Annotated in this window: 51 protein-coding genes; 32 read left to right on the top strand and 19 right to left on the bottom strand. The window is 67.3% G+C overall.

The genetic code is table 11. From position 1 onward, the window contains the following. Positions 1-252 precede the first annotated feature (252 nt). Positions 253-2964, bottom strand: coding sequence for a glycosyltransferase (locus AC1Q7F_RS04950; RefSeq protein ID WP_492504410.1), 2712 nt, complete (start codon positions 2962-2964; stop codon positions 253-255). An 89-nt stretch (positions 2965-3053) separates the two neighbouring features. Between AC1Q7F_RS04950 and AC1Q7F_RS04945 the strand changes: the two genes are divergently transcribed. After that, entirely contained in the window at positions 3054-6143 is a 3090-nt protein-coding gene (locus tag AC1Q7F_RS04945) for a glycosyltransferase (protein ID WP_492504408.1), read from the top strand. Continuing rightward, positions 6140-7903 (top strand): tetratricopeptide repeat protein, encoded by a 1764-nt coding sequence (locus tag AC1Q7F_RS04940; RefSeq protein WP_492504406.1) that lies wholly within the window; start codon positions 6140-6142, stop codon positions 7901-7903. The genes AC1Q7F_RS04945 and AC1Q7F_RS04940 overlap by 4 nt, the downstream gene beginning before the upstream one ends. On the opposite strand, the gene AC1Q7F_RS04935 is transcribed toward AC1Q7F_RS04940, so the two are convergent. After that, positions 7881-9761 (bottom strand): O-linked N-acetylglucosamine transferase, SPINDLY family protein, encoded by a 1881-nt coding sequence (locus AC1Q7F_RS04935; protein ID WP_492504404.1) that lies wholly within the window; start codon positions 9759-9761, stop codon positions 7881-7883. The genes AC1Q7F_RS04940 and AC1Q7F_RS04935 overlap by 23 nt on opposite strands. 111 nt (positions 9762-9872) lie before the next feature. Between AC1Q7F_RS04935 and AC1Q7F_RS04930 the strand changes: the two genes are divergently transcribed. The 5 genes from AC1Q7F_RS04930 to AC1Q7F_RS04910 all read left to right on the top strand — a co-directional run bounded on the left by AC1Q7F_RS04930 (position 9873) and on the right by AC1Q7F_RS04910 (position 17825). Next, positions 9873-11348, top strand: a complete 1476-nt coding sequence (locus AC1Q7F_RS04930; RefSeq protein WP_492504402.1) for a tetratricopeptide repeat protein — start codon at positions 9873-9875, stop codon at positions 11346-11348. A 151-nt stretch (positions 11349-11499) separates the two neighbouring features. Next, positions 11500-14124, top strand: coding sequence for an autotransporter outer membrane beta-barrel domain-containing protein (locus tag AC1Q7F_RS04925; RefSeq protein ID WP_492504400.1), 2625 nt, complete (start codon positions 11500-11502; stop codon positions 14122-14124). A gap of 35 nt (positions 14125-14159) precedes the next feature. Continuing rightward, the gene (locus AC1Q7F_RS04920; RefSeq protein ID WP_492504398.1) at positions 14160-15608 is read left to right on the top strand and encodes a tetratricopeptide repeat protein; all 1449 of its coding nucleotides are present in this window, start codon (positions 14160-14162) and stop codon (positions 15606-15608) included. A gap of 53 nt (positions 15609-15661) precedes the next feature. Continuing rightward, positions 15662-15940, top strand: a complete 279-nt coding sequence (locus AC1Q7F_RS04915; protein WP_492504396.1) for a hypothetical protein — start codon at positions 15662-15664, stop codon at positions 15938-15940. Further along, positions 15924-17825, top strand: a complete 1902-nt coding sequence (locus tag AC1Q7F_RS04910; protein ID WP_492504394.1) for a tetratricopeptide repeat protein — start codon at positions 15924-15926, stop codon at positions 17823-17825. The genes AC1Q7F_RS04915 and AC1Q7F_RS04910 overlap by 17 nt, the downstream gene beginning before the upstream one ends. Here AC1Q7F_RS04910 and AC1Q7F_RS04905 read toward each other — a convergent pair. Beyond that, a complete protein-coding gene (locus tag AC1Q7F_RS04905; protein ID WP_492504392.1) occupies positions 17800-19602 on the bottom strand; it encodes a tetratricopeptide repeat protein in 1803 nt (600 codons plus the stop codon). The genes AC1Q7F_RS04910 and AC1Q7F_RS04905 overlap by 26 nt on opposite strands. Before the next feature lie 221 nt (positions 19603-19823). Here AC1Q7F_RS04905 and AC1Q7F_RS04900 point away from each other — a divergent pair, with 221 nt between their 5' ends. Together AC1Q7F_RS04900 and AC1Q7F_RS04895 are read left to right on the top strand one after the other, a co-directional pair. Then, positions 19824-21182, top strand: coding sequence for a flagellar hook-length control protein FliK (locus AC1Q7F_RS04900; protein WP_492504390.1), 1359 nt, complete (start codon positions 19824-19826; stop codon positions 21180-21182). A gap of 13 nt (positions 21183-21195) precedes the next feature. Next, positions 21196-21849: a flagellar hook assembly protein FlgD gene (locus tag AC1Q7F_RS04895; protein ID WP_492504388.1), complete on the top strand. Its 654-nt coding sequence runs from the start codon at positions 21196-21198 to the stop codon at positions 21847-21849. A gap of 63 nt (positions 21850-21912) precedes the next feature. Here AC1Q7F_RS04895 and AC1Q7F_RS04890 read toward each other — a convergent pair whose 3' ends face one another. The 4 genes from AC1Q7F_RS04890 to AC1Q7F_RS04875 form a co-directional block, all read right to left on the bottom strand. Next, entirely contained in the window at positions 21913-22341 is a 429-nt protein-coding gene (locus AC1Q7F_RS04890; RefSeq protein ID WP_492504386.1) for a hypothetical protein, read from the bottom strand. A gap of 2 nt (positions 22342-22343) precedes the next feature. Then, complete coding sequence (locus AC1Q7F_RS04885; RefSeq protein WP_492504384.1) at positions 22344-23357, bottom strand: flagellar motor protein MotB; 1014 nt, start codon at positions 23355-23357, stop codon at positions 22344-22346. Between the two features lie 3 nt (positions 23358-23360). Further along, positions 23361-24245: a flagellar motor stator protein MotA gene (motA, locus tag AC1Q7F_RS04880; RefSeq protein WP_492504382.1), complete on the bottom strand. Its 885-nt coding sequence runs from the start codon at positions 24243-24245 to the stop codon at positions 23361-23363. Positions 24246-24314: 69 nt separating this feature from the next. After that, positions 24315-26432, bottom strand: a complete 2118-nt coding sequence (locus tag AC1Q7F_RS04875) for a hypothetical protein (protein ID WP_492504380.1) — start codon at positions 26430-26432, stop codon at positions 24315-24317. 112 nt (positions 26433-26544) lie between these two features. Here AC1Q7F_RS04875 and flgF point away from each other — a divergent pair, with 112 nt between their 5' ends. From flgF to AC1Q7F_RS04840, 7 genes are all read left to right on the top strand, one after another. After that, a complete protein-coding gene (gene flgF / locus AC1Q7F_RS04870) occupies positions 26545-27297 on the top strand; it encodes a flagellar basal-body rod protein FlgF (protein ID WP_492504378.1) in 753 nt (250 codons plus the stop codon). Between the two features lie 119 nt (positions 27298-27416). Then, positions 27417-28202, top strand: a complete 786-nt coding sequence (flgG, locus tag AC1Q7F_RS04865) for a flagellar basal-body rod protein FlgG (RefSeq protein ID WP_492504376.1) — start codon at positions 27417-27419, stop codon at positions 28200-28202. Between the two features lie 5 nt (positions 28203-28207). Beyond that, positions 28208-28879, top strand: coding sequence for a flagellar basal body P-ring formation chaperone FlgA (flgA, locus tag AC1Q7F_RS04860; protein WP_492504374.1), 672 nt, complete (start codon positions 28208-28210; stop codon positions 28877-28879). A 10-nt stretch (positions 28880-28889) separates the two neighbouring features. Further along, positions 28890-29615 (top strand): flagellar basal body L-ring protein FlgH, encoded by a 726-nt coding sequence (flgH, locus tag AC1Q7F_RS04855; protein ID WP_492504372.1) that lies wholly within the window; start codon positions 28890-28892, stop codon positions 29613-29615. 194 nt (positions 29616-29809) lie between these two features. Beyond that, on the top strand, positions 29810-31102 hold the full coding sequence (locus tag AC1Q7F_RS04850; protein ID WP_492504370.1) for a flagellar hook protein FlgE: 1293 nt from the start codon (positions 29810-29812) through the stop codon (positions 31100-31102). A gap of 24 nt (positions 31103-31126) precedes the next feature. After that, positions 31127-32587, top strand: coding sequence for a flagellar hook-associated protein FlgK (flgK, locus tag AC1Q7F_RS04845; protein WP_492504368.1), 1461 nt, complete (start codon positions 31127-31129; stop codon positions 32585-32587). A gap of 3 nt (positions 32588-32590) precedes the next feature. Further along, complete coding sequence (locus tag AC1Q7F_RS04840; RefSeq protein WP_492504366.1) at positions 32591-33649, top strand: flagellin N-terminal helical domain-containing protein; 1059 nt, start codon at positions 32591-32593, stop codon at positions 33647-33649. A gap of 164 nt (positions 33650-33813) precedes the next feature. Here AC1Q7F_RS04840 and map read toward each other — a convergent pair whose 3' ends face one another. The 3 genes from map to AC1Q7F_RS04825 all read right to left on the bottom strand — a co-directional run bounded on the left by map (position 33814) and on the right by AC1Q7F_RS04825 (position 35839). Next, complete coding sequence (gene map, locus AC1Q7F_RS04835) at positions 33814-34599, bottom strand: type I methionyl aminopeptidase (protein ID WP_492504364.1); 786 nt, start codon at positions 34597-34599, stop codon at positions 33814-33816. Then, positions 34596-34808, bottom strand: a complete 213-nt coding sequence (locus AC1Q7F_RS04830; protein WP_492504362.1) for a ParD-like family protein — start codon at positions 34806-34808, stop codon at positions 34596-34598. The genes map and AC1Q7F_RS04830 overlap by 4 nt, the downstream gene beginning before the upstream one ends. Before the next feature lie 242 nt (positions 34809-35050). Beyond that, complete coding sequence (locus AC1Q7F_RS04825) at positions 35051-35839, bottom strand: response regulator transcription factor (protein WP_492504360.1); 789 nt, start codon at positions 35837-35839, stop codon at positions 35051-35053. 273 nt (positions 35840-36112) lie between these two features. Here AC1Q7F_RS04825 and AC1Q7F_RS04820 point away from each other — a divergent pair, with 273 nt between their 5' ends. The 8 genes from AC1Q7F_RS04820 to AC1Q7F_RS04785 all read left to right on the top strand — a co-directional run bounded on the left by AC1Q7F_RS04820 (position 36113) and on the right by AC1Q7F_RS04785 (position 41887). After that, positions 36113-37237: a flagellar basal body P-ring protein FlgI gene (locus AC1Q7F_RS04820; protein ID WP_492504358.1), complete on the top strand. Its 1125-nt coding sequence runs from the start codon at positions 36113-36115 to the stop codon at positions 37235-37237. Then, complete coding sequence (locus AC1Q7F_RS04815; protein ID WP_492504356.1) at positions 37237-37539, top strand: rod-binding protein; 303 nt, start codon at positions 37237-37239, stop codon at positions 37537-37539. Before AC1Q7F_RS04820 ends, AC1Q7F_RS04815 begins: the two co-directional genes overlap by 1 nt. A 3-nt stretch (positions 37540-37542) precedes the next feature. After that, on the top strand, positions 37543-38016 hold the full coding sequence (locus AC1Q7F_RS04810; RefSeq protein ID WP_492504354.1) for a hypothetical protein: 474 nt from the start codon (positions 37543-37545) through the stop codon (positions 38014-38016). Positions 38017-38176: 160 nt separating this feature from the next. Further along, positions 38177-39028 (top strand): flagellin N-terminal helical domain-containing protein, encoded by an 852-nt coding sequence (locus AC1Q7F_RS04805; RefSeq protein ID WP_492504352.1) that lies wholly within the window; start codon positions 38177-38179, stop codon positions 39026-39028. 144 nt (positions 39029-39172) lie between these two features. Beyond that, positions 39173-39526, top strand: coding sequence for a flagellar biosynthesis regulator FlaF (gene flaF, locus AC1Q7F_RS04800; protein WP_492504350.1), 354 nt, complete (start codon positions 39173-39175; stop codon positions 39524-39526). Positions 39527-39541: 15 nt separating this feature from the next. Further along, positions 39542-39982, top strand: coding sequence for a flagellar biosynthesis repressor FlbT (locus AC1Q7F_RS04795; RefSeq protein WP_492504348.1), 441 nt, complete (start codon positions 39542-39544; stop codon positions 39980-39982). A 70-nt stretch (positions 39983-40052) separates the two neighbouring features. Continuing rightward, on the top strand, positions 40053-40385 hold the full coding sequence (locus AC1Q7F_RS04790; protein WP_492504346.1) for a hypothetical protein: 333 nt from the start codon (positions 40053-40055) through the stop codon (positions 40383-40385). Continuing rightward, positions 40382-41887: a DUF1217 domain-containing protein gene (locus AC1Q7F_RS04785; protein WP_492504344.1), complete on the top strand. Its 1506-nt coding sequence runs from the start codon at positions 40382-40384 to the stop codon at positions 41885-41887. The genes AC1Q7F_RS04790 and AC1Q7F_RS04785 overlap by 4 nt, the downstream gene beginning before the upstream one ends. Before the next feature lie 183 nt (positions 41888-42070). Here AC1Q7F_RS04785 and fliI read toward each other — a convergent pair whose 3' ends face one another. Then, positions 42071-43462 (bottom strand): flagellar protein export ATPase FliI, encoded by a 1392-nt coding sequence (gene fliI, locus AC1Q7F_RS04780; protein ID WP_492504342.1) that lies wholly within the window; start codon positions 43460-43462, stop codon positions 42071-42073. A gap of 159 nt (positions 43463-43621) precedes the next feature. On the opposite strand from fliI, the gene AC1Q7F_RS04775 reads away from it, so the two are divergent. The 8 genes from AC1Q7F_RS04775 to AC1Q7F_RS04740 all read left to right on the top strand — a co-directional run bounded on the left by AC1Q7F_RS04775 (position 43622) and on the right by AC1Q7F_RS04740 (position 49733). After that, on the top strand, positions 43622-44017 hold the full coding sequence (locus AC1Q7F_RS04775) for a flagellar basal body protein (RefSeq protein ID WP_492504340.1): 396 nt from the start codon (positions 43622-43624) through the stop codon (positions 44015-44017). A gap of 14 nt (positions 44018-44031) precedes the next feature. Continuing rightward, on the top strand, positions 44032-44451 hold the full coding sequence (gene flgC / locus AC1Q7F_RS04770; RefSeq protein ID WP_492504338.1) for a flagellar basal body rod protein FlgC: 420 nt from the start codon (positions 44032-44034) through the stop codon (positions 44449-44451). A gap of 13 nt (positions 44452-44464) precedes the next feature. Next, a complete protein-coding gene (gene fliE / locus AC1Q7F_RS04765) occupies positions 44465-44785 on the top strand; it encodes a flagellar hook-basal body complex protein FliE (protein WP_492504336.1) in 321 nt (106 codons plus the stop codon). A 57-nt stretch (positions 44786-44842) separates the two neighbouring features. Further along, positions 44843-45112, top strand: coding sequence for a flagellar biosynthesis protein FliQ (gene fliQ / locus AC1Q7F_RS04760; RefSeq protein ID WP_492504334.1), 270 nt, complete (start codon positions 44843-44845; stop codon positions 45110-45112). After that, a complete protein-coding gene (locus AC1Q7F_RS04755) occupies positions 45109-45717 on the top strand; it encodes a lysozyme family protein (RefSeq protein ID WP_492504332.1) in 609 nt (202 codons plus the stop codon). Before fliQ ends, AC1Q7F_RS04755 begins: the two co-directional genes overlap by 4 nt. Before the next feature lie 104 nt (positions 45718-45821). Next, the gene (gene flhA, locus AC1Q7F_RS04750) at positions 45822-47888 is read left to right on the top strand and encodes a flagellar biosynthesis protein FlhA (protein WP_492504330.1); all 2067 of its coding nucleotides are present in this window, start codon (positions 45822-45824) and stop codon (positions 47886-47888) included. Then, complete coding sequence (locus AC1Q7F_RS04745; protein WP_492504328.1) at positions 47885-48652, top strand: flagellar biosynthetic protein FliR; 768 nt, start codon at positions 47885-47887, stop codon at positions 48650-48652. Before flhA ends, AC1Q7F_RS04745 begins: the two co-directional genes overlap by 4 nt. A 1-nt stretch (position 48653) precedes the next feature. Beyond that, positions 48654-49733, top strand: a complete 1080-nt coding sequence (locus AC1Q7F_RS04740) for an EscU/YscU/HrcU family type III secretion system export apparatus switch protein (protein ID WP_492504326.1) — start codon at positions 48654-48656, stop codon at positions 49731-49733. 7 nt (positions 49734-49740) lie between these two features. Here AC1Q7F_RS04740 and AC1Q7F_RS04735 read toward each other — a convergent pair whose 3' ends face one another. The 8 genes from AC1Q7F_RS04735 to fliF all read right to left on the bottom strand — a co-directional run bounded on the left by AC1Q7F_RS04735 (position 49741) and on the right by fliF (position 56640). Beyond that, a complete protein-coding gene (locus AC1Q7F_RS04735) occupies positions 49741-49977 on the bottom strand; it encodes a hypothetical protein (protein WP_492504324.1) in 237 nt (78 codons plus the stop codon). A gap of 125 nt (positions 49978-50102) precedes the next feature. Beyond that, positions 50103-51599 (bottom strand): hypothetical protein, encoded by a 1497-nt coding sequence (locus tag AC1Q7F_RS04730; protein ID WP_492504322.1) that lies wholly within the window; start codon positions 51597-51599, stop codon positions 50103-50105. Between the two features lie 209 nt (positions 51600-51808). Continuing rightward, the gene (locus tag AC1Q7F_RS04725; RefSeq protein WP_492504320.1) at positions 51809-52831 is read right to left on the bottom strand and encodes a flagellar motor switch protein FliG; all 1023 of its coding nucleotides are present in this window, start codon (positions 52829-52831) and stop codon (positions 51809-51811) included. Between the two features lie 28 nt (positions 52832-52859). After that, a complete protein-coding gene (locus AC1Q7F_RS04720) occupies positions 52860-53171 on the bottom strand; it encodes an EscU/YscU/HrcU family type III secretion system export apparatus switch protein (RefSeq protein ID WP_492504318.1) in 312 nt (103 codons plus the stop codon). Continuing rightward, positions 53168-53938 carry a flagellar type III secretion system pore protein FliP gene (fliP, locus tag AC1Q7F_RS04715; protein ID WP_492504316.1) on the bottom strand — a complete coding sequence of 257 codons (771 nt, stop codon included), beginning with the start codon at positions 53936-53938 and terminating at the stop codon, positions 53168-53170. The genes AC1Q7F_RS04720 and fliP overlap by 4 nt, the downstream gene beginning before the upstream one ends. A gap of 33 nt (positions 53939-53971) precedes the next feature. Continuing rightward, positions 53972-54301 (bottom strand): flagellar motor switch protein FliN, encoded by a 330-nt coding sequence (gene fliN / locus AC1Q7F_RS04710; RefSeq protein ID WP_492504314.1) that lies wholly within the window; start codon positions 54299-54301, stop codon positions 53972-53974. Between the two features lie 30 nt (positions 54302-54331). Next, entirely contained in the window at positions 54332-55009 is a 678-nt protein-coding gene (locus tag AC1Q7F_RS04705; protein WP_492504313.1) for a FliH/SctL family protein, read from the bottom strand. Further along, complete coding sequence (fliF, locus tag AC1Q7F_RS04700) at positions 55006-56640, bottom strand: flagellar basal-body MS-ring/collar protein FliF (protein ID WP_492504311.1); 1635 nt, start codon at positions 56638-56640, stop codon at positions 55006-55008. Before fliF ends, AC1Q7F_RS04705 begins: the two co-directional genes overlap by 4 nt. Between the last annotated feature and the right edge of the window lie 187 nt (positions 56641-56827).

The following is a 56827-nucleotide window of genomic DNA, read 5'->3' as shown; positions in this document are numbered from 1 at the left end:
AAGCGGTGCCAGGGGGTGGTCATTTGTGTGTCATTCGGATACATGTCACAGGCCCTTTGTGAAAAGGGGCAGGGAAATCCGGGTTGTTCGATGTTTCCCTTGAGGGGCTGGGCGAAGGCCGGAACTTATTCTTGAGTATAAAGGGGATGGTGTTGGTTAATGAATGTTAACGGCTAATAATATTTATTCATTAACATCAATGCGCTTGAAATGCCATGCAAACCCGCAAGCCTTGCCCCGCTGAGGGACCTATCACAAAAGTACAGGTGACGACCATGGATGATAGGTAATCAGATCATTGGCAACCTTGGAGGGTCGGTAGAACGACGAAGCCCGGCGGTTCAGCAGGCTGGCGGTGAAAGAGAAGGTGCTGTTGGAGATGGCCAGGATATCGGCCTCACACAGCGCCTGGAAATCATCCAGGAAATCCGCGCCGGCCAGGGGCGGGATGCCAAGGTCGGCAGCCGTCAGGGGGCTGTACTGCGGAAAGGCCCCGACGCAGGCCGGATCGTCGGTGGCCATATAGAGCAGCGGCCTGGACAGTGTCGGCCACAGTCCGTCCAGCCAGTTCAGGTACCAGGACTCTGGCGCCGTCCAGAAGGGACCCCAGCCGAAATCCCCGCGCCGCAGATGCAGTACCACCAGCGTGTTTGCATCCGCACGCAGGCGACCGCGCACTTGGGCCATCCGGTCGTCCCACAGGCGTCCCCGCGTGAAGAAACCGCGGAAACCTTCCGCGAACGGTGCCAGTGCTGCCATGTCGCCGCAGAAATAGCCGTCAATATCATGGCCCGCAGCCCGTGGCGGCGCATCCGGTGCCATGCAAGTCGCCAGCGCCGCCTGTTCCTCCGACAGCCGGGGCAGCGCGGGGCCGGGCAGGGGATCGTCCAGGTCGAACAGATGCCGGCCCAACCAGGGCGGGGTTTCAAGGGTGAGCCTGTGGCGGTCGGCATAGAGCCGGGCCACGCCATATTGCAGCAATTGGTTGCCGAAGCGGCCATTGCTGCCCAGCCGGGTCACGGCCAGCCGTTTTGCGTCGGCATCGGCGCGCGGGCGGGGTGCTGGCGGCGGCCCGTATCGGGCATCCAGCAGCAGCAGGGCGCGGCGGGTGAACGCCTCCCCATAGCCCTGATTGCAGGCGATGGCGCGGTTCCAGGCGGCCAGCGCCTTCTGCCTCATGTCCAGCGCTTCCAGCGCGGCGGCCATGGCGGCGTGCGTGTCGTAGAGATGGGGTGACAGCGATACCGCCGTCTGGGCGGCCGCCAGGGACGCGGTGGCATTGCCCCCGTCCAGCAGCAGGCCCGACCGTTCGGCATGATATTCCGCCTTGCCTGGTGACAGAGCCAGGGCGCGATCCAGATGGTCCGCCGCCTCGGCCCGCAGGCCCAGCCGCCGTTCGGTGCGGGCCAGCAGGAACAGGGCGTTGGCGGTGGGGTTCAGCCCGGCCGCGTGGTGCAGATGCGGCAGAGCGTCGGCGGCGGCCCCTTCTGCCAGCAGCAGCCCCCCCAGATTGACGCGGGCCGCGTAAAGGTCGGGCTGCAGGGCGACGGCGCGGGCGAAGGCGTCCCGCGCCGTATTCTGTTTGGCCAGACGATATGCCGCCATTCCCAGCTCGAACCAGATGGCGGGCAGGGTCGGTGCCGCGGCCGCCGCGCGCTGGAGCTTGTCCAGCGCCGCCGCATGCTCCCCCCGGCCGGTATCCGCCTGGGCCTGGGCCAGCAGGGCCCGGGCAACCTCCGCCTGGGTCGCCGCGATCTCCGCCTGTTCGGCCTTCAGGGCATAGAGGCGGCGACGGGTCAGGATTTCGATGGCCATGAAGCGAGCATCGACATGCGCCCCTTCGCCCGGCGCACGGCCGCTGGTCATCTCCTGTTTCAGGCGGTCCAGAACATTGCCGGGCCGCATGCGATAGAAGACCGTCTTGTCCCGGATCCCCACGCCCTTGAACTGCTGCATCAGGGCGCGGGAATAGGCGACGTCGTCCGCCGTGGCCGGCCAGAACGGTGTTTCTTCCGGAAAGCCGCCCGTCCGGTCATGTGCCGTCCGCCGGATGCACAGGTTGCAGGGATATGTCGTCTGTGACGCGTCGCGCCAGACGGCGCTGACCTGATCGTCGATCTCGTCGAACACCATGTCGGTGCGCACGTAATCTATGTCAGCCGACGTGTCCAGCACCCCGGCCGTCACCTGGAAATGCGATTCCAGGTAGTAATCGTCGGCATCCAGAAACCAGAGATAGGGGCCCATCGCCGCCGCCGCCCCGACATTGCGCGCCCGCCCGGCCCCCCGGTTGTGGTTCTGGGCGATCAGGGACAGGCTCTGATCCGGATGCGCCCGGCCCCAGCGCCGGACAACCTCCACCGTATCGTCGGGCGAACAATCATCGACGACGACGATATGCACCTGGGCATAGGGGCGGTCGCGTTCCCGCCGGTAATGGGCCAGGGCCGACAGGATGCTGTCCAGACTTTCGATGATGGTGTCCGCCGCCCTGTAGGCGGGAATGACCACGGTGCCGATGAAGCCATAGTGCCGCCGATGGGTTTCCAACGCGGCCAGCGCCACCGACAGGCCGCTGTCACCCGGTGGAATGTCCGGCGCCATGCGGGGCAGCATGGCCGCTGCTTCCGCCTCGCGCCCCTGGATCAGCCGGACGGTGCCAAGCAGGCGGGCCAGATGGCCCTGCACCGGGGCGAACCCGGACAGCCATTCCAGCTGTTCCCCCGCCTCGTCGAAGCGGCCGGGGTCCAGCAGGGTGGAGATCTGGTTCAGGGCCACATGCAGGGTGGCGGCCATCTGCTGGTCGAAGATGGGTGTATTGGCGTGCAAAAGGAGGGCGCGGCGGAACAGCCGCAGGGCCTGCATACCATCCCCCCCATCGCGCAGATGGGCGCCCAGGTGCTGCAGGGCCGCCGCGTTCGCCGGATTGTCCGCCAACAGGCGACGGCATTCAGCCCGGTCCATCCGCATAGAGTTCCCCGTTCAACAATCCATCGTGTATAAATCATGATAACAGAAACGCAAATGCCGCAGGCGTTCGGATTCAAAGGCTTATGAAGCTCGCCTTCCTCGACACGACGTTCGGCGACTATACGCCGCGCACGCCGCTGGCGGCACCGTTGGGCGGCATGCAGTCCGCTGCCTGTCATCTGGCCACGGCCCTAGCGCGGGCCGGGACGGACGTGACCCTGATCAATGGCACCGGCATGCCGGGCGCGGTGGATGGCGTGATGTGCCGCCACCATGCGACCATGCCCGTGGCCTTGCTTGCCCGGCATGACGTGCTGGTGGTCATGGGCGGTTGCGATGGCGACAGCGTGCGCAATCTGCGCGCCGCGATGACAAGCCGCCAGAAGCTGGTCCTGTGGACCCAGCATGCGGGTGACCAGCCCAGCGTCGCCAGCCTGTCCGCGCCCGAGATTGCCGGCCTGTGGGACGCGTTCATCTTCGTCAGCCGCTGGCAGCGCGATGATTTCATCGGCCGGTTCAGGCTGGCACCCGCCCGCTGCCACATCCTGCGCAACGCGCCGGCCCCGTGTTTCGCCGGCTTGTTTGCCGACGATGCCGATATCGCCGCCGCCAAACCCTGGCCGCCCGTCCTGGCCTATACCAGCACGCCATTCCGGGGGCTGGACGTGCTGCTGGCGGCGATGCCGCGCATCCGCGATGCCATTCCCGGCACGATGCTGCGGGTCTATTCCTCCCTGGAACCCTATCAGGTGCCGCTGGCCAGCGATCCCTATGCCGGGCTTTACGAGCGATGCCGGCAGACAGAGGGCGTGGAGTATGTGGGCAGCGTCGCGCAGCCGGCGCTGGCCAAGGCCCTGCGCGGGGTGATGGCGCTGGCCTATCCCAACCGCTATGCCGAGACCTCCTGCATCAGCATGATGGAGGCGATGGCGGCCGGGTGCCTGGTCGTATCCTCGCGGCTGGGCGCCCTGCCGGAAACCGCCGCCGGGTTCGCCCGGCTGCTGCCCGTGCCGCCGGACCCGGCCGACCATGCCGCCCGCTTCGCCGACGCGATGGTGGCGGAGTTGCGCCGCCGCCGGGATGATCCGGCCGGTACGGGCCGCCACCTGCGCGCCCAGCTGGATCAGGCCGGTGCCGCCGGCGGCTGGGACCGGCGGGCGGCGCAATGGCTGTCCTGGCTGGCGGGGGAAGAGGATGAGGGCAAGGCCGACATCCATGGCCTGATGGCCCGCCTGCGCCGGCCATCGTCGGTGGGCGACCATGACGCCATGGCGGACCTGTGCGAGCGGGTGCTGGAACTGGACCCGGCCCATGCCGGCGCCTGGCGCATCCTGATGCAGGTGCAGGCGGCCCAGGCAAGGCCCACCGACGCGCTGCTGTCGCTGGGCCGGGCCATCCAGTTGCAAGATGGGCCGCAGCCGGTGGAATGGACGGGCTGGATGGCGTCGCTGCTGTCCGGTGTGGCGGCCGGGGAGGATGGACGCCCGCTGGAACGGCGCTTGGCGGCGGTTCAAAGTGTGTGGCCGCTGCTGTCAGTGGCGGAATGGGCCGGACCGCTGGTGGCCGCCACCCGCCATATCGCCGGCCAGGCGCAGGCGGCGGGGGAGATGTCCACGATGCTCGCGGCCTGCCTGCTGGTGGCGGGGGCGGCACCGCAGGATGCGGGCATCCGGCTGGCCGCGGCGATGGCAGCGCAGGGGCTGGGCGACAGCGTCCAGGCGCTGGAACTGGCGGGCGATGCCCTGCGCATCGACAGTGCCGCCGTGCTGGGGGCGCGACACACGCGGGCCATGCTGGCCGGATGGCTGGCGGCGGCGGAAGAGAAAACCCTCGAACAGGCGGCGACGCTGGATGCCGGTCGCCTGTTCCCCGCCATGGTTCTGGTCGCCGGCGCCCTGGGGGAGGATGCCAGTCTGGCCCGGCAGGCGGCGGCCGCCACGGACGGACGCCTGCGCCGTTGCCTGCTGCTGCGCATGATCGCCGCGCGCCATCGGCTGGCGGGGCGGCGGGAGCAGCAGGTGGAATTGCTGCGTCAGGCGGCGACGATGGGTGTGGAGGAAGGGGCCAACCGGCGCCTCAACCAGGCGCGGCTGGCCTTGTCGCAGCGGCTGCTGCTGGAAAATCTGGGCACGGTGCTGAATGATGGGGCCAATGGCCGCATGGCGCCCGACTGGCGGGCAGAGGCCAGGGGGCTGATCGGGCAGATCGAACAATCACTGTATCTGGCCGGCAATGACGAGGGCGAGCGTTCCGCCATGTGGGGCACGTTGCGCGGCTATGACGCGTTTCTGGCCTGGTTCGACGCCACCGGCGCGCAGGCACCGCCCTTGCCGCCGCCGCCGGTGCAGGGGCGCAAGGTCTATGATTGCTTCCAGTTCTACAACGAACTGGACCTGCTGGAATTGCGGCTGGCCGAATTGTCGCCGGTCGTCGATCATTTCGTGCTGGTGGAGGCCGCCTATACCCATGCCGGCGCGCCCAAGCCGCTGTTTTTCGCGCAGAATCGCGCGCGCTTCGCGGCCCATGCCGACAAGATCATCCATGTCGTGGTCGATGACGATCCCGGCGGCTTCGCCTGGGTGCGGGAAGCGCACCAGCGTCAGGCCATCCTGCGCGGGCTGGCGGGTGCGGATCCCGCCGACATGGTGATCATCAGCGATGCCGACGAGATTCTGCGGCCCGAAATGGTGGGCCGCCTGCGCGATGCCGGGCCGGACGGGCCCAGCCTGTTCACGCCGCACCTGGACATCCATCTCTATTTCCTGAACCTGCGCGCACCGGAACCCTGGGTCTCGGTGGCGGCGGCACCGTATGAGCTGGTGCGGCGGGTGGGGGCGAACAATATGCGCTATCTGGCCAAGCAGAATATCGGGCAGCCCATCCCGGCTGCCGGCTGGCATTTCACCTGGATGGGCGGGATCGAGCGGTTCCTGGCCAAGCTGGACGCGTTTGCGCACCGGGAGATGATCGGCAGCTTCGGCCAGGACGACGCCGTCAACCGGGCGCGGCTGGAGACATTCTTCGCCACCGGCCGGTTCGAGGAAGGGGCCATCCCCGGCATGTGGACGGCCCTGACCCGCGTGCCCATCGATGACAGTTTCCCCGCCAGCCTGCGCGCCCTGCTGCCGGATTTCATCGCCAAGGGCTGGGTGGCGCCCGGGACGGACGCATGAGCGGCGACGATCTGCTGGCCCGGGGCATCGCACTGCAGAATGCGGGCCGGGCGGAGGAGGCGGAGGCCGTTTTCCGCGCCCTTCTGGAGGTCAGGCCGGAGGACCCGTCCGCCCTGCATGCGCTGGGCGTGCTGGTGCTGATGCGGGGCGATGCCCAAGCGGCGGTGACGTTGTTGGCCCGGTCGCTGCGCCAGCGGCATGGCGATGCGGTGGCGTTTTCCAACCTGTGTGCGGCGCTGCGGCAGTTGGGGCGGCTGGACCAGGCGGTGATCGCGGGGCGGGAGGCGGTGCTGATCGATCCCGACCTGGACATGGCGCATCACAATCTGGCCAGCGTGCTGCTGGACCTGAAGGACCATGAGGGCGCGCTGGAACCGCTACGGCGCCATATCGACCTGGCGCCCGACAGCCGGTTTCAGCGGTTCCTGCTGGGCACGTCGCTGATGGTGCTGAACCGGGAGGCGGAGGCGGAAACGGTCTGGCGCGACCTGCTGCGCCTGACGCCCGAGGATGGCCGCGTCCATGCCAATCTGGGCGTGGTGCTGAAGAATCTGCGCCGGTTCGAGGAGGCCATCGCCAGCTATCATCGCGCCCTGGTGCTGATGCCCGCCGAGGCGGCGGTGCTGAACAATCTGGGCCTGTCCCTGTCACAGACGGGGGAGCGCGATGACGAGGCCATGATGTGGCTCCGCCGGGCCGTCCGGCTGAAGCCCGATTTCGCCGATGCCTGGCTGAACATCGCCCTGGTGCTGCGCAACCAGAACCGCATCGACGCGGCCATGGGCTATTGCCATAAGGCGCTGGCCGCCGATCCCGACCATGCGGAGGCCAATACGCTGCTGGGCAATTGCCTGCTGCTGAAGGGGCAGATGCGGGCCGGCTTCGCCGCCTATGAATGGCGCACGAAGCTGCGGGAATTCAAGGCACCCAGGCATGCGTATCCGTCGCCCGCCTGGCCAGGCGGTGATCCGGCGGGGCTGACCCTGCTGCTGCATGATGAGCAGGGGCTGGGCGACGGCATCCAGTTCGCGCGCTACGCGCCGCTGCTGGCGGCGCGCGGCGCCAGGATCATTGTGGCATGCGCCAGGCCCCTGGTTCGCCTGTTCGCCAGCCTGTCCGGCGTGGCCGCTGTCGTGGCCACGGGTCAGCCTCTGCCGCCGCACGATGTCCATGCCCCGTTGCTGAGCCTGCCGCATCGGCTGGGGGAGGAGATTGAACGGCAAGGACCCTACCTGTCGGCCGAACCGGCGCTGTCGGCCCGCTGGGCGGCGCGGCTGGACGGTGTGCGGGAACTGAAGGTCGGGCTGGTCTGGGCCGGCAATCCGCAATTCCGCGACGACCGGCGGCGGTCGCCGGGGCTGGCATCCATGCTGGGGCTGCTGGACGTGCCGGGCGTGCGGTTCTTCGCCCTGCAGAAGGGCGGGGGGCGGGGGGACCTGGAACGGCTGGCGGGGCGGCTGGGGGACAAGTTCACCGACCTGGGGCCGGAGATCGACGATTTCGCCGATACGGCTGCCATCATGGAAAATCTGGATCTGGTCATCAGTTCCTGCACGGCACCGGCACATCTGGCCGGGGCGCTGGGTCGGCCCGTCTGGACCATCCTGCCGTTGAATGCCGATTGGCGCTGGCGGGAAAGCGGGACGGAGACGGTCTGGTATCCGTCCATGACATTGTTCCGGCAGGAGAATGTGGGCGACTGGGCGCCGGTGATGGGCCGGGTGCGGGACGCCCTGGTCAGGCTTGCGGCGGAACGCTGAAACCCTGCGGGGGCAGACCGGCGGTGTGGCGGTCCCACATCATGCGGTAGGCGGTTTCCAGATGCCGGGTGATGCGCGGCGTATCGAACAGCAGGGCGGTGGCGCGCACGGCTTCCAGATGTGCCTTCAGCCGGGCCAGCCGCTCCGCATCGCGGGCCAGCGACAGGGCCAAGGCCTCGTACCCCGCCAGATCATCCGTGACCAGTTCCGGCAGGCCCACGGCGCGCAGCAGGCTGGCCGACACGCGTGCCGCGAAGCCGTCGCCTCTGCGCGTGACCACGGGCACCCCCATCCATAGCGCATCCGACGTCGTGGTGTGGCCCGTGTAGGGGAAACTGTCCAGGCAGAGGTCAATGGCGCGGTACCGGGCCAGGTGGTCCGCCAGCGAGGTGGAGCCCGCGAAGACCAGCCGGGCCGGGTCCACCCCGGCCATCCCTGCCGCCCGGCGCAGGTTGGGCGCGGCGGCCGCCTGCGGATCGTGCAGATAGAGGCAGGCGTCGGGCACGGCGCGCAACAGCCGCATCCAGCAGGCGAACATGTGCGGATTGAGCTTCCGGGGCGGATGCAGCGCCCCCAGGACGATGCCCGACGCCGGCAGGCCCAGGGCGGTGCGGCCGATGCCGGCGGGCAGGGGCCGGTGCCGGTCATTAACCTGATAGCTGTCGGGCAGGATGACGATCTTCTCATGAAAGAAGGGCTGATCGCCGGCCGGAGTCACCACCGGGTCGCCGATCACGTAATCCAGCGGTCCGCCGCCCATCGTGCCGGGATAGCCCAGATAGGCCACCTGCACCGGCGCCATCCGCCGCGACAGCAGGTCCAGCCGGGCGCCTGCCGTGAAACCCTTCAGATCGATCAGGATATCGATGCCCTGTGCCGCCGCCCAGCCCGCCACCTGGGCCGTGTCGAGGCCATGCAGGGACTGGAAGCCATCCACCGCCCCGCGAATGCGCCGGCGGATGGGGCTGTCATCCTCCCGGCTGTAGCAGCCGGCCAGGACGCGGAAACGCCCCCGGTCATGCCGTTCGAACAGTTCGGCGATCAGGTAGGCGGTGGCGTGTTCGTGGAAATCGGCGGAGAGATAGGCTACGGTCAGCCGTCCATCGCCCTTGCCGGTGGCCGATAATACGGGGGGCGGTGCTGGGGTGACCTGCTGGCGAAAGATGATTTCCGCCGCCCGCCGCTGCCGCGCCGGGTCGATGCCGATCCATTGGGTCAGCAGCGGCAGCACGGCCCCGCCCTGGTCGATGCGCCGTTCCAGCCGCTGGCAGCAGGCGTCATAATCGCGCCAGTCGGCGGCGTCCAGGCGGCTGGCGAACGCCTCCCCATCGGCAAGGTCGAGTGTGGGATCGATGCGGAAGGCCCGGTCGAAGGCGGCGGCGGCACCCACCGGATCGCCACCCCGGCGGCGGGCCAGCCCCAGCCCGCGCCATGCTGTGGCCGATGCCGGCTCCACCACCAGGGCACATTGGAAATCGCGGGCCGCCTGCGCCGGCTTGTCCAGTCGCAGCATGGACCGGCCCACCCGCCAGCCGGCATTGTCCGGTGCCAGGGCCGCGGCGTGGTCGAACAGGGATTCGGCCTCTGCCAGATGGCCTTGCTGCTTCCGGATCATCGCCAGGTTGCCATGGGCATCGGCGATGGCCGGGTCCAGGACCAGCACGGACTGGAACAGCCGGGCGGCCCCGTCCGCGTCGCCGGCCGCCATGCGTAGCACGGCCAGCAGGAACAACCCGCCGATATCGGCGGGCGCCGCGCGCAGGATGGCACGGCACAAATCTTCCGCTTCCGCCATGCGGCCCTGGTGATAGGCGCCCATCGCGGCCCGCAGCAGGTCGGTGGGAGAGGGCGGGGTCAAGACAACGCTTTCCTGTTGCTGTGTTGCGTGAACATGGCGGGCGGGACCGGCATTGCCAAGCTGCTTGTCAGCCCATATGCATGAAGGGGGATCGCGGGCAAGGGGCTGGCCATGGTCGATGATGGCGTGCGTCAGCAGGTGGCGGCAGGGGCGGAGGCCCATGCTGCCGGACGGCTGGACGCGGCCATCGCCCATTTCGCCCAGGCCGCGCGCCTGTGCCCTGGCCATCCTTCCATCCTGTTCAACCTGGGCATCGCGCTGGAGGATGCGGGGCGCGGCGGCGAGGCGCTGTCCATCCTGGTGCAAGTGGATCAACTGCGCCCCGGCCATCCGAATACGCTGTTCCGGCTGGGCAGCCTGCTGGCGGGACACGGAGACCATGAGGCGGCGGCGGAGATGCTGTCGCGGCTGCTGGTCTTGCAGCCGGATTATCCCGACGCGGCCTTCCGGTTGGGCAATGCCCTTATGGCGCTGGAACGATATGCGGCGGCGGAACGGGCCTATCGTATGGCCCTGGTGCTGGACCCCGGTACCGGGGCGGTGGCCAACAATCTGGCCGGGGCCCTGCGTTGGCAGGCAAGGGCGCTGGAGGCCGGGCACTGGTACCGGCGGGCCGTGCGGCTGGAGCCCGATACCGCCGAATATCACAAGAATCTGGGGGCCTGCCTGATCGCCCAGGGCAACTGGCGCGAAGGCTGGCCGCATTACGATTGGCGTGACCGGCAGGCGGCCTGGGGCTGGCGGCGCGGCGTTCCCGGCATTCCCCGTTGGGACGGATCGTCGCTGGCGGGCAAGACCATCCTGGTGCATTTCGAGCAGGGCCTGGGCGATACGCTGCAATTCATCCGCTATATGGGCGTCCTGAAGCGGCAGGGCGCGCGGACCCTGTTCGAATGCCAGCCCACGATGCGCGACATCCTGGGCTGCGTGCCGGATATCGACCAGCTGATCGGCCATGGGGAGCCGCTGCCGCCGGCCGACTGCCACGCGCCCCTGATGAGTCTGCCGGGCCTGTGCGCCAGCACGCCGGACACGGTGCCAGGGGCGCATGCAGCCTATCTGTACCCCCCCGCCGACCGGGTGGCCGCCTGGGGGCAGCGGATCGGGGCGCATGGCTTCAAGGTCGGCATCAACTGGCAGGCAGCCGGGGCCGACCGTTCCATCCCGCTTGCGGCCTTCGCCCGGCTGGCGGCCGTGCCGGGGATCCGGCTGTTCAACCTTCAGCAGGATGTGGGCCTGGATCAGCTGGCTGCCCTGGCCGGGCCGCTCAATATCACCCGCTTTCCCGATGCCGAGCGCGAACGGACCCATGGCAGCTTCATCGACAGTGCCGCCATCATTGCCAATCTGGACCTGGTGGTCAGCTGCGACAGCGCCATGATCCATGTCGCCGGCGCCATGGGAAAAACCGCCTTCCTGGCGCTGCCCTGGCTGGCCGACTGGCGCTGGCTGGCGCATCCGGAGCGGACATGCTGGTATGACTGCGTGCGTATGTTCCGTTCGCAGGCCAACGGGGACTGGGAAGGCGTGATGGCACGGATTACGCAATCCGCCTTAGCCTTGGCTAGCCTTAAGTTTATGGGCTAGCCACAATAGATTTCATGAAATGATAAGCATTTCCGTGGATTGTGCGGTATAGGTGCCTTTTGCCGGCTACTGGCCGATTGGTGTTTGGATACTCATTCACCTTTGTTGTTGCGCTGTTTAAATACGGTTAATCTTTGGGAGAGGCAGGAACATGAGTGGTTTCGCAAATCGGCCAGCGGCCATGGTCAGCATCAAGGCTGCCCTGCTGATGTCCGTGGTGATCCCCGTCGCCACCCTGAAGGCCGATGCGGCCAGTTGCAACGGCACCGCCCTGGTGTGCAATGGCGACTTTGAAAGCCTGTCGATGGAGACGGGAACGGATGTCGCCGCCTTCGCCTATTGGACCAGCAGCGATCCGGCCGGCCTGCGTGCGGGCACAGGCTCCAACGGTGGCGGCTACAGCGCGGAATTCCTGTTCTCCACCAATACGCTCAGCCAGGCGGTGACCACAGGCGTGGGTGCCCGCTATAACGTCACCTTCCAGTATAAGAGCGACGGCGGCCAGGGCCTGACGGCCTATTTCGGCGACGCCAAGATCTTCGACTATGTCGGCGACAGCGCCCCGCCCACGGGCTGGGTCACCTACAGCTTCAACGTCCAGGCCTTCAGTGGCGAGGCGATCCTGCGCTTTGTGGCCGACAGCCTGGGTGCCGCCCAGAATATCGACAATGTCGTCGTGACGCTCTGCCCGACCTGCACGCCCAACGTGTCCGGCAACCTGGGTGCCGTCATCGACAAGAACCAGACCTTCTATACCACCGACGACGCGGCCGGCCTGGGTACCAACCTGTCGGGCACGCGTACGCTGACCTTCGATGGCGGCACGTTGCGCCCCGGTTCGCCCGGTGCGCTCGGCACCCAACCGAACCAGCCCGTTTCCCTGGCGCTGAACGTCGGCACCAATGGCGGCACGCTGGACAATGGCGGCCAGAACATCGCGCTGTCGGGCAGCATCATCAATACCGCTGCCGCTGCCACGCCCTTCACCCTGACCGGTTCCGGCCGGGGGACGATGTCCAGCAGCATCACCAACCTGGGCACGCTGGTCGTCGCCACCAGCGGCCGTACCCTGTTCTCCGGCGCCATCGCCAATGCCGGCGGCACTTTCGCGGTGCGCAGCGGCGGGCAGGCCAACATCACCGGCGGCCTGACGGGCGGCACGGTGCTGGTGGAGAATGGCGGCCTTTACGTCAACAGCGTGGTGACCGCCCCGGTGACGGTGGGCGCGCAGGGCACGTTGCGCGGCAATGGCCGCATTGTCGGCGCCACCACCATCGCCGGCACGTTGCGCCCCGGCAATTCGCCGGGCACGCTGACCTTTGCCGGCCCCGTCACCCAGCAGGCCAATAGCGGCCTGGTGATCGAGATTGACGGGGCGGGTACGGCCAATGGTGCCGGCAATTATTCCCGCGTCATCGTCACCGGCGCCGGCAATGCTTATACGATCGGCACGGGCGTGACGCTGACCCCGGTGCTGCGCGGCCTGACCTATTCGTCCGAAGAAGTGCAGGGCACCAACAGCTATACCCTGACCCTGGGCCAGCGCCTGGCGGGTGTGGTGCAGGCCGAGGGCGGGGTCAACGGCACCTTCGCCAGCATCACCCAGCCCACGGCCGGTCTGCCCACGGGCAGCCGTATCATGGCGCTCTACAGCGCCAACAGTGTCGATCTCTATGTCGGCCCCGCCTCCTATCGCGGGCTGGCGGGCCTGACCGTCAATCAGGCGGCGGCCGGTGCCGCCGTGGACGCGCTGGAAGCGGCCGGCAACCCGGCGGTGCAGCCGGTGCTGAACGCCTTGCTGCCCCTGGGCATCAGCGCTCTGCCGGGCGCATTGGGTGCGATGTCGGGTGAGTTCAATGCCAACCTGCCGCTGGCGGCGGTGGATGTCAGCCGCGGCTTCGGCAATATGGTGACCACGCGTCAGGGCGGCCTGCATGGCGGCGGCCAGGGCTGGAACGTCTGGGGCCGTGCCTTCGGCAACAGGGCGCGCACCAGCAGCGACGGCAACAATCCCGGCTTCCGCCACCGGGTGGCCGGCGGTCTGGCCGGCATTGATTATGGCCTGAGCACCGATGAATTGCGCGTCGGTGTCGCCGCCGGTTACGCCGACAGCCGGTTGACCGGCCGGAATGACAGCGGCCGGGCCATGATCGACAGCTATTATGTCGGCAATTACCTGGGCTGGACCCAGGATGCGCTGTTCGTGGATGCGCAGGTCAGCCTGACCTTCAGCGATTACCAGACCAGCCGCGCCTTCACCATCGGTACCCAGACCCGCACCGCGACGGCCAAGACCGATGGCAAGACCATCGGCGCCGGGGTCGAGGCCGGGTACCGCCTGGACCTGGGCGGCGCCCTTCTGACCCCCAGCGCCTTCCTGCGCTATGATGGCAGTGACGCCGACGGCTTCACGGAAGCCGGTGCCGACATTTTCAACCTGTCGGTGGCCGATGACAAGCATGGCGACCTGCGCGGCGGGTTCGGCGTGCGCTTCACCCATCCGGTGGCGCTGGATGGCGGCGGCACCCTGGTGCCGGAACTGTCGGCCCGCTGGGAGCATGATCTGTCCAAGCCGGGCTATAGCACAAGCCAGACGCTGCTGGGCCAGTCCTTCACCATCATCGCGGCGAATCCTGGCCGTGACACGGCCGTGCTGGGTGGCGGATTGACAATGGAAATTGCCGACAACATGCGCGTGTCGGCACGCTATGATGCGGAGCTGAGCGACCACCGCACCCAGCACGCCCTGACCGCCCAGGTCCGTTTCGCCTGGTAGGTCAGGGGCCGTTCCCCCGCGAGAGCCCAAGCACCGTGACGACAGCCAAGAAGCGCAAAGCCGCCGCCCCATCGCCCCAGCCGGCAGCACCGCCGGCCGCGGCGCCCAAACCGGCACCCGCACCCCCCCTGCCCGTCGCCGCGGCGCCATCGGCCGGCGGTGACGAGCAGGCGTTGCGCGCGACGGAGGACCTTCTGCGCGCCAACCCGCGCGATGGCGGGGCGTGGAGTACGCTGGGCATCCTGCTGCGGCGGATGGGCCGCACGGATGAGGCGGTGATCTGCCATTACCGGGGGCTGGAGTTCGATCCCGGCAATGCCGGCATCTGGTCCAACCTGGGCAATCTGCTGACCGATACCGGCCGGCATGAGGAGGCGGGCCAGGCCCATGCCCAGGCCATGCGCCTGCTGCCTGACAATCCACAGCTGCTGTTCAACGCCCTGATCGGCAAGCGCAAGGCGGCATCCTATCGCGAAGCGCTGCTGATGCTGGACAAGGCGCTGGCGGCGGACCCGACCTCCCACGCCCTGCGCTGGGAACGGGCGCTGACGCTGTTGCAGGTCGGCGATTATGAGCAGGGGTTCAAGGATTATGAATCCCGCCGCCACATCGCCAGCTACCGCACGCGACCGACGCCGGGCAAGGCCTGGGACGGTGGCCCGCTGGACGGGCGGCGCATCTTCCTGTCCACCGAACAGGGGTTCGGCGACACGCTGATGGCGGCCCGCTATGTGGAGATGGTCAAGGCGCGCGGTGGACGCATCCTGTTCGAATGCCATCCGGAACTGCGCCGCGTGCTGGGTGGGCTGCCGGTGGATGAATTCGTGCCGGCCGGATCGGATTTTCCCGATTTCGATGTCCAGGCGTCGCAGATGAGCCTGCCTTTCCTGTGCGGCACCCGTTTCGGCACGGTGCCGCCGCCGGTGAAGCTGCATATCCCGCCCGATGCGCGGACCAAGGCGGCGCGCCTGCTGGGGCCGGGGGAGCCGGGGACCCTGCGCGTGGGCATCATCTGGTCGGGTCGTGTCACCTTCGCCGACAATGCGCGGCGCGCCACCGGCCTGTCACGCTTCCTGCGCTTCGGCACGGTGCCCGGCGTGCGGCTGTACAGCCTGCAGAAGGGCCCGCCGGAGGAGCAGCTGGAGCAGCTGTCCTCGCGCCTGCTGGTCACGCCGCTCGGGCCCCATATCCAGGATTTTGCCGATACCGCCGCCATGCTGGAGAAGCTGGATCTGGTCATCATGACCGACAGTTCCACCGCCCATCTGGCGGGTTCGCTGGGCACGCCCATCTGGAACCTGGTGCAGTACATGCCCTATTGGGTCTATGGCGACCGGGCCATGGGCACGCCCTGGTATCCCAGCATGCGGCTGTTCCGCCAGACCGACGACCAGGATTGGGAACCGGTGTTCGAGGCGGCGGTGGAGGCGTTGCGGGAACTGGCCCGCGCCAGGCGGGCCACCGCCAAAACTTGCGGGGCCTAAGCGGGTTCCTGTATCTGTCAGCCGGTCGCGGCAGCTTCTAAGGAGAGAAGGTCATGGGTTATTACGACATGGTCGAGAGCAGCTGGCAGCTGAGCGACGCCGCCCAGGAATATGTGAAGAAGGCGGGCCGTGCCGTGGAGCCGGCAGAAATCTGGGAGAAGGTGTTCGCCCCATCCCCCCTGGTGGACCAGGAGCGCACGCTGCGCGAAAGTCCGCAGCGCGATAAGATATTCCTGAAATCGCCCTATGGCCTGCAATACCGGTCCGATCAGAAGGACTGGGTGCCCTTCCGCCATGGGGCCGTCGATCTGTCGAATGAAAACAACATCTGAGCTTCTGGACGCGGCCCTGGCCGACCATCGCGCCGGCCGCATGGACCGGGCGGCGGCGGCCTATCGCCGGTTGCTGGCGAGCGACCCGACCAATGCCGATGCCCTGCACCTGCTGGGTCTGACGGAGCGGCAGGCGGGGCGGCTGGACCAGGGAGTGGCGCTTGTCCGCCAGGCCCTGGTCCACGCGCCGGACAATGTGCAGGCGCGCCTGAACCTGGCCAACATGCTGTCGGTACAGGGCGATGTCGGTGCGGCACAGGTGCAATGGCGTGCCGCCCTGGTGCTGGACCCGTCGCATCCGGTGGCCTGGCAGGGGCTGGGGGGTGCATTGGCCGGCCATGGCGGGGCCGGGCGTGCCGCCGCCATCCGGGCCCTGCGCCGGGCCCTGCGGGTGGCGCCCGACCAGGCGGTGATCCACCATAGCCTGGCCCTGCTGCTGCGCCAGGACGACCGGATCGCGGAAGCGATCACCTGCTTGCGCCAGGCCCTGTCGCTGCAGCCCGACTTCGTGCCCGCTTTGATGAGCCTGGGCAACGCGCTGCTGGAACTGGGGGAGATGGCGGGGGCGGCGGCAGCGCTGGAGCGGGCGATCAGCCTGTCGCCCGGTCTGCCGGAACTGTGGTTCAACCTGGGCAACCTGCGCTATCGTCTGGCCGACCTGGACGGGGCACTGGTCTGCTATCGACGGTCCGAACGGCTGGGGCTGCCCGGGGCGCGGGCGCGTGTGGTCGCGGTGCTGGTGGACCAGGGACGGGACGCAGAGGCGGAGGCGGCCATGCTGACCTATCTGCCCCTGTCCGGTACCGACGTTTCCGCCTGCCTGGAATATCTCCACCTTCTGCTGGTGCGCGGCGGCCGGCAGGCGGAGGCGCGGGCCAATTTCACCTGGTTGGAGACTGCCCCCCTGGCCGGCCGGGTCTATCCGGTGGAATGCCGCACGGCCCTGGCCGCGCTTGACCTGGCCGATGGCGATGCCGCCGCCGCCTTTGCCCGGCTGGAAGATCTGCGCAGTGACAATTGCTGGATGTTCACCATCCGCTCGCTGGCCGCGCTGGAGCGTACCCGCCGGCAGCAGGGCTGGCATTGGCGGCGTCCGGCCAACCCGGACCCGGTGCGGCCACGCCTGACCTCCAGCACGCTCGGCAACCGGGGGCGGTTCGCGCACAATGTTCTGGAATATGTGCTGCTGCGGCTTTACGCGGAAAAGCATGGCTGCGTGCTGGAGACGCCGGACTGGGTGGGTGGCGCCTATTTCGAGTTGGACGACCCTGCGCCCAGCGGCCCGCTGCTGCCCTGGCCCTTTTGCCGGCGGGCGCTGAACGGCTTCGTCACGGGCGAGCGGCAGGGGCAGCCCGTCATCGACCGCGATGCGCTGTCGCCGCTGTTCCTTTTCGACTATCCGCTGGAATTCCGCGACCGGGTGCGGTCCTGGCTGCGTCCGCGCCCGCAATGGGCGCCATGGATCGACCCGCCGGTGGCGGCGCTGAGGGCCGTGGGCAACACGGTGGTCGCCATCCATATCCGGCGTGGTGATTTCCTGCGCTTCGGCTATCCGATCACCGAGACCCAGACCTATGTGGACTGGCTGCGCGAATTGTGGCCGACGCTGGACAGGCCGGTGCTGTACCTGGCCAGCGACGATATCCCGGCGGTGCGCGCCGCATTTCGTGAATTCCGGCCGGTGACCCTGCAGGATGCCGGGCCGGCCTGGCCGGGGCTGGAATTCCTGCAGGATTTCCATGTGCTGACCCAGGCCGACATTGTCGGCGTCAGTGCTGCCAGCGGCTTCAGCCAACTGGCCGCCCGCCTGAACGAAAACGCCCGCCTGTGTGTGGAACCCGACATGGAAACCGGCGGCATCAAGCCGTTCGTGGCGTGGACGTAGCGCCCGCCAGGGCTTGCGCCACCCGTGCCACCACCGGGGTCCAGTCGCCGCGCGCATCCTGACGGAACAGGCGCATGGTCGGATACCAGAAGGTCTCCTCCCCCCAGGCCAGCCAGCGCCAGTCCGGGGAGAAGGGCAGCACCGTCCAGGTCGGCCGCCCCAGCCCGCCCGCCAGATGCGCCGGGCCGGTGCAGGAGGTGATGATCAGGTCCAGATTGGCCATGATGGCAGCGGTATCAGCGAAGTCCGCGATCTCGGGCCCGAGATCGGTGAAGCTGGACGGCAGCGGCCCGATACTCTCCAGGTCCTTGCGCCCCGGTCCCTTCTGCAAGCCGAAGAAGGACACGCCCGGCACGTCCAGCAGCGGGCGGAATGCCTTGAGGCCGGGGGAGCGCAGCCGGTCAGCCTTGAATTCCGGATTGCCGGCCCAGACCAGGCCAACCTTCAGGCCTGTGAACGCCGACAGCCTGTCCGCCCAGTGGGCTGTCAGGTCCGGCTCCGTTCCCAGATAGGGGACCTGGGCCGGCACATTGTCGATCCGCGCGCCCAGGATATGCGGCAGGGACAGCAGCGACACATGCGCGTCATGGGGCGGCAGGGGCTGGAACCGGCTGACCACCCTTCCTGCGTCCGGCATCCGGCCCAGCAGGCGGACAAGCTGGCTGTTGCATTCCAGCACGACATCGATGCCGCGTGCCTGCAGCACGGGGATATAGCGCACGAACTGCAGCGCGTCGCCCACGCCCTGTTCGTCATGCACGACCAGGGTGCGGCCGGCCATATCAGACCCGTCCCAGGCCGGCGAGGCAAAGTCCCGCCGGGGGGAGGGGAAATCCTGCATGCGGCTGCGCCATTCATACTCAGCCAGTCCTTCCCCATAGTCGCCCTGCATCAGCAGGCCGACGGCCAGGGCGGTATGGGCGGCGGCCAGGTCCGGATCATGGCGCACCGCCTCGCGCGCGCTGGCCACAGACAGGTCGATCTTCATCTCCTCCCGATAGGCGACGGAGAGGTTCAGATGGGTGGTGGCGCTGTCCGGCTGGCGGGCCAGCGCGCGCCGGAAGCAATCCATGGCCTCTGGATAGCGATCCTGATCCTGCAGCACGATGCCCAGGTTGGACAGCAGGCCGGCATCGCCGGGCGCGAAACCCAGGGCCGTGCGGTAGGCGGCGATGGCATCATCCAGCCGCCCGAGCCGCCGCAGGGCGACACCCATGTTAGTATAGGCATGGACCGACAAGGGCTGCATGCCCAGCAGGTCGTATAGCGCCTCGACCGCCGCTTCGGCCTGATTGTCCAGGATCAGCAGTCGCGCCAGTTGCAACCGCGCCTCCGCGGAATAGGGGCGCAGGGTGATCAGCTGGCGCTGTGCGGCGATGGCATCGCCATAGCGCTGCATCTGATCCAGGATATTGACGAGGTTGAGATAGCCGTCGGCAAAGTCCGGCGCCAGTCGCAGGGCCTGCAGCGCTGCGGCCAGTGCCTCCTGTAGCCTGCCCAGCCGGCGAAGCGCGCTGGCCAGATTGCAATGATGGACCGGCTTGTCGGGTTCGGCCGTGACCGCCGCCGCCAGCGACTGCGCCGCCTGCGCATAATCGCCCGCCTGCAGATGCAGAACGCCCAGCCGATGCAGCGCTTCCCCATGGTCGGGGTCTTGGACCAGCACGGCATGGAACCCGGCCTCCGCCGCCTTGGCGCGGCCCGCGTCCTGATGCGCAATGGCGGAATTGAGCTGGTCGGCGATGGCGGGTATTGACCGGTTCCGTTGCTGATTCATGGGGATAGGTCATCCTTTCGTGCCGATGGTCCCGGCCCCGTTCCGGGTCGGGCCGCCCTGTAGATGCAAATATCCGCATCGCCACCCCCGATGCCATCGCAATCGTTCGAACGGAAGGCTTGTTTGGGCGGGTGAACGAGGGTCGGACGCCGGTCGCTTAAAACCGGACTTAAACAGCGCCCGGTATGGTGGGGGTCGATACCGCTATCCGGGTGGGCCCCATGCAGCTTCTCTCCCTCCTGTCATCCGCCACACCGGCGACGCCGGCGATCCAGGTGCGGGCCGGAACCGCGCCCGTCGTGCCGATGGCCGGCTTCGGCCTGCTGGTCGAGGGCCTGGTCCGTCCGCTGGAGCCCGCCACCGCCCGGCCGGCGACGCCGGGTGAGGCGGCTGCGCAGGGCCTGGCGCCCGACGATGCCGTTCTGGCCGGGCTGATGCAGGCGATGGGCCTGGCGGCACCTGTGGCCAGTCTGCCGCCGCCCGTACCCACCACCATCGGCGTTCCATCCGGTGATGGGGGGGGAGAGGGGGCGGTGGTACCCGTGCCGGCAGGGCTGACACCTGCCGTTCCCGTGACGCCGGGGGCCGCGTTACCGGCCACAACTGCGCCGGAGATACGTGCACCCGCGCCGGCAACCGGCCCGGTGCCGGTGTCGCTACAGGAGGGTGCCAGTCCAACGCCAACCCCTGTGGTTTCCACCGACAGGGGCGCGCCGGCCACGCCGGATGGCGTGCCGGCGATCGTCGTCACCCCACCCGCGCCCGTGATTGCCGTCGGCAGCGTGCCGTCCGAACTGCAAGCCATGGCGGTCGCACAGGCCGGTCCCGCCGCACTGCCGGCGGTAAGGCCGGTCGCGGGCAAACCGGCGCCGGTCACGGATGTCGCCGCCAGCCGTTCGGCCCCCCGTGTGCGGTCGGGTCCGGCATCAGCCACCAATGCCACCCCCGCGCCAACACCCGTGGCAGGAGACGCCAAACCGGCCGCTTTGCGCTTGCCGGTGGGGGAGGTGACGGCTGGTGATGGGGAGGCGACCGCGGCCATGGGCGTCCTGCCCGCTGGTTCATCCGACAATTTCTCCCTGCCGGCGGCCACTGCCAGCGCCCAGGCCGTCAGCCGTGATCTCGCTGCTCAAGCAGTGGCGGTTTCGCGCCCGGCTGTCGCCGCCCATGTCCCCCCCGGCCTGCAGCTGGTCGGGCGGATCGAGCAGGCGGTGGCGCAGGATCAGACGACGCTGACCGTCCAGCTGGACCCCGAACATCTGGGCCGGGTGGAGGTGAAGCTGGACATGCAGGATGGCCGCGTCACCGCCATGATCGCTGCGGAGCGGCCCGCGACGCTGGACCTTTTGCAGCGCGACGTCCGCCTGATCGAGCGCGCGCTGCAGCAGGGCGGCATGCAGGTGCAGCCCGATAGCCTGCAGTTCTCCTTACGTGAAGGGTCCGGCCAATGGCATCAGGCCGACCAGGGACGGCGCGGCGCCCAGCTTTACGGTCAGCAGGCCCACGCTGATCCGGCCGTCGATCCGCTGGCCGCGCCGGCCGCCTTCCGCACCGACAGTCTTGTCGATATCCAGATCTGAAAGGTTCGCCAGCATGAGCAATGTTTCCGGCGTCGAGGCCACCAGCAATGTGGCGACCAGTGCCGCCCAGGCCCGCCTGACCACCGACACCCAATCCTTCCTGCGCCTGCTGACGGCGCAGTTGACCAACCAGGACCCGCTGCAGCCCGTCGATCCCACGCAATGGGTGACGCAGCTGGCGCAATTCTCCTCCGTTGAACAGCAGGTCTCCTCCAACAACATGCTGACCCAGGTGCTGGGGGAGCTGCGCATCGGCAGTGACCGGGCCGACATGGGCTATATCGGCCGCACGGTGGAAATCTCCAGCAACCTGGTGGGCGTGAAGGGCGGTCAGCTGGATGCCAGCTACACCGTGCCGGCCGGGGCCAGCAGCGTGGAGGTGCGGCTCTTGGATGGTGACGGCAATCTGGTCCACAGCTTTCCCGCCGACAAGAATGCCGGTACTCACGCCATCACTTGGAACGGGGTGAAGGCCGATGGCAGTACCGCCGCCGACGGCACCTATACCCTGGCGGTGGAGGCCCGCAACGAAAAGGGCGACGCGCTGGAGAGCGAGGTCACCTATCGTTCCAAGGTTACCCGCGTGCGCCGCGAGGATGCCGACACCCTGTTCGAGCTGGAGAATGGCGCCACGGTCGGCCGCTACGACATCGTATCGGCGGCGTGAGGATGGACGAAAAGGGGCCGGGGGAACGGGTGCGATCCCGTTCCGCCGGCCTTTTTCGTTTTTTCAGGCACCCTTGCGGCGGTTTTCCTGCAGGATCAGCTTGGTCAGGACCAGATTGCGGGCCTTGCCGCCCGTCGCGTCGCCCGCCGCCAGCAGCAGGCGGGCCTGCAATGCGGCGGGGTCGACGGTGCCGGGCTGCATGCCGCCCTCAGCACCGATATCATAGAGATCGCCCAGCAGCCGGTCGCGCAGGCCGGGCAGCAGCAGGTCGCCATCGCTGCCGGGCGTCAGTTCCACGGCCATTTCCACGGCCACGAAGCCGGTGATCCGCCCCTGTCCCCAGACCGGGACGATCATGGGCGCCACGGTCAGGGTCAACGGACCGGCGGCTGGGGCCACCGGCGACGGGGAGGGAAGGGCCGTGCCGGCGGCATAACCCCCGGCCACGGCGGCGATGAAGGCAGCCGTCGCCGCCAGGGCGAGCTTCAGCATGGTCAGGGCCTTTCCATCGGCAGGGGGACGCGCCGCAGCAGGGTGATGGAGATGCGGCGGTTGCGCGGGTCTTCGGGTGCGTCGGGGAACAGATGCAGCGTGTCGGCCAGCCCCTCCACCCGTGCCAGCCGGGTCGCGGCGATGCCGTTGGCGGCCAGGATGCGGCGCGCGGCGTTGGCGCGGTCGGATGACAGCTCCCAATTGCCGTACCGCGCACTGGCGGCAAAGGCCCGCCCGTCGGTATGCCCGGCCACGGCCACCGGGTTGGGCACCGTCGCCAATGCCTGGGCCACCACCTGCAACAGGGAAGCCGCGCGACCGTTCACATCCACCGACGCCACGTCGAACATGGAAAAATGCGGCCGGTCGGTGATCTGGATGCGCAGGCCTTCCGGCGTGATGTCGAAGATCAGGTTCTCCGACAGGTCGGCCAGATCCCCGCCGATGGCCAGGGCCGCCTTCAACTCCGCCTCGATCCGTTCGAACGAGGCCTGCTCGGCCGCCACCCGCGCCATCTGTTCGGCCAGACCGGGATCGAGGACGGGGCCGGCGGGAATATCGCCGGCCGCCACCTCGCCCAGGGTCAGGTCGCCCTGGGCGCCACCGCTGTCGGGCTTGTGCCCGTCATTGTCGCCGGGATCGCCATCGACCACTACCGGGTCCGGGCCGGGTGGGGACAGCGCGGGCACGCGGGCGGTGGGGATTGTCTCCCACGCGCTGCTGGCGCTGCTGGTCAAGGCACCACTGGCGGTGGCCACGCTCTGGCCCGCCAACTGCCCGTCGGCGCCGGAATGGCTGCTGGAGACGCTGATCGGGTTGAAATAATCGGCAATGCCCTCCTTCTGTTCCGGCGAGGTGATGTTCACCAGCCAGAGCAGCATGAAGAAGGCCATCATCATGGTCGTGAAGTCGGCATAGGCGATCTTCCACGATCCGTTTTCCTGATCCCCCTCCTCCTCATGACGGCGGCGGCGGATGACGATGCTGGCGCGGCTGAGACGTCCGGTGGTCGCCATGGGTCAGGCCGCCTTCTGCCGCTCGCCCAGACGCTGGGCGGCATTGGTGGTCACGCTTTCCACCTCATGGAAGGTGGGCTGCACCTCGGTATAGAGCACCTTGCGCGCATGCTCCACGGCCACGGCCGGGGCCGAGCCGTGCAGATGGGCGACCAGGGCCGCCTTGATGCAATGGAAGAATTTCATTTCCTCGTCCCGCATGCGGTTCATGGCGTTGGCCAGCGGCCCCACCACGCCATAGGACAGCAGCACGCCCAGGAAGGTGCCGACCATGGCGCCGGCGATCAGCTGGCCCAGGATTTCCGGCGATTCGGAAATCGCCCCCATGGCCTTCACCATGCCCAGCACGGCGGCGACGATGCCCAGGGCCGGCAGCGCCTCGGCCATGGTGTGCAGGCTGCGCGGGGCGCGGTGCAGCTCCTTGTTCAGGGTCACCAGCTCCTCATCCATCAGCGCTTCCATCTCCGTGGGGCGGTCGGCGCCCAGCGACATCAGGCGCAGATAGTCGGTCAGGAAGATGACGGCCCGGTCCTGGTCCAGGGTGCGGGGGAATTGCTGGAACAGGGTGCTGTCGGCCGGCTTTTCGATATCCTTCTCCAGCCCCATCAGCCCCTTGGTGCGGGCCGTGCGCAGCACGGTATAGAGCAGGGCCAGCAGTTCCAGGTAATCGGCCCGGCGATGGGCCGTGCCGCGGAACAGGGCGCGCAGGCTGTGGCCGGTATCCTTGATGATCTGCCAGGGATTGGCGATCACGAAGGCACCCAGCGCCGCCCCGCAGACGATCAGCACCTCGAAGGGCTGCCAGAGCACCGACAAATGGCCGCCCAGGGCGAGGAACCCGCCCAGGACGGAGGCGAAGACGATGGCAGCACCGATGAGAAGGTTCATCGCGATATCTCCGGGGCAAGGCGACGGTCAGGAGGCATCATCCTGACAAGGCGCGGTTAAACCTGGTTTTCAGTTGGCGGTGGTCGGGCGGGCCAACTTGCCCAACGCCGCCGCGTCGTCCAGCAGACCGCGCAGGTCGCGCTCGCCCGCATCCGCTGCCGGCACGGGCCGGGCCAGCAGCGTCAGATCCGCCCCCAGCTTGCGCCCATCCAGGGCCGCGCCCTGTCCCGCCACCACGGCACCCGCCGCCGGGTCACCGGCCAGCAGGGCGGCCAGGGCATAGCGGGCGGCGTCGGCCGGCGGCAGGGGGCGTTCGGCCGACAGCGCCTTGTAGCTTTTTACCGCCTCGCTCCACTTGCCCTGCCGCCACAGCCCGTCGGCGCGGACCGCCAGGCCATCATCGCCGTCGCCCGCCATGGCCATGGCCCCGGTGCTGTCGCCGGCCAGCAGCAGGGCACGGGCGCGCAGCGCCCGGCCGCGCTTCACCTCGTCCGGTGTGGCTTCGTCTGCCCCGTCCAGCGTGGCCAGGGCGGCGGCCGCATCACCAGCCGCCAGTTCCATCAGGGCCAGGTCATGGATGATGGCGGGTCGCTCCGCGGCGGGCAACTGCACCGCCAAGGCCTGCAGTTCTTCCCGCGCGATGCGCTGGACCCCGGCATCGGCCAGCATCATGGCGAAGCGGCGGCGCACGGTCCAGCCGGCAGGCTCGGACGGCAGCAGGTCGCGGTGGCGCTGAAAGGCGGTGATGCGGTCGGGCAACGGGATGGAAGCCCCCATCAGCCCGTCGAACATCTGCACGGCCAGATCGGCGCGGGCCGCCATTTCCGGTGGCGGCCGGTCGGGAAACCGCAGGGTGAGCAGGCGCAGCTTCTCCAGCCCTGTCACCGGCTCCCCGCGCTTGTACGCCAGCAATGCCAGCTGCAACAGGCTGTCGGATTCCAGTGGGGTACCCGGCCAGTCGCGGATCGCCGCGTCCAGTGCCGCCACCCGCTCCGCTTCCGTCCGCTCCCCGCGTTCCACCCGCATCGCCATGGCGGCCAACCCCGCCCGCGTGGCGGACGGGCCGTCCAGTGCCGCCGCCTGGTCCCATTGCGCCAGTGCCAGCCCGGCGCGGCCGGCCGCCGCATGCAGACGCCCCACCTCCTCATGCAATCGGGCCTGGGCCGCGGGGTCGCCGGCATCGGCCTCGATGGCCCGTGCGATGGCCCGCGCCATGCCGTCCAGCCTTGCGTCGGCGGCAATCGACAGCAGGTCAAGTCCGACCTCCCGTCGCAATTCCGCTGGCAGGGACGGCAAGGCCCGCGTTGCGGCCGGCAAATAGGATATGGCCTCACGCCCCTGTCCGCGCCGCTGCAACAGCAATGCGGCCCACATGGGTCCGTCGGATGCCCGCAGCGACTGGTTGGTCAGCAGCCGGTCGGCCTGGCCATCCTGGGGATCGGCCAGCAGGGCGGCGATGGCGGCCAGTATCTGGTCTTCTTCCGTCGCTGCCCGGCCCTGAAGATTGGCCAGTACCTCCGGTGCGCGGTTCCAGGCCAACTGGAAACGGACGAGATTGCGCAGGGCCACCGGGTCATGGTCGCTTACGGCCAGCGCCTGGCGCAGCCGGTCACGCGCATCCAGATAGGGTTCCTGACGCCAGGCGGCCAGATCGACCAGGGGGGCGGCACTGCCCCAGGCCGGATCGGAGCGGCGCGGATCATGCGCGACCGGCAGCGCCGGTTCCCGCGGCGGCGGGCTGGCGGCGTCGCGCGCACCATCGGCCACGGCCTTGCGGGCGAATTCCGCTTCCGCCGGGGTCAGCACGGCGCCCGGCTTGCGATCCGGGGTCACCGGTGCCGCCACCCGCATCACCATCTGGCCGTTGCGCCGCTTGATGGTGATGGTGGCGCTGCAATCGGTCGCCACCGCCAGGGTTCGGGGGTTGGCCAGCCGCACGCCCTTGATGCGGCCCGCCCCGGTGCTGGCGACGCTGATGTCCATCCCCTGGTCCAGCGGCATGGCAAGCCTGGCCCCGCACGGTTCCAGCCGGAACCGGTCGGGCTTCAGGTCGCCGCTGTCGATCAGCAGCTCCGTCACCCCGCCCGCCACGCGGATGGAAACGGGGACCGGGTCGGCCAAAGCCGGGGCCGCCAAGCACAGCCCGGCGGGTAGAGATGTCAGCAGGTAGCGCAGAAACCGTCTCATGACCCCATCCGCAGCCGATCTTGAACGCGGATTTAACCTAGCCCCTGCACATTAAAGCCGGTTCAAAGCGGCGCCCCGATGGGCTGCCCAAACGAAGCCGGAGACTTTTCCCGTGGAAAACGCGCTCTATGTCGGGCTGTCGCAGCAGATGGCGCTGCGCCGCATGCTGGACGTCACCGCCAATAATGTGGCGAACATGAACACGCAAGCGTTCCGCGCCGAACGGCCGGTCTTCGACGATTTCGTCAGCCGTACCGGGCGCGGCGCCGATCCCACCGCCTTCGTCATCGACCGCGCCACCTATACCGACACGCGCGAGGGATCGCTGACCATGACGGGCAATCCGTTCGACATCGCCATCCGCGGCGACGCCTGGCTGCAGGTGGAGACGCCGACCGGCCAGCGCTACACCCGCGACGGGCGGCTGGGCCGGTCGGCAGAGGGCGATCTGGTCACCGTCGATGGCCGCCCCGTGCTGGACGATGCCGGCAACCGCATCACCGTGCCGGAGGATGTGGGGCCGCTGACCTTCAGCAGCGACGGCACCCTTTCCTATACGGTGGAGGGCAATGGCCAGGAAATCCAGTCGGTGGAGCTGGGTCGCATCGGGCTTTATGCCCTGCCCGGCGCGGAAGGGCTGCAGCGCGGCGGCGACGGTCTGGTCACCGCCATGGGCGAGCCGCTGCCGGCCATCGGCGCCACCATCGTCCAGGGTGCCGTCGAAGGCTCCAACGTTCAGCCCATCGTGGAGATGGTGCGGCTGATCGATCTTACCCGCGCCTATGGCCAGGCCACCAAGCTGACCGAGGCGGAGAATGACCGCCAGCGTGGCGCCATCAACAAGATCGGCGGCCCGGCAACCTGATGACCAACCATTTGCCCCCGCAGGCCGGCGACCGCCGGCCCGCGTCCACGTGGGCGCGTAAGCCAAGCCGCCGGATGGCGGCGCCCGGCGCCTGAGGGCGCACGAAAAGGACCCATAAAATGCGCACGCTCGACATCGCCGCCAGCGGCATGATGGCCCAGCAGATGAATGTGGAGGTCATCTCCAACAACATCGCCAACATCAACACCGTCGCCTTCAAGCGCTCCCGCGCCGAATTCCAGGACCTGATGTACCAGTCGCAGCTGCGGCCCGGTGCCACGGCGTCCGACCAGGGCGATATCGTGCCCACCGGCATCCAGCTGGGCCTGGGCGTGAAGCCGGGCACGGTGGCGCGCCAGCATGTGCAGGGCACGCTGACCAAGACCGAGGGCGATTACGACGTGGCGCTGGACGGGCGCGGCTATTTCCTGGTCGATCTGCCCACGGGCGAGACCGCCTATACAAGGGCCGGCAATTTCAAGCTGTCGCCGGAAGGCACCATCGTCACCACCGACGGGCATGAGGTCAGCCCCGGCATCACCGTGCCGGAAAATACCCGCGACGTGATGATCAACAGCAATGGCGAGGTGCTGGCCTATATCGAGGGCCAGATCGAGCCGCAGAATGTCGGCCAGTTCGACATGGCCATGTTCGTGAACGAGGCCGGGCTGGAGGCGGTGGGGTCGAACCTCTATCTGGAAACCCCGGCGTCGGGCGTGCCCATCCTGGGCATCCCGGGTCAGCTGGGTTTCGGCACGGTGAAGCAGGGCTATGTCGAGGCGTCCAACGTGAATATCGTCGCGGAGATCACCAACCTGATCTCGGCCCAGCGCGCCTATGAGATGAACAGCCGTACCGTCGAGGCCGGCGACCAGATGCTGAACACCCTGGTCCAGATGCGGTGAGGCGAATGATGCGCAACCTGATCTCCCCGCTGGCCCTGGTCGGCCTTCTCCTTGCCTCGGCACTGCCGGTGGTGGCGCAGGCCGACGCGGCCGAGGCGCTGCTGCGCATCGCCATCCGAGAACGGTTGGGTCCGGCCCTGGGCGAGGGCGAGTTGGCCCTGCGCATCGCCACCCCGGTCACCGGCACGGTGAGCCAGGTGGAGGCGCTGAATATCGACCGCAGCGGACGGCGCTTCGCCGCCATCCTGTCCGGCCCCGACAAGCGCCAGCGGGTGGAGGGCGAGCTGTGGACGGAGATCCAGGTGCCTGTTCCCACCCGCCGCGTGTCGCCGGGAGAGGTGATCGCCGAGGCCGACCTGACGCTGGCCCGGCTGCGGTCCGACGAAATCGGCCAGCGCACCATCACCCGGACGACCGACCTGGTGGGGCGGGAGGCGCGGCGTGTGCTGTCGCCGGGCCGGCCGGTGCCTGACAATTCCGTCATCACACAGGCCGCCGTGGCGCGCAACAAGCCGGTCACCCTGGAATATCGCCAGGGCCCGCTGCTGATCACCGCGCGCGGCCGGGCGCTGGCCAATGGCAGCGTCGGGGACATGGTGCGGGTGCAGAACCTGGACAGCAATCGCACCCTGACCGCCATGGTCACCGGGCCGGGTGTCGTCTCCGCCGCTGAATAAGGAACGGGACATGCACATTCTGCGCTACACGGCCGTGCTGGTCGCGGCCCCCTTGCTGCTGGCGGGCTGCGCCCGGTTCGATCATATCGGCCAGGCGCCCGACATGACGCCGATCGACAATCCACGCCGTCAGGCAGAGGCCACGGGCGTCACCATGCCCATGCCGCCACCTTCCGACACGATGCGTCAGGCGGCCTCGCTGTGGGAGGCGGATGCGCGCGGCTTCCTGCGCGACATGCGGGCCAGCAAGGTCGGCGATATTGTCACCGTTGAGGTCGACATGGCCGAACAGGCGCAGATCAGCAACCAGACCTCCCGTTCTCGCGGGGCGGGGGAGAGCATGGGCGTGCCCAACCTGTTCGGGCTGGAAACGGCCCTGCCCAACAGCGTCGACCCGGAAAACCTGGTCAACCTGAATTCCAATGGCAGCAGCAACGGGGCCGGTGCCGTGAACCGGCAGGAGAATATCAGCCTGAAGGTGGCGGCCGTGGTCACCGACATCCTGCCCAACGGCAATCTGGTGATTGCTGGGCGGCAGGAGATGCGGGTGAACTACGAGCTGCGCGAGCTGCGCATCGCCGGCGTCATCCGCCCGCAGGACATCACCACCCGCAACACCGTGTCCTACGAGAAGATCGCCGAGGCCCGCATCGCCTATGGCGGGCGCGGCCAGATCATGGACATGCAGCAGCCCCGGATCGGCCAGCAGGTGCTGGACGTGATCCTGCCGTTCTGACGGCCCTTGATTTCACCCCGTTTTAAGCCTGACCCTTTATTCTTGTCCGTGGTGGGAGAACCCATCGGGCGGATTGATGGCGCCGAAGCGCCGCCCGGCCCAGTTGCAAGGACCCGGTTCAGCGGTCAGCGCAACGGACATGCATCCCCGAGCCCCGGCCTTTTCAACCGATCAGCCAAGCGGAGTCCGTTCCCATGAGCATCTACAGCGCAATGAATTCGGGTGTCAGCGGCCTGGCGGCGCAGAGTGCGAAGTTCAGCGCCATCTCCGACAATATCTCCAATTCCGGCACGGTCGGGTATAAGCGCACCAATGTGCAATTCTCCACCCTGGTGACCAATAATTCCAGTGCGGGCACCTATTCGGCCGGCGGTGTCGAGGCCTCGCTGCGCACCGAAGTGTCGCGCGCCGGCATCGTCACAAGGTCCACGGTCGCCACCGATCTGGCCATTTCCGGCAATGGCTTCTTCGTGGTCGGCACCAATGCCGACAGCCAGACTGTCCAGGGCACCTCGCAATTGCTGACGCGCGGCGGTTCGTTCCGTCCCGACAGCAGCGGCAATCTGGTGAATACCGGGGGTTATTACCTGCAGGGCTGGGCGCTGGACACCAATGGCAATGTCGCGGGCGGCAGCCCGTCGCGCACCAGCTTCGACGGGCTGGAAACGGTCAGCCTAGGCAAGATCACCGGTCTGGCCAAGGCCACCGGCAACATCAATTTCGCCGCCAACCTGCCGGCCAGCATGACCGGCCAAACCCCGGCGGCTGCCCCGTTCTCCACCTCCATCGATTATTACACGCCCCTGGGCTTCACCAACAAGCTGACCCTGGAATGGCAGCCCTCCACCGTGGCCAACCAATGGACGCTGAACATCCGGGACGGCAACAATACCAGCCTGGGTACCGTCAACATGGCGTTCAGCAACGGCATCGCCACGACGGTCCCGGCCGGTACCCTGTCATCCATGACGGCCGGCGGTGGCGTCACGGTGACCAATGGCACCATCAACCTGACCGTCGCCGGCCAGCCGATCAAACTGTCGATGGGGGAGATCGGGGCCAATGGCGGGCTGACCCAGTGGGGCGACCAGTATGTGCCGGGCGCCTTCGGCAAGGATGGCGCCGGCTATGCTCCGCTGGACCGGGTGGAGATCGGCGATGACGGCATCATGACCGCCATCTATCGCAACGGGTTGCGCCAGGCGGTGTATCAGATCCCCGTGGCCAATGTGACCAATCCCGACGGCCTGCGCCGCATGGATGGCAATGCTTTCCAGGTCAGCCGCGAGTCCGGTGATTTCTATCTCTGGGATGGCGGGGCAGGGTCGGCCGGCACCATCGATGATGGCGCACTGGAAGCCTCCAACGTCGATATCGCCGAGGAACTGACCAGCATCATCGAGACGCAGCGGGCCTATTCCTCCAACGCCAAGATCATCCAGACCGCCGACGAAATGATGGACGAGATCACGCGCCTCATGCGCTGATAGCTTGGCAGAGAGGTAACGATCATGAGCATCGGTCTCGCCTTGCAAACGGCATTGAGCGGCCTGCAGGCCAATCAGACCAAGTCGGCGATCCTGTCCCGCAATATCGCCAATGCCACCACGCCGGGCTATACCCGCAAGGAAGCCGTCCTGACGTCGGTGTCTATCGGCGGGGAGGGCAGGGGCGTCCAGGTCAGCGATTTCCGCCGCAGCGCCGATGCCTCCCTGGCGCGGGAGACAAGGGTGCAGGCGTCGGCCAGTGCGGCGCAGACCGCACGCGCGGAAATCCTGTCCGTCTATACCCAGACCATCGGCCAGCCGCAGGAGGAACGCAGCTTCAGTGCCGCCCTGGCCACCCTGGAGCGGGCCTTCTACGGTCTGGAAGACCTGCCGGAAAGCCCGACGCAGCAGCGCGCCGTGGTCGATGCCGCCATCAATCTGGCCAGCCGGCTGGGCGATGCCAACAAGGCCATCGCCAATGCCCGCGAACAGGCCGATGCCGGCATCGGCGATGCGGTGACCGGTATCAATGATGCGCTGAAGCGACTTGAGGACCTGAACCGTCAGGTGGCGGTGCGCACCGGCAGCGGCCAGGACATCTCCGAACTGGAGGATGAACGCGACCGGCTGCTGGACGGCTTGTCGGAACAGATCGGCATCCAGTATTTTACCCGCGACGCCAACGCCATCGTGGTGATGACCACGGGCGGCGTGACCCTGCTGGACGAGACGGCGCGGGAGATCGAGTTCACCCGTACCCCCGTGATCGGTGCCACGGCCAGCTATGCCAGCGGCGGCCTGTCCGGCCTGACGGTCGACGGGGTGGATATAGCGCCCGGCAGCGGGTACCCCAACCCGGTCAAGGGCGGGCGGCTGGAAGGCCTGTTCGCCGTGCGCGACCAGGCGATGCCGGAGATGCAGCGCCAGATCGACGAGGTGGCCAGCGTGCTGGCCGACCGGTTCCAGCAGGCCGACGCGTCGGTCGGCGCCACGGCGACGGGCCTGTTCACGGAAAATGGCGCGCGGCACAATCGGGCATCGGGCAATATCACCGGCATGGCCGGCCGCATCCAGGTCAATGATCTGGTCCGGCTGGATGCCGGTGGCGACCCGGCCCGGGTGCGCACCGGCCTGCACGCCGCCGCCGGCGATGTCGGCGACACGACACAGGTTCGCGCCTTCCTGGGCGTGTTCTCCACCAGCGTTTCCTTCAGCGCGGCGGCCGGCCTGATGACCAGCGGCACGGTGAAGGATTTCGCCAACGCCGCCATCGGCCAGCAGCATGCGGTACGTGCATCGGCGGAGAACAGTGCCAAGTCGCTGGACATCCAGCTGGAGACGGTGCGCGCCACCCGCGAGGGACGGGAGGGCGTGAATATCGATGAGGAATTGCAGGAACTGATCGTGCTGGAACGCAGCTACGCCGCCAATGCCCAGATCATGCAGGTGGCCAGCCGCATGCTCGACAAGCTGTTGGAGATCTGACCCATGACACTCAGCACCGTTTCCACCCTGTCGCTGGCCCGCCAGACCCGCAACAATGTGCGGGTCACGCAGACCGAGATGCAGACCTTGCAGCAGGAACTGTCCACCGGCCGCAAGATCGACGTGGCCGGCAGCCTGGGCAGCCGGGCCGCCGCCTTGCTGGACCTGCGCAATGTGCGCAGCGAGATCGACCAGTTCCAGACGGCCATGTCGTCGCAGGCCGCCCGGATGACGGCGATGCAGGATGCGATGACCGCCATGCGTGATGCCACGACCAAGGTCCGCGATCTGGCCCTGACCGCGTCGGGCGGCGGCTCGGACACCACCAACGCCGTCATCGACGACGCGGCCAAGGATGCGCTGCGCACCGTCACCAACATGCTGAACAGTTCGATGAGCGGGCGCTTCCTGTTCGGCGGCACGCGGTTCGACCAGACGCCGATCCAGGCGGTGGACCAGGCCGCCCCCTCCGGACTGTCGCCCAATGCTGCCATCCAGCAGGTGCTGACGGCGGCCGGTCCCCTGACCAGTGCCGCCGCCGTCGATGCCATGATCGACGGGCCGAACGGGCTGTCGGCTTTGTTCAACGATACCCGCGTGCCGGCGGCGGGCAATTTCTCCAACACCTTCTTCCATGGTTCCACCGATCCGGTGGTAGCGCGGGCGGAAGGGTCGGTCACCGTCACCTATGGTGCCACCGCCGGCGACCAGGCGGTGCGCGACCTGCTGAAGGGCCTGCACCTGCTGAGCGCCGTCCCGGCCGACAGCGTGCCGGACGCCGCCTATAAGCGGCTGGCGGAACGGGCCTGGGGCATGGTCAGCGGTGCCATGGAACAGTTGACGGAGACGCAGAGCATCCTGGGCCTGGAGGAACAGACCATCGGGCGCATGCAGGATCGGCTGGAGGTGGAACAGACCCTGGTCTCCACCCAGATCGTCAAGCTGGAGGAGGCGGACCCCTATGACGCGACCCTGCGCCTGGACGTGCTGCGCAACCAGTTGGAGGCGACCTTCGCCGTGACCAGCAGCCTGGGCAAGCTGTCGCTGGCCAATTATCTGTAGGTTCCATTCCCGAAAATAGCGTCGGCTCTTCTCTTTCGCCTTCCCGGCGAAGGCCGGGACCCAGGGGCCACAAGCCCGACCTATCGGCAGCTTTGGTCCAGGCGGCGTTGAGGTTTGATCCTTTGGCCCCTGGGTCCCGGCATTCGCCGGGAAGGCGATTGGATTTAAACATGGCTGATCGCCGACCCCGACTTGCGCTCATCCGGGCGCAAGGTCAGGACCGACACGCCGGATGCGGTGACGGCAACAGTATGCTCGAACTGTGCGGACAGTGACCCGTCCTGGGTCTTGACGGTCCAGCCATCCTCTTCCGTCTGCACGCCCCGCCGGCCGCGGTTCAGCATCGGTTCGATGGTGAAGACCATGCCCTCGCGCAATAGAAGGCCAGTGCCCGGCTTGCCGAAATGCAGGATCTGCGGTTCCTCATGCATTTCGCGGCCGATGCCGTGACCGCAATATTCGCGCACCACGGAATAGCCAGCGCGCTTGGCATGACGTTCGATGGCATGGCCGATATCGCCCAGCCGGGCACCGGGACGAACCACCTTGATGCCCATCCACAGCGCGTCATAGGTGGTCTGGACCAGCCGTTTGGTGGCGGGATCGACGCTGCCGACCAGATAGGTCTTGCTGCTGTCGGCGATATAGCCGTCCTTTTCCAGGGTGATGTCGAAATTGACGATGTCGCCGTTGCGCAGCACGGTCGATGCCGACGGCACACCATGGCAGACCACGTCATTCACCGATGAATTCAGGACGAAGCCATAGCCATACTGGCCCTTGCTGGCCGGCCTTGCCTGCAGGTCGTGGACAATGAAATTCTCGACCATCTCGTTGATGTCCAGCGTCGATCTGCCGATCAACGGGGTCTTGTCCAGCAGGGCGAACACCGATGCCAGCAGCCGGCCGGATTGGGCCAGCAGCGCCAGTTCCCAGGCTTCCTTGATCATGCGGCGTTGACGGCCGGCGACGGGGCCGACACGCCGGCGGCAGCCAGTTCGCGTTCCATGATCTGGGTGAAGCTCAGCGTCGGATTGGTCTCGCACAGCATGCCGATCTTGATCCAGAAGGCGGCCTGGGCGTTGATCGACCGGCAGGTGACCTTGGCGACCCGCCGTAGCTGTTCGTGCAAGTCATCCTCGATATTCACGATGCCCATGGCTGGTTCCATATATGATCCATATACGAATCATATATAGGTTGGCGATGAAAATGCCAAGCGCCGCGTCGGGCCGGGGGAGGCTTCTGCCGTCACCCCGGCCCCTTCCATGGGTGCGAACCGGCGGTTCATCCGGCCGGTTTCCATTGGACCTGGACGCAAACCGCCATGGAAAGGTTGAACGCCGCCGATGGGATGCCCGTGGCGGGCGACCCCATCGATCAATTCCATAACCCCGCTTGTCAGGCGCTGGCACCGGCACCCGTGCGGGCACCGGCACGGATCAAGGCGGCGGGAATGGCCGGGACGGACTTGATCAGGGTGGGCTCCCCGGCATCACGCTCATCCTCCGACGGTGCCTCGAACTTGTAGCCGCGGCCATAGACGGTCTCGATATACTTGTCGCCGCCTGTCGCCTCCGCGATCTTCTTGCGAAGCTTGCAGATATAGACGTCGATGACCTTGTCCAGCGGGTCGGACCCGGACAGCGTATACACCGTCTCGTAGATCTTCTCCTTCGACACGACGCGGCCGACATTCAGGGCCAGAACGCTGAAGATCGCATGCTCACGGTGCGACAGGCGCAGGCGCTGTCCGTCCACCGCCGGGTCGCGGCCGTCCAGGAAGACGGTCAGGCGGCCCACGGTCAATTCGGGCGAACTGTGGCCATGGGCGCGCCGACGCACGGCATGCAGCCGCGCCTCGATCTCCTGCGGGTTGATCGGCTTCACCAGTACGTCGTCGGCACCCGCCCGCAGATGCTGGATGGTTGAGGTGACGCAGCGGTGTGCCAGCAGGCTGACGATGATCACCGGGCCCACCACCGCCCGCAGCCGGGCGATGAAAGCCTCAGGCCCGGCAGCGCTGCTGACCAGGATCGCGTCGTAGTTCTCCAGGGAGCCATCCTTCTCGGCAATAAATGTCTCCACACTGTCCTGCGTCTGCTGTTCGCAACGAACGCCGACGCGGCCAATGGCGCGGGAGATTGCTCCGGCGATGGTCTGATCGTTCTCGATCAACAAGACTCGCATTGCCCCAACTCCTGATTTGAGTAAAATTCTACAGGAATTTTACAAGATCGACGAGAGCAGAAGAAAAACTTCTAATTTGTTTGTATTTCCGCACCATTTTCGCCTTTCGTTCTGCTCACAAAGAGCAATGACTACCCATAACGGTACAGTCAAGCCGAGATCGACTCAGATAATTAAATGGATATTAACGTGCCGTTTGGGGAAATCTTGGAAAAGCCGCTTTAACCCTGTCGTGCCATGATGGCGCCGTTCACTAATCTTAAGGGGTCGGAAATGGTTGAGCGCCGCCATATCCGTGGCTTTCTCGCCTTGATTGTCGCCGGCCTTGTGGCCCTGCCGGGGCCCGTCCAGGCCCAGATGCGCATCAAGGATCTCGTCGAGGTGGAGGGGGTGCGCGGAAACCAATTGCTGGGTTATGGGCTGGTCGTCGGGCTGAATGGCACGGGAGATCGTTTGCAGAATTCGCCCTTCACGCAGCAGAGCCTGGAGGGCATGCTGGAACGGTTGGGGGTCAATATCACCGGCCTGAACGTGAAGACCCGCAATGTGGCGGCGGTGATGGTGATGGCGGAACTGCCACCCTTTCCCCGCCAGGGGACGCGTGTGGATGTCTCCATTTCCACCATGGGCGACGCCAAGAGCCTGGCCGGCGGCAACCTGATCGCCACCCCGCTGATGGGCGCCGACGGCAAGATCTATGCGGTGGCGCAGGGGCCCGTCGCCACCTCCGGATACGCAGTGGAAGGGGCGGCGGCCAGCGTCACCAAGGGGGTGCCGACCTCCGGCCGCGTGGCCAATGGCGCCATCGTGGAACGCGAGGTGGATTTCGATCTGGATTCCCTGGCGCGTGTCCGGCTGGCACTGCGCAACCCGGACTTCTCCACCGCCAACCGGATCGCGGCGGCCGTCAACCAGAGCCTGGGCGGCGGCGTTTCGCGGGCCACCGACCCGACGACGGTGGAGGTGATGGTGCCCGTCGCCTACCAGGGTGACATTGCCGGCCTGCTGACCCGGATCGAAACCATCCAGGTCAAGCCCGATCAGGTGGCCCGTGTCGTCATCGATGAACAATCGGGCACCATCGTCATGGGCGAGAATGTGCGCATCAGCACCGTGGCCATCGCCCAGGGCAATCTGACGGTACGGGTGGAGGAGGCGCCTCAGGTGTCCCAGCCGGCCCCCTTCACCCAGCAAGGCCAGACCGTGGTCGTGCCCCGCACCCAGATCGCCGTGGATGAGGGGGAGGGCAAGCGCCTGAACGTCCTGGAGGGCGGCGTTTCCCTGAATGAACTGGTCAATGGATTGAACCGGCTGGGCGCCACGCCGCGCGACATCATCGTCATCCTGCAGGCGATAAAGGCGGCCGGTGCCCTTCATGCCGATCTGGAGGTGATGTGATGGAGATAGCGGAAATCCAGCCCCCCGCACGGGCCCTGCCGGCCATCGGTCCCCTGACAGGTGCCGCCGCCACGGAGGCGGCCCGGAAATTCGAGGCGCTGCTGCTGAGCCAGGCGTTGAATTCCATGTTCGAGGGCGTGTCGACCGAGGGCATGTTTGGCGGCGGATATGCCGAGGAAGTGTTCCGCGGCATGATGCTGGACAGCGTGGCCGAGAGTATGGCGTCCAGCCAAGGCGGCTTCGGCATTGCTGGCCATGTCCGCGCCCAGATCGCTCAATATGACCAGTCGCGGGAGGGCTGAGCGATGAATGTCGGTGCGTTGTCCCCTGATATGCGCCTGCGCCTGGCCGAGGCGTTCGAGGTGCTGACCGCCTTGCTGGAGGAGGAAACCAGCCGGGTGTCGAAGGCGCAGTCTGACGGGCTGGAGCTTTATTTCAACACCAAGCGCCGGCTGTTCGAACAGCTGGGCATCCTGCTGCGCGAAGCCAACCGCGCCCCGCCGCTGCCGGTCTTCGCCGCCGATCCGGGTGAAGACGGGGTTGAGCCGGTGGAAGACCCGGCCCCGCCGGAGCGGGTGCGTATCGCCGCCGCAAGATTGTGTGCGGCGACCCGCGCCAACACCATCGCCCTGCAGGCAGCGCAAGAGGCAGTGACCGCCGTCGCCAAGCGCCTGGGCCGTGTGGCCGAACGCCAGCGCGCCGACGGCGTCTATGGCCGCAGCGGCACCGCCGCCCGGCGGGCCATGCCGGGGTACGGGCGGATCGATCATAATCTCTAAAGATGTATACCCTTGTGGCAGCACTGCTTTTTAAGCGGATTTAATCTCTGCCTGCCACAGTCAACACAGCTTCCGGGCTGGGCCACAGATGCCCCCTAACCCCGGCAGCGGCTGCGTCAGAAGGCGCTGGATCCATATCCATCCACGAAGGAGAATGATCATGGCTGCTTCTATTCTGACGAACGTCGGCGCGATGGTTGCGCTGCAGACCCTGAACAAGACCAGCAAGGATTTGCAGACGGTTCAGGATCGCATTTCTACCGGCATGAAGGTCGGCACCGCCAAGGACAACTCGTCCTACTGGGCCATCTCCACCGTCATGAAGTCCGATGTGTCGGCCCTGAAGGCGCTGAACGAGAACATCGCCATCAACGCCGCCACGGTGCAGACCGCCCGCGTCGGCTCTGAAAACATCCAGAAGCTGCTCAGCGAAGTGAAGAACCAGCTGGCCCTGGCCACGTCGGCTTCGGTCGATCACGCCAAGGTCGGCGACGAGCTGGACAGCCTTGCCAGCAACATCCAGAACACCATCGACAGCGCCAGCTACAATGGTGAGAACCTGCTGGACAATGCCAACACCCGCACCCTGACCGTGTCGATCAACCGCGCCGGTGCCGCCATCACGGCGGTGACCGACACGATCGACGGCCAGGACATGACGGCGGTCCAGACCTTCGTGGCCGGCCTGTCGGCCCTGATCACCGCCGGTGCCGACGGTTCGGCCAACGCCGCCGTCGCTCAGGCCCAGCTGCTGGCCCTGGAAACCCACATGGACACGGTCATCAGTGCCGCCGCCGAATTCGGTAACGTCGGCAAGCGCCTGGAGTTGCAGGCCGATTTCACCAGCAAGCTGGTGGACAGCCTGAATGAAGGTATCGGCACCCTGGTCGATGCCAACCTGAACGAAGAATCGGCCCGTCTGCAGGCCCTGCAGGTCCAGCAGCAGCTGGGCATCCAGGCTCTGTCGATCGCCAACCAGGCGCCGCAGAACATCCTGTCGCTGTTCCGTTAATAACGGATCGGTGAATTCGAGGGGCCGGTCGCAAGACCGGCCCCTTATTTACATCCATATTACCGGGTATTTTTCATTTCATCGCCGTTTAATCGCCGGCTGTTACTCTTTGATCCTCGCTTTTATTCAAGGGGACGATTGTCAATGAGCGTCGCAGCCTATCGCCAGTCCGTCATGGACACGGCCAGCCCCCGGCAGTTGGAACGCAAGGTCTTTCAGCAGGTCACCATGGACCTGGAGACGGCGACCCGCAGCAACGACGCCCTGGCGCGCATCCGCGCCATCGACCGCAACCGCCGGCTCTGGATGACGCTGGTGGCCGATGTGGCGGATCCGGGCAACCTGCTGCCGGACCAGCTGAAGGCGGGGCTGATCTCGCTGGGCCTTTGGGTTGACCGGTACAGCGGCACGGCCCTGTCCACCGACCGGCCACTCGGCCCCCTTGTCGATGTCAATCGGACCGTCATGCAGGGGCTGGCTGCCGCGCCTGTGAACTGATCTGGAAGGTGCGCCATGGGATTGAAGCTGAAGCTGAAGCCCTTCGAAAAATTCATCGTCAACGGGGTGGTGATCGAAAATGGCCGTCACCGCAATACCGTGACCGTCGCCAACCACGCCCAGGTGATGACCGGCCGCTCCATCCTGCAGCCGGAGGAGGCGACGACGCCGGTCAAGCGTACCTATTACGCCGTGCAGGCCATGCTGCTGGATCCTCCCAACGCGGCGCGCCAGAAACTGCTGTACGACGCGCTGATCGCCCAGCTGCACACGGCGATCCTGGACCCGGACATGACCTATCACCTGGCCGATGCCGACCGGCATGTGCGCGAGGGGGATTTCTACAAGGCGCTGGCCGCACTCCGGCCCGTCATCAGTTACGAGGCGATTTTGCTGCCGTCCGTCGGGTCGGTGGCGTCGGCCGAACCGCCGCCAGAACGGGCGGCCGGTGTGTAGGCGCCCCGAAGGCAGGGGGGCAAGGCCGGTCTTCGGGAAGCGGCGGGGGCCGCCGCAACAGGAGGGGACCATGAGTGATCGAAAGCAGGTCGAGGCGGTTTCCCCATCGGAAAATGCCGCGCGGCGGCGTATGCCGGAGCCGGTTCCCCCGATGGACCGGGTGGCGGACCGCGAGGCGGACAAGAATGTGAAAGTTCCCCCGGTGGCCGTGAAGCCGCCGGTGGAGCCGTCGCCGGCCTTCCGTCCCTATCGCGTGCTGCTGGACCCGGAGACGCAGCGCCTGTTCACCGAGGTGCTGGATACAGCCACCGGCGACGTGCTGCTGCGCATCCCCGCCGGCTATGTGCCGCCTGACGACGAGGCTGGCGGTGTCGGGCCGCAGCGGCGGGAGGTGGAGCTATGAGCATCGTCGGCTTCGGCGCCAGCAATGTGACGGGCGGTTTCGGTTCGTCCCTGGTGCAATGGCGGCTGCTGTCGCGCACCCAGGAACGGCAGAAGGCCATGATGATGGCCGATCCGGTCAACAGCGCCGACACCGCCTATGCCAGGTCCAAGCTGCCGCAGGTCGGGTCGGTGGATGAGCTGATGTCCGACCGCCGTGTCTATACCTATGTGATGCGGGCCTTCGGGCTGGAGGATCAGGTTAATTCCCAGGCGCTGGTGCGCAAGGTGCTGGAAAGCGACCTGTCGGATACGGCGTCGGTCGCCAACCGCATGGGCGACCAGCGGTTCCGTGAACTGGCCGGCGCCTTCAATTTCGGCCCCAACAGTGCCAAGACCGGCACCTCCTTCGCCGATCAGATCGGCGACCGTTACGTCACCGCCCTGTTCGAGCAGGAGATCGGCCAGCGCAACCAGGCGCTGGAAATGATGCTGGGCTTCTCCCGCCAGTTGCCGACCAAGACCAGTTGGGCTTCGGTGATGGACGACCCGGACATGGCGGAAGTGGTGCGCACCGTCTATGGCCTGTCCGAACCGATCGGCCCCGCCGATGCCAAAAGCCAGGCCGAGGCGCTGGAGAACACTATCCCGTTCGCGGAGATGAAGCTGGCGCCCACCCTGGCGGTGTTCCGCAACAATTTCCTGGATGTCTGGGACTATAACGGCAATCCGCGCGGCAGCCCGGTATCGTCCAAGGTGCAGTGGGAGATGATGGCCAGCACCTATGACCGCGACAAGGCCGCCGTGGCCGCGCGGTACGAGGTGAAACGGACTCTGCTGTCCCTGGAACAGAAGCTGCCGGGGCTGGAGGTGGGCAGCGACCTGCTGGCCGACCGCAACCTGTTGGCCACCGTCCTGAAGGCCTTTGACCTGGAGGACAAGGCGGGCGACACCAATTACCTGCGCAAGGTTCTGGCCAGCGACCCGGCCGATGCCAAGAGCTTCGCCGCCATGGCGGGCGAGCGGGAAAAGAACCTGGCCCTGGCCTTCAGCACCATCAATAGTGGGGCCAAGCGGCGCGGCAGCCCGGCCTCCGTCAATGATGTCGTCAAACGCTATGAGACGCAGAGCTTCGAGGTGTCGGCCGGCAACGCCAACGAGGCGCTGCGCCTGGGCCTGTATTTCCAGCGCAAGTCGGCGGGCATCACCAGCTGGTATCAGGTGCTGGCCGACAAGGCCCTGGCGGAGTTCGCCCGCACCGCCCTGGGCCTGCCCGATCAGGCCGCCCAGATCGACCTGGACCGGCAGGTGGACATCCTGCAAAGCCGCTTCGACATCAAGAAGCTGAAGGACCCGGCGGAAGCGGGGAAATTGGTTGAACGCTTCATGATGATGTACGACGTGAACGGCAATAGCAGCAATGCGGCGGCGGGGAACGCGGCCGTGCAACTGCTGTCCGGCAGCGGGCGGACGACCATCGACGCATCGACGCTGATGGCCCTGGCAACGACGCGGCGGTGGTGAGGGGGGTGGCTGCCAGGGTTCCACCGTCACCCCGGCGAAGGCCGGGGCCCAGCGTAAGGCGCGGTTAGCGCCGATATGACTCTTATCGCGGCCGACGCCGCTTATGCTGGGCCCCGGCCTTCGCCGGGGTGACGGTTGCTAGAGCGGCAGCGATGGTGCCCACGCCCCTCACAAAGGCGCCCCTCACCCCCGCCGCTTCACCGCGATCCCCGCCTTCTTCGGCGGTTCCGGCGGGGCAGGGGGTGGTGCCGTCAGGTCCGCCTGGATGGCGTCCAGCACGGCGAAGCCCTGGGCCGCCGGCGTCGTCTCGCCCTTCTTCTGGCGCATGAATTCCTGGAGCGAGGGCTGGGCCTTGATGGCCTGGTCCACTTCCGCGTCACTGCCGGCGCGATAGGCGCCCAGGCGGATCATCTCGTCCATCGCCTCGTACCGCGACAAGAGCGCCCGCGCGCCGGCCACCGTCTCATTCTCCGCCGGCGAATGACATCCGGGCAGGGCGCGTGACACGCTTTTCAGCACATCGATGGCCGGATAGCGGCCGCGTTCGGCGATCTTGCGGTCCATGACGATATGGCCGTCCAGGATGCCGCGCACGGCGTCGGCCACCGGCTCGTCATGGTCGCCGCCATCGACCAGCACGGTGAAGACACCCGTGATGTCGCCCGTGCCGTCGGCCCCCGGCCCGGCGCGTTCCAGCAGGCGGGGCAGTTCGGCAAAGGTGCTGGGCGGATAGCCCTTGGTGGTCGGTGGCTCACCGGCCGACAGGCCGATCTCCCGCTGGGCCATGGCGAAGCGGGTGACGCTGTCCATCATGCACAGCACGTCGCGGCCGGCATCGCGGAAATACTCCGCCACGGCCATGGTCAGATAGGCGGCCTGACGCCGGGCCAGCGCCGGCTCGTCGCCTGTGGCGACGATGACCACGCTGCGCGCCAGCCCATCGGCCCCCAGATCATCCTGGATGAATTCCTGCACCTCGCGCCCACGCTCACCGATCAGGCCGATGACATTGACATCGGCCGCGCTGGACCGGGCCAGCATGGCCAGCAGGGTGGATTTGCCCACGCCCGACCCGGCGAAAATGCCCAGACGCTGGCCCCGGCAGAGCGGTGTGAAGGCGTCGATGACGCGGATGCCCGTCTCCAGCCGCGCGCCCATGCGGCGGCGTTCGAAGGCCGGCGGCGGCAGGGCGCGCAGCGACCGGTTGGCATCGCCCAGCCCGACATGGCCCTTGCCATCGATAGGGCGGCCGAAGGCATTGATCACGCGGCCCAGCCAGCTTTCATCCGGCCGCACCAGGCCCGAGGCGATGCCGGCTTCCACCTTTGATCCCAGGCCGATCCCTTCCATCGACGCAAAGGGCAGCAGCACGGCGCGACCCTGGCGGAACCCCACCACCTCGCACGGTACCGGGCGGCCGTCGCGGGTCAGGGCCTTGCAGCCATCGCCCACCGACAGGCGGCGCTCCACCCCCTCCACCTCCATCGAAAGGCCCGAGCAGGTGACGACCTGACCATGGAAGCGGGGGCCGGGCAATTGTTGGATATCGGCCAGAAGGCCGGCCAGGATGGTCATGGGGCGGGTCCCGATGCTGGGTTTTCAGGCCCCCATCCTTGGAAGCACGCGATTAAAGCCGGTTAAAAGCCGGCGACGGCGGCCGGGCGCTTAAACGCGGCTTTAAGTCGGCCATGGAAGCATCCCCCCATATCCGGCCCTCCTGGGAGTATCGCTGAGATGGATTTGAACGCCATCGGCCTGTTCAACCTGGCCAGCCGCCGCATGGATTACCTGTCAGCCCGGCACAAGGTGCTGGCGGAGAATATCGCCAATGCCGACACGCCCGGCGCGCGGGCCCGCGACCTGAAACCGTTCAGCTTCGCCGAGGCGCTGAAGGGGGCGGGGGTGGAGCAGGCGCGCACCGATGCCGCCCATCTGGAGCCTCTGCGCCAGGCCGCCGCGTTCCGCGAGGATCGCCGGGTGGATGTCTATGAGACGGCACCAGACGGCAATGGCGTGGTGCTGGAGGAACAGATGATGAAGACCGCCGAGGTGCGCCAGCAATACGACCTGGCCGCCAACCTGTTCCAGAAGAATGTCGCCATGCTGCGCCATGCCTTCACCGGCCGCTGAGGGGGAGTTTTACCATGGCAATCGACAATCTCGCCGCCTCCTTCGGCATCGCCGCATCGGGCATGAAGGCGCAGACCACGCGCCTGCGGGTGGTGGCGGAGAATATGGCCAACGCCAATTCCACATCGGAGGTGTCGGGTGGTGATCCCTATCGCCGCAAGACGCTGGTCTTCTCCACGGTCATGGACCGGGCGCTGAAGGCCGATACGGTGGAAGTGAAGCGGGTGGGCCACGACATGGGCGATTTCCGGCTTGAGTACGATCCTGGCCACCCGGCGGCCGATGCCGACGGCTATGTCAAGCTGCCCAACGTCAACAGCCTGGTCGAGGCCATGGACATGCGCGAGGCCGGCCGGTCCTATGACGCCAATCTGAACGTGATGCAGCAGGCCCGCGCCATGCTGGGCCGCACCATCGACATGCTGCGCGGCTGAGGGAGAGACCAACATGCACGTTGTTCCCGTATCGGGCGTCACCGGCGCCTATGCTGCCGGCAAGATGCCCGGCATCGCCGGTCCGGCCGGCATCACTGATGTCGCCGTCCCGGCCCGTGGCTCCTTCCCGGAGATCGTGGGCCAGGCCGTCAAGGATGCCATCGCCACCATGCGCAATGGCGAGCAGGTGGCCGCTTCCGGCCTGCAGGGCAAGGCCACCGCGCAGGAGGTGGTGCAGGCCACCATGTCGGCGGAATTGACCGTGCAGGCCGTGAGCGCGGTGCGCGACAAGCTGGTGAATGCCTATCTCGACATCATGCGCATGCCGATCTGAGGGGTGTCCATGTATGGGTAGTGAGAGCGGAAGCCCAGCCCCCCAGGGACCCACATCATGACCCAAGCCGACGTCCTGGACCTGCTGCGCAGCGGCATCTGGACCGTGATCTGGGCGGCGACGCCGCCTCTGGTCGTGGCGCTGGTCGTGGGGTTCGGCATTTCCCTGATGCAGGCGCTGACCCAGGTGCAGGAGGCGACATTGTCCTTCGTGCCCAAGATCGTGGCCATCATGGTGACGGTGGTGCTGGCGCTGCCCTTCATGTTCCATGTGCTGGCAAGTTTCTGGGCGGAGATCGTGACCCGCATCGGCGGCGTGCCGCCATGAGATGGCTGGCCCTGCTGCTGTTACTGCTGGGGACCCTGCCGGCGATGGCGGGCGATGCCACCCTCTGCCTTGATGCCATCCGCGATGCGGAAAAGCAGATGCGCATGCCCGGCCGCCTGCTGATCGCCATCGGCGTCACCGAGGCGGGGCGCGAGGTGGATGGCCGCCTGACCGTCTGGCCCTGGACCGTGAATGCCGAGGGCCAGGGGCGGTATTTCCCCGACAAGGCCTCTGCGCTCGCCCATGTGAAGGCCTTGCGCAAGCGTGGGGTGCGGTCCATCGATGTCGGCTGCATGCAGGTCAACCTGCATTGGCATCCCCAGGCCTTCCCCGACCTGGAAACGGCCTTCGACGCGCAAGCCAATGTCGCCTATGCCGCCGGCATGCTGAAGGAATTTCATGGCGACCTGCGCAACTGGACGCGGTCGGTGAAACATTACCATTCGCGCACGCCCGACAAGGGCGATGCCTATTTCGACCGGGTGGCGGCCAATCTGCGGCTGGTGCTGCTGCGTCGCAACGACCTGGCCGACATGCCACCCCGTCCACCGCGCCGGGATATCAATAACGGCGAACCCTGGGCCCTGCCGCCCCGCATGGGTTAGGGGATGGGGTTCAAGGGCGGGGAAGACCGTGGGCCCGCCCTTGAACCCCAGTTTTACCCGCCCCTGCCTAATCTGGCCTGACATATCCCGGAGAACCGAGCCCCATGTCTGCCGCCACCGCCCTGCCTGAAGGCCTGCGCCATCGCGACGTGTTCTTCGCATTGGGGCTGGTCTTCATCCTGACCGTCCTGATCCTGCCCGTCCCGACCTGGATGCTGGATATGGGTCTGGCGCTGTCGATGGCGATCAGCGTGCTGATCCTGATGGTGGCGCTGTGGATCAACCGGCCGCTGGATTTCTCCAGCTTCCCGACCGTGCTGCTGGTCGCCACCATGCTGCGGCTGGCACTGAACCTGGCATCGACCCGGCTGATCCTGTCGGGCGGGCATACGGGCACCGATGCGGCCGGCCATGTCATCATGGGCTTTGCCGATTTCGTCATGGGCGGCAATTTCGTCATCGGCCTGATCGTCTTCTGCATCCTGATGCTGGTGAATTTCATCGTCATCACCAAGGGTGCCAGCCGCATCGCCGAGGTGGGCGCGCGCTTCGCGCTGGACGCCATGCCTGGCAAGCAGATGGCCATCGATGCCGACCTGTCCTCAGGTTTGATCGACGAGGGGGAGGCGCGGCGGCGGCGGTCGGAACTGGAACAGGAAAGCCAGTTCTTCGGTGCCATGGATGGTGCGTCAAAATTCGTGCGCGGTGATGCCGTCGCCGGTCTGGTCATCACCGCCATCAATGTCCTGGGCGGCCTGATCATCGGTGTGGCCCAGCATGACATGGCGTTCGGCGAGGCCGCCCATAATTACACCGTCCTGACCATCGGCGATGGGCTGGTGACGCAGATCCCGGCCCTGATCGTGTCGCTGGCTGCCGGCCTGCTGGTGTCCAAGGGCGGCAACCAGGGTTCCATCGAACAGGCGCTTCTGAACCAGCTGGGCGGATATCCCAAGGCGCTGGGCGTTGCCGGCGCGCTGCTGCTGCTGCTGGGCCTGACGCCGGGCCTGCCCTTCCTGCCTTTCTTCATCCTGGCCGCGGGCGCGGGCGGGCTGGCCTGGTACCTGCCGCGCAATGCGGCGCGTCTGGCCGAACAGAAGCGCCATGACGAGCTGCTGGCCGCCAAGGCCCCCACGGCGGAAGAGCCGGTGGCCGACATGCTGCGGGTGGACGATATCAGGGTGGAGCTGGGGGGCGGTCTTGTGCCGCTGATCCTGGACCCGGCCATGGGCCTGTCGGCCAAGGTGCGGCGCCTGCGCAAGCGCTTCGCCACCGAATTCGGCTTCCTGCTGCCATCGGTGCGCCTGCGCGACAGTGCGTCGGTATCGATGAATGCCTATGAGATTTCCATCCAGGGCGTGATGATCGCCAAGGGTGAGGTGCAGGTGCGCAAGATGCTGGCCATCGACCCGCGCAACCAGGGCATCGACATTCCCGGCACCGACACGCGCGAGCCCACCTTTGGCCTGCCGGCGCGCTGGATCGAGCCGGTGCAGGCCGAGGAGGCGGAGTTGAAGGGCTTCACCGTCGTCGATCCCGACAGCGTCATCACCACCCATCTGGCGGAAATCATCAAGGAGCATATGCCCACATTGCTGGGCTATGCCGCCACCAAGCGCCTGCTGGACGAACTGGACCGCGAGCATCAGAAGCTGGTCGCCGACCTGATCCCCGGACAGGTCAGCCTGTCGGTGGTGCAGCGGGTACTGCAGGCGCTGTTGGCCGAACGCGTCTCCATCCGCAACCTGCCTTTGATCCTGGAAGGCATATCGGAGGCGGCGGCCTGGACCCGCAATGTGACGCTGATGACGGAGCATGTGCGTTCCCGCCTGTCGCTGCAGATCTGCCAGGCTTTGACCACGCCCGACGGGTCCATCCCCGTCATCGTGGTCAGCCCGGAATGGGAACAGGCCTTCCTGGACAATATCATCGAGCAGGGGGAGGACCGGCAATTCGTGATGCCGCCTTCCACCGTGCAGGATTTCCTGATGGCGGCGCGCACCCGCATCCAGGCACACGCCACGTCGGACTATTGGCCGGCCGTGCTGGTGACGCCGGCAGCCCGGCCCTTCGTGCGCTCGCTGCTGGAACGGGTCAGCCCGTCCACGCCGGTGATCTGCCATAGCGAGCTGCACCGCAAGGCCCCCGTCACCACCATCGACCAGATATGAATCTCCCCCTCGCCCAACTGCTGACAGCCGAACTGTACGGTCTGCTGCTGGTGCTGGTCCGGACAGGCGCCGCTCTGTCCATGCTGCCGGGATTCGGGGAGATGGCGGTACCCATGCAGACAAGGTTGGCCGCCGCCTTGGGCCTGTCGCTGGCGCTGGCTGCCATCGTGCCGGGCCTGCCTGCGGCGGCCCCCGACGCCGTGTCCGACCTGCTGCGCCATGTGTTCGGGGAGTTGATCGCCGGGGCCGTGCTGGGTGTGTGTGCCCGCATTCTGTTTGCGTGTTTGCAGATGGCGGGACAGGTGATCTCCCAGTCCATCGGCCTGTCCAACATCTTCGCCCTGCCCGGCACGGGGTTTGAGGGCGGGTCGGTGGCCGGGTCCTATCTGATGCTGGGCGGGCTGGTGCTGATCTTCGTCACCGATATGCATCACGTGATCATCCGGGCCCTGGTGGACAGTTACCGCCTGATGCCGGCGGCGAAGATTCCCGACATGGGATTGCTGGCGCGCATGACGTCGGACGCGGTCACCCTGTCCTTCCGCATGGCCGCACAGTTCGCGGGGCCGTTCCTGGTGCTGGGCTTCGTCTATAATGTCGGGTTGGGGCTGATCAACCGGGCCATGCCGCAATTCGCGGTGTTCTTCATCGGCCTGCCCATCTCCATCCTGGGCGGCCTGTTCATCCTGGCCGCCACCATCGCCGCCATCCTGACCGGCTTCCTGGACGGGTTCGGCGGCTGGCTGCTGCGTTTCGGCGGGTGAGATGGCGGAACAGGGCGATGACAACCAGAAGACCGAAGAACCGACCCAGCGAAAACTGGACGAGGCCAAACGGCGCGGCGACGTGCCGACCAGCCGCGAGGTCGGGGCGGCCCTGGCCATCCTGGCGGCCCTGATCATGGTCGGCGGGCTGGGCCCTGGCATGGCGGCGGGGCTGGCGGGGGAGTTCCTGGCCCTGGTGGAAAATCCCGGCGACATCGTGCTGACCAGCCCGGCCGATGCCTTCCACCTGATTGCCGGTCTGGCGGGTGGGGTGGGGTTGGTGCTGCTGCCGGCCGCGGGGCTGCTGCTGGCGGCGGGCCTGCTGGGGGCGGTGGGCCAGGGCAGCATCGTCATCGCGGGGGAACGCATCCAGCCCAAGATGGCCCGCCTGTCGCCGCTGGCCGGGCTGAAGCGGTTGCTGTCGCTGCGCAATCTGGTGGAGTTCCTGAAGGGCCTGGGCAAGGTGGTGGCCATCACCATCGCCTTCGTCCTGGTGGTTTCACCCACCCTTGATCAGGCAGAGGCCATGGTCCTGACCGATGCCGGTGTGCTGCCCCTGCTGCTGATCGATGTGACGGTGGACCTGTTGCTGGGCGTGCTGGTGGCGGTGATCATCATCGCCGTCCTGGACCTGCTGTGGCAGCGCCTGTCCTGGCGCCGGCAGCAGCGGATGAGCATGCAGGAGCTGAAGGAGGAATTCCGTCAGGCTGAAGGCGACCCGCACTTGAAGGCCAAGATCAAACAGCTGCGCCGCGACCGGGCCCGCAACCGCATGTTCGCCGAACTGCCCAGCGCTACGGTGGTCATCACCAACCCGACGCACTTTGCCGTCGCCCTGCGCTATGACCTGTCCAAGGCGCCGGCCCCCATCTGCGTGGCCAAGGGCATGGATCTGGTGGCGCTGCGCATCCGCAAGGTGGCGACCGACCACCATGTGCCCATCGTGGAAAACCCGCCGCTGGCCCGCACCCTTCACGCCGGTCTGGAGATCGGCGAGGAGGTGCAGCCCGAGCATTATGTCATGGTGGCGGAACTGATCGCCTATGTCCTGAACCTGAAGGTGCAGAACACGGTGGTATAAACCCCGTTCAGCAGCGCCCTTCCGCCGTCACCGTCAGCAGGCTCTGGGTCAACAAGGTGCGCTGCAGGGCCGGCACATGGCCCAGCCCGTCGGGAACATCCAGATTGTAGCTGGCGATGGAGGCACCTTCCGCCAGGCAGGTCAGAAGCTGGTGCAGACGGGCCAGCCCGCGCTCATCGCTGAGCTGGGCGGCCAGATCGAGAAGGCGGTGAAGTTCGGTTTCCAGCGATGCGACGACGAGCATTCGGTTCCTCCATTCGTACAATACCAAATCGGCTGTGCTCTGTTCGGAATTCCTGTCCATAAGGCAAAGCCAGACGGGAATTTTCCTAAAAATTGATACGAACGGGGTTAAACCAGCGTTAAAGATCACGCGTTACGCTCGCATGTCACACGAGCACCATCAGGCATCATTTCCGCCATGAAAGGCCCGCGTCCCCAGTGCAGGCGCAGGCTGGACCGCACCTCCAATCCGGCCAATGCCTTATCGACCACCTGCTCGAAATAGTCGCGCAGGGCGGGGGGTGGCAGCAGCGAGATCGACAGGTCCAGCATTACCCTATCGGGTAGGCTCAGACCCCGCAGCTGCACCGGTCCCAGGGCACTCAAATCCATGCCCAGGGTGAAGGCGGTGGCCGTCACTTCCTCTGCCTCCCGTCCTTCCTGTGCCGATTCCGGATCAGACGGCAATGTCAGTCCCGGATTGGTGGCCAGCAGCATGACCGACGGCCGGTCGCCCTCCATGAAGGGCACCAGCAGCGTCGTCCAGACCGACCCGTCGGCCGCCATGCGCGGGGTGGTCACCATCCCTTCCTCGATCCGTGCCAGGGCGGCCGCCTCCCCCCGCGTCACGTGGCGCATCTGCTCCTCCCCCAGCCAGGCGCGGACCCCGCCATTGCGGGCCCCGAACAGATAGAGCATCAGGGCAGCACTCCCCAGCCGGTCGGCACGCGGCAGGAAGGCCGCCATGCGCGCCACCATGCCGGGATGGGCCAGCGCCTGGGCCAGCACCAGATCGGGCCGGGTGGCCGCCAGGTCACGGGCCAGCGGCAGCGGCAGGTCTGGCGGGGGCGGGTCCACCAGGGGGGATGCTGCCTGCCGGGTCGTCAGGGCATCGCCCTGCTGGGCCAGGGCTGCCTGCTGTTGCAAATCCTGAGTGCCGGCACGGGCCCCTTTGGCGATGTCGGGCACGGCCTGGGCGCTGTGCGCGGCGGCGATGGCGCGGGGGGCGTCCGGGACGGGGGCCGCCGTCACGGCGGGGCCGGGGCGGGGCGGCTGCATGGCACCGGCGCTGGCCAGCAGTTGCGGGTTGCCGGACGGGGTCGTGGCGGCCTGCGGCTGAGCATTGGTTGCCACCGTGGCCGCCACCGCACTGCTGGTGGACACGACCGGCCGCGGCGCGGTGCCCGGCTGCAGGCCGGCGTCGCTGCCGGCCGCCAGCATGCCGCGCAACGCCACCTCCGCTCCGGCAACGGGCGGGCGGGTGCCGGTGGCGACCGAGGCGGTGCGCTCGGGTGTGGCCAGGGCCTGGACATTGGCAGCTCGTGCCCCCGGCCCCAGGGTGACGGAAACGACGCTGCCGGGCGCCAGATCGCTGGGCCAGGCGCCGGGCACCGGGCGCAGCAGCACGGTGCCGGACCCGGTGACCAGCGGCAGGTCACCCTCCGGTGTGGCCATGCCCAGGGTGCCCGTCACCTGGGTCACGGTTCCCGCCAGCAGGTCGGGCGGGCGCGACAGGATGCCGGCCTGCATTTGCATGGCGGGAGGGCGCAAGGCGGCGGCAAGGCCGGCGGCACCGGCCTGTGCGGCGGTGGCGGCCTTTACCGCACCGATTGCGGCGGGGCCGCCGTATCTGTCGGTCGCCATGATGGTGGGTTCCTGGAGTGCTGTCGATATAAGCGGCAATTCCGAGGGGGTTGAGCCGCCCGGCTTCCGCCCCTTCCACCGTCACCCCGGCGAAGGCCGGGGCCCAAGTGACAAGCGCGTTGCTCTACGACTTGGGCCCCGGCCTTCGCCGGGGTGATGGTAGTGAGAGCGGGAAGGAAGTGCCCAGCAATTCCGCGCGGAATCCACCCTCAATAAATCAGCGCATTCGCCCCGTCGCCACGGTTGGAGATCAGGATCTCGCCTTCCTCGGCCAGTTGCTTGGCGGTGCGCAGGATGGACAGGCGCGCCTCCTCCACGTCCCCGGCGCGCACGGCCCCCATCAGCTCGATCTCGTCGCGGATCAGGTTGCCGGCGCGTTCGGACATGTTGGTCAGGAAATGCATCTGCATCTGATCGTCCAGACCCTTTAGCGCCAGGGCCAGCAGGTTGGTGTCGCAATTGCGGATCAGGGTCTGCAGGGCCGGCGGGTCCATGCGGGTTAGATCCTCGAAGGTGAACATCAGTTGCTTGATGCGCTGCGCGCTTTCCGGCATGCGGCGTTCCAGCGGCTCCATGATCGTGTCGAACAGCGACTTGTCGGTACGGTTCAGGATTTCCGCCATGATGGCGTGGCTGTCATGGCCGAGCGTGCGGACATAATTGGCCATGAATTCGCTGCGCAGGGTCTTTTCCACATCTTCCAGCACGTCGCGGGGCACGGCTTCCATCTTGATGATGCGCGACACCACCATCTGCACCAGATTCTGCGGCAGCAGGCCCAGCACGCGGGCGGCATGGTCGGCGCGGATCTTGGTCAGGACGACGGCGATGGTCTGCGGATGCTCGTTGCGCAGATATGTCGCCAGCACCTGCTCGCTGACATTGCTCATCTTCTCCCACATGGTGCGGCCGGCGGGGCCGCGGATATCGGCCATGATTTCCTGTACCCGGTCGCCCGTCATGAATTTGGACAGGAAGCGCTCGGTGGTGTCGAAGGTGCCGGCCAGCTCGCCCGTGCCGGCGAAACGCTCCGTGAAGTCGCGGATCAGCCGTTCGACCACCTTGCCGGAAATGGTGCCCAGCCCGGCCATGGCGTAGCTGACCTCGCGGATCTCGTCATCCTCCAGCCGCTCCATCAGGCGCGACCCGCGCTCCTCGCCCAGGGCCAGCAGGATGCAGGCGGCCTTCTCCAGCCCGTTCAGGCTCTTATGGTCGGTGCGCACTTTCAGCATCTGGGTTCTCCGCGAAGGGACCTTCAGGTCAGGGTGTGGGCTGGGACGGGGTTTGCCCGCCCAGACGGTGGTTGAGGCGGTAGAGGTGGCTCAGCACCTCGGCCACGGCCATCATCGCCTCCAGCGGGATGTCGGTGCCGGGCTCCACGGCGGCCAGCAATCCGGCCAAGTCGCTATCCTCCCGCACCGGCACACCATGCGCGAAAGCCAGTGCCACGATGCGTTCGGCCACCGCGCCACGGCCGCTGGCGGTGACGCGGGGCAGGGCATCGTCGCCGCGGCGATAGTTCAGGGCGGCGGCACGGGCCCTGGGGTCGGGTCGGTCGGGGTGCTGGTTCATCCCGTCCCCCCGTAGGATCGGATCAGGCTCTGCGCCACCAGCAGCCAGCCATCGACCAGCACGAAGAAGATGATCTTGAAGGGCAGAGAGATGACGACGGGCGGCAGCATCATCATGCCCATGGCCATCAGCACGGCGGCCACGATCATGTCGACCACCAGGAAAGGCAGGAACAGCATGAAGCCGATCTCGAACGCCCGGCGCAGTTCGGAGATCACGAAGGCGGCGATCAGGGTGCGCAGCCCCGGCTCGGCATTGGCGGCGGCCGGCGTCTCCGGTGCCGCCTGGCCCGGCGGGGTGCCGGCGATGCCGGCCAGCGACTGGAACGCCGAAAGGTCCTTGGGCCGGACATGCGCCTTCATGAAGGCGCGGAACGGTTCCACGGTGCGTTCCAGGGCCTGTTCCTCGGTGATCTGGCCATCGACCAGGGGCTGAACCCCCTCCACCCAGGCCTTGTCCATGGTCGGGCCCATGATATAGGCGGTCAGCAACAGACCCAGCCCCACCAGCACCATGTTGGGCGGCGTCTGCTGCAAGCCCAGGGCGGAGCGCAGCAGCGACAGCACCACGACGATGCGGGTGAAGCTGGTGACCATGACCAGCAGGCCCGGCGCCACCGACAGCACCGTGACCAGCGCCATCACCTGTACCAGCCGGCCGGAGAAGGAGGCGCCACCAGCCCCGGCATCAAGCGTGATGGACTGTGCCAGGGCCGGGCTGCCGATCAGCAGGGCCAGGGCCAGCAGGGGGAGGAGGAAACGCGCCATCCTGCGCCGTCCTTCTGAACGGGGGGCCATGTCTCAGATCAGCCCCAGTTCGCTTTTGACGATCTCGGTCATGGTCACGCCCAGATGGCCCTTGTCGACGATCACCACCTCGCCCCGCGCGATCAGCCGGTCATTGACATAGACATCGACCGCCTCGCCCACCTTGCGGTCCAGTTCCACCACGGCGCCGCGTCCCAGCTTCAGCAGCTGGCTGACCGGCATGGTGGTGCAGCCCAGCACGACCTGGACATTGACGGGGACATTGAAGATGGCCTTCAACTCGTCCCGGTCCTGCGGGGCGACGGGTTCATCCTCGGCGGGGGCAGTGCTGGCGCCGGGGAAGGTGGCCTGCGGATTTGCCATGGATCGGTTCCTTGATGGTTGGTTGCAGGGTCAGCGGCGGTTGCGGCTGCCGACGGTCAGGCGGCTGACGGCGATGGCGATGGCGTCGCCCAGCGCACGTTCCAGGGCGCGGGGATCATGTTCGGCCCCGCCGGTGCCCCAGTCGGCCATGGCCGCCCCGCCGGGCAGGGTGGCGTCGGCGACCAGATGCACATCGCCCTTGAACCCGGCCTCGGCCGCCATGATCTCGATCTCCGCCCTGATGGGCTCCAGCGAGGTGGGCGCCAACCGGATTTCCAGCCTTGGGCGGCCGATGGCGGCGCGCAGGATGTCGCGCACCAGCAGGTCCAGTTCCGCATCGGCGGCGGCGTCCAGCAAAGGCGGGGCCAGCCGTGCCACCAGGGCGGTCACGACGCGTACCGCGTCATGTTCCAGCCGGCTGTGGAACGCGGACAGCTCGGCCAGACCCGTGCGCAGGGACGCGTCGATGGCGGTCAGGGCCTGGGCGTGCTGCGCCTCGGCGGATTGGCGGGCGGCCTGCTGGCCGCGTTCGAACCCGTCGCGTTCGCCCAGGTCCATGCCTTGCCGATAGGCACGGTCGCGCACGGCGGCCAGATCTTCCTCCGTAAAGCCGCCCGTCTGGAAGGCGGGTTCCGGAGCCGCTGGGGCCACGTCCAGAACATTGTCGCCGGGGAAATGCGTGTCGAACAGGAAGGGGCGCATGGTCACGGGTTGGCCTCATAGATCCAGCTGCGCAGCACGTTGATGCTGTCTTCGGGATGGGTGTCGACCATGGCCGCCAGACGGCGCAGCGCCGACGCACTGACGCCGCCTTCGACGGAGCGCAGATCGACCAGCTCGTCGAAATCCAGGTCCGGCTCATCCTCGTCATCATCGCCACCGGACGACGCGATCTCCGTGCCCGGCGTGGTGTCATGGCCAAGCTGCGGCGCCTGGGTGCTGGCGATGTCGGCGGCCAGTTGCGGGCCGGCGGCACCGGCGGCCCCCGCCAGGGCTGGTTCCGGCGCGATGCCCAGGATGGTACGGCCCAGCAGGGGGCGCAGGGCCAATACCGCCAACAGGGTGACGGCAATGGCCGCCACGGCCCAGGGCAGCCAGCCCCTGCCGAAGCCGGCATCGGCCGCCATCACCGGTCCGCCGCCGCGGGATGCCGGTTCGGCCAGGAACTGCAAATTCTCCACCGTCACCTGATCGCCGCGCGTCTGGGAAAAGCCGATGGCGGTGCGCACCACATTTTCCACTTGGCGCAGCTCCGCCTCGCTGCGCGGCTGATAGGTGCTGGTGCCGTCGGCGGCGGTGGCGTAGGTGCCGTTGACCACGACGGCCACGGCCAGACGGCGGATATCGCCGGCATCCTGCACCCGCTCGCGCTGGCGGCTGCTGATCTCGTAATTGGTGGTCTCCTCGTCGCGCGCCGTTTCGCTGCGCGACCCGGTGGCGGCGCCCTGGTTGACATCCTCCAGCGGCAGATTCTGCTCCACGGTTGTCGGCGTCTCCGTCTGGCGATCCTGGGCGCTTTCGCGTTCCGCCACGTTCTGGACGGAGCGTTCGACCCGGCCATTGGGGTCGAACACCTGCTCGCGCAGCGTCTCCCGCCCCAGATCGATCTCCGCCGCCACCCGCACCCGGACATTGCCGGGGCCGAACTTGGGCACCAGGATCTCCTCCACCGCCCGCGCCAGCCTTTGTTCGGCCGCCGCGCGCAACTCCTCCGCCCGGACCAGGGCCAGACCGTCGGCGGCCTCTCCCTCGGCGGCCAGGATAACGCCGTTGGCATCCATGACGGTGACGGCCCCCGGCCGCATGCCCGGCACGGCGGCGGCCACCAGATGGCGCACGGCCAGGGCTTGCGACCGGTCCAACCCCGCCGTGACGGAGCGGACGACGACCGACGCCGCCGGGGCCGTGGCATTGGGCTGGAAACTGTCGCTGTCGGGCACGGACAGGTGGACGCGGGCCGACTTGACGCCGTTCAGCGTCTGGATGGTGCGCACCAGCTCACCCTCCGTGGCGCGCAGCTTGTTCACCTTCTGCATGAAGGAGGTGAGGCCCAGCGCGCCCTGGCTGTCGAACAGCTCATACCCCACGCCGCCGGCACTGGGCAGGCCCTGCTGCGCCAGCTGCATGCGGATGCGGGGGATGGCGTCCTGGGGCACGCGGATGGCACCACCGGCACCGTCCACCTCATGCGGGACATCCATGGTCTGCAGCTGGGCCAGGATGCGCCCGGCCTCCGCATCGTCCAGCCCGGCATAGAGCACACCCAGGCTGGGCCGTGAAACGGAGTAGGCGATGATGCCCACCGATGCCAGCACCGCCACCGCGATCGCGCTCAGCATCACCAGCCGCCGCGGTCCAAGTGCCATCAGGTTCTGAAGGAGGTTCGCCACCCTGGTGCCTCGGCTCTTTAACGTTTCTGGAAACCAGCCCCGGTATGTTTTGACCCGTGGACTGAACGCCACCTTAGCCGAGCCACTTTTAACGGGCGTAAAAACGGCGACAGGTGGAGATCAGAAAAATCCGAAT

The sequence above is a fragment of the Niveispirillum sp. GW835-FHT14G11 genome, assembly GCF_058793615.1.
The sequence above is the reverse complement of the archived record's forward strand: the minus strand, read 5'-3'. Positions and strand labels throughout refer to the sequence as shown.

Excerpts from the sequence above, each read along its gene's own strand:
- AC1Q7F_RS04950 (WP_492504410.1), bottom strand. The coding sequence starts at position 2,964 with ATGGACCGGGCTGAATGCCGTCGCCTGTTGGCGGACAATCCGGCGAAC.
- AC1Q7F_RS04945 (WP_492504408.1), top strand. The coding sequence starts at position 3,054 with ATGAAGCTCGCCTTCCTCGACACGACGTTCGGCGACTATACGCCGCGC.
- AC1Q7F_RS04940 (WP_492504406.1), top strand. The coding sequence starts at position 6,140 with ATGAGCGGCGACGATCTGCTGGCCCGGGGCATCGCACTGCAGAATGCG.
- AC1Q7F_RS04930 (WP_492504402.1), top strand. The coding sequence starts at position 9,873 with ATGGTCGATGATGGCGTGCGTCAGCAGGTGGCGGCAGGGGCGGAGGCC.
- AC1Q7F_RS04925 (WP_492504400.1), top strand. The coding sequence starts at position 11,500 with ATGAGTGGTTTCGCAAATCGGCCAGCGGCCATGGTCAGCATCAAGGCT.
- AC1Q7F_RS04915 (WP_492504396.1), top strand. The coding sequence starts at position 15,662 with ATGGGTTATTACGACATGGTCGAGAGCAGCTGGCAGCTGAGCGACGCC.
- AC1Q7F_RS04910 (WP_492504394.1), top strand. The coding sequence starts at position 15,924 with ATGAAAACAACATCTGAGCTTCTGGACGCGGCCCTGGCCGACCATCGC.
- AC1Q7F_RS04905 (WP_492504392.1), bottom strand. The coding sequence starts at position 19,602 with ATGAATCAGCAACGGAACCGGTCAATACCCGCCATCGCCGACCAGCTC.
- AC1Q7F_RS04900 (WP_492504390.1), top strand. The coding sequence starts at position 19,824 with ATGCAGCTTCTCTCCCTCCTGTCATCCGCCACACCGGCGACGCCGGCG.
- AC1Q7F_RS04895 (WP_492504388.1), top strand. The coding sequence starts at position 21,196 with ATGAGCAATGTTTCCGGCGTCGAGGCCACCAGCAATGTGGCGACCAGT.
- AC1Q7F_RS04890 (WP_492504386.1), bottom strand. The coding sequence starts at position 22,341 with ATGCTGAAGCTCGCCCTGGCGGCGACGGCTGCCTTCATCGCCGCCGTG.
- AC1Q7F_RS04885 (WP_492504384.1), bottom strand. The coding sequence starts at position 23,357 with ATGGCGACCACCGGACGTCTCAGCCGCGCCAGCATCGTCATCCGCCGC.
- motA (WP_492504382.1), bottom strand. The coding sequence starts at position 24,245 with ATGAACCTTCTCATCGGTGCTGCCATCGTCTTCGCCTCCGTCCTGGGC.
- AC1Q7F_RS04875 (WP_492504380.1), bottom strand. The coding sequence starts at position 26,432 with ATGAGACGGTTTCTGCGCTACCTGCTGACATCTCTACCCGCCGGGCTG.
- flgG (WP_492504376.1), top strand. The coding sequence starts at position 27,417 with ATGCGCACGCTCGACATCGCCGCCAGCGGCATGATGGCCCAGCAGATG.
- flgA (WP_492504374.1), top strand. The coding sequence starts at position 28,208 with ATGATGCGCAACCTGATCTCCCCGCTGGCCCTGGTCGGCCTTCTCCTT.
- flgH (WP_492504372.1), top strand. The coding sequence starts at position 28,890 with ATGCACATTCTGCGCTACACGGCCGTGCTGGTCGCGGCCCCCTTGCTG.
- AC1Q7F_RS04850 (WP_492504370.1), top strand. The coding sequence starts at position 29,810 with ATGAGCATCTACAGCGCAATGAATTCGGGTGTCAGCGGCCTGGCGGCG.
- flgK (WP_492504368.1), top strand. The coding sequence starts at position 31,127 with ATGAGCATCGGTCTCGCCTTGCAAACGGCATTGAGCGGCCTGCAGGCC.
- AC1Q7F_RS04840 (WP_492504366.1), top strand. The coding sequence starts at position 32,591 with ATGACACTCAGCACCGTTTCCACCCTGTCGCTGGCCCGCCAGACCCGC.
- map (WP_492504364.1), bottom strand. The coding sequence starts at position 34,599 with ATGATCAAGGAAGCCTGGGAACTGGCGCTGCTGGCCCAATCCGGCCGG.
- AC1Q7F_RS04830 (WP_492504362.1), bottom strand. The coding sequence starts at position 34,808 with ATGGGCATCGTGAATATCGAGGATGACTTGCACGAACAGCTACGGCGG.
- AC1Q7F_RS04825 (WP_492504360.1), bottom strand. The coding sequence starts at position 35,839 with ATGCGAGTCTTGTTGATCGAGAACGATCAGACCATCGCCGGAGCAATC.
- AC1Q7F_RS04820 (WP_492504358.1), top strand. The coding sequence starts at position 36,113 with ATGGTTGAGCGCCGCCATATCCGTGGCTTTCTCGCCTTGATTGTCGCC.
- AC1Q7F_RS04815 (WP_492504356.1), top strand. The coding sequence starts at position 37,237 with ATGGAGATAGCGGAAATCCAGCCCCCCGCACGGGCCCTGCCGGCCATC.
- AC1Q7F_RS04810 (WP_492504354.1), top strand. The coding sequence starts at position 37,543 with ATGAATGTCGGTGCGTTGTCCCCTGATATGCGCCTGCGCCTGGCCGAG.
- AC1Q7F_RS04805 (WP_492504352.1), top strand. The coding sequence starts at position 38,177 with ATGGCTGCTTCTATTCTGACGAACGTCGGCGCGATGGTTGCGCTGCAG.
- flaF (WP_492504350.1), top strand. The coding sequence starts at position 39,173 with ATGAGCGTCGCAGCCTATCGCCAGTCCGTCATGGACACGGCCAGCCCC.
- AC1Q7F_RS04795 (WP_492504348.1), top strand. The coding sequence starts at position 39,542 with ATGGGATTGAAGCTGAAGCTGAAGCCCTTCGAAAAATTCATCGTCAAC.
- AC1Q7F_RS04790 (WP_492504346.1), top strand. The coding sequence starts at position 40,053 with ATGAGTGATCGAAAGCAGGTCGAGGCGGTTTCCCCATCGGAAAATGCC.
- AC1Q7F_RS04785 (WP_492504344.1), top strand. The coding sequence starts at position 40,382 with ATGAGCATCGTCGGCTTCGGCGCCAGCAATGTGACGGGCGGTTTCGGT.
- fliI (WP_492504342.1), bottom strand. The coding sequence starts at position 43,462 with ATGACCATCCTGGCCGGCCTTCTGGCCGATATCCAACAATTGCCCGGC.
- AC1Q7F_RS04775 (WP_492504340.1), top strand. The coding sequence starts at position 43,622 with ATGGATTTGAACGCCATCGGCCTGTTCAACCTGGCCAGCCGCCGCATG.
- flgC (WP_492504338.1), top strand. The coding sequence starts at position 44,032 with ATGGCAATCGACAATCTCGCCGCCTCCTTCGGCATCGCCGCATCGGGC.
- fliE (WP_492504336.1), top strand. The coding sequence starts at position 44,465 with ATGCACGTTGTTCCCGTATCGGGCGTCACCGGCGCCTATGCTGCCGGC.
- fliQ (WP_492504334.1), top strand. The coding sequence starts at position 44,843 with ATGACCCAAGCCGACGTCCTGGACCTGCTGCGCAGCGGCATCTGGACC.
- AC1Q7F_RS04755 (WP_492504332.1), top strand. The coding sequence starts at position 45,109 with ATGAGATGGCTGGCCCTGCTGCTGTTACTGCTGGGGACCCTGCCGGCG.
- flhA (WP_492504330.1), top strand. The coding sequence starts at position 45,822 with ATGTCTGCCGCCACCGCCCTGCCTGAAGGCCTGCGCCATCGCGACGTG.
- AC1Q7F_RS04745 (WP_492504328.1), top strand. The coding sequence starts at position 47,885 with ATGAATCTCCCCCTCGCCCAACTGCTGACAGCCGAACTGTACGGTCTG.
- AC1Q7F_RS04740 (WP_492504326.1), top strand. The coding sequence starts at position 48,654 with ATGGCGGAACAGGGCGATGACAACCAGAAGACCGAAGAACCGACCCAG.
- AC1Q7F_RS04735 (WP_492504324.1), bottom strand. The coding sequence starts at position 49,977 with ATGCTCGTCGTCGCATCGCTGGAAACCGAACTTCACCGCCTTCTCGAT.
- AC1Q7F_RS04730 (WP_492504322.1), bottom strand. The coding sequence starts at position 51,599 with ATGGCGACCGACAGATACGGCGGCCCCGCCGCAATCGGTGCGGTAAAG.
- AC1Q7F_RS04725 (WP_492504320.1), bottom strand. The coding sequence starts at position 52,831 with ATGCTGAAAGTGCGCACCGACCATAAGAGCCTGAACGGGCTGGAGAAG.
- AC1Q7F_RS04720 (WP_492504318.1), bottom strand. The coding sequence starts at position 53,171 with ATGAACCAGCACCCCGACCGACCCGACCCCAGGGCCCGTGCCGCCGCC.
- fliP (WP_492504316.1), bottom strand. The coding sequence starts at position 53,938 with ATGGCGCGTTTCCTCCTCCCCCTGCTGGCCCTGGCCCTGCTGATCGGC.
- fliN (WP_492504314.1), bottom strand. The coding sequence starts at position 54,301 with ATGGCAAATCCGCAGGCCACCTTCCCCGGCGCCAGCACTGCCCCCGCC.
- fliF (WP_492504311.1), bottom strand. The coding sequence starts at position 56,640 with ATGCTGAGCGCGATCGCGGTGGCGGTGCTGGCATCGGTGGGCATCATC.